The organism is Microbacterium sp. MMO-20 (assembly GCF_037147735.1).
In the GTDB taxonomy this organism is placed as follows: domain Bacteria; phylum Actinomycetota; class Actinomycetes; order Actinomycetales; family Microbacteriaceae; genus Microbacterium.
Genome location: NZ_JBBCUU010000003.1, coordinates 1 through 56,282, shown reverse-complemented (window position 1 = coordinate 56,282; position 56,282 = coordinate 1). Strand labels below are relative to the sequence as shown.

The 56,282-nt window shown below is 68.6% G+C and carries 53 protein-coding genes, 3 tRNA genes and 1 pseudogene (1 of these 57 running past the window's edge); 20 read left to right on the top strand and 37 right to left on the bottom strand.

Annotated features, from left to right (window positions below):
* Together leuS and WFI52_RS06225 are read right to left on the bottom strand one after the other, a co-directional pair.
* A protein-coding gene (gene leuS / locus WFI52_RS06230; RefSeq protein WP_336626142.1) for a leucine--tRNA ligase crosses the window boundary here: on the bottom strand, positions 1-2,239 show its 5' portion. It extends 347 nt beyond the left edge of the window; the window shows 2,239 of its 2,586 coding nt (coding positions 1-2,239); the start codon lies at positions 2,237-2,239; its stop codon lies beyond the left edge, outside the window.
* A gap of 77 nt (positions 2,240-2,316) precedes the next feature.
* Positions 2,317-3,621, bottom strand: a complete 1,305-nt coding sequence (locus tag WFI52_RS06225) for an anthranilate synthase component I family protein (RefSeq protein ID WP_336626141.1) — start codon at positions 3,619-3,621, stop codon at positions 2,317-2,319.
* A gap of 49 nt (positions 3,622-3,670) precedes the next feature.
* Between WFI52_RS06225 and WFI52_RS06220 the strand changes: the two genes are divergently transcribed.
* The 3 genes and pseudogenes from WFI52_RS06220 to WFI52_RS06210 form a co-directional block, all read left to right on the top strand.
* Positions 3,671-4,363, top strand: coding sequence for a DedA family protein (locus WFI52_RS06220; protein ID WP_336626140.1), 693 nt, complete (start codon positions 3,671-3,673; stop codon positions 4,361-4,363).
* Positions 4,364-4,367: 4 nt separating this feature from the next.
* A complete protein-coding gene (locus tag WFI52_RS06215; protein ID WP_336626139.1) occupies positions 4,368-5,402 on the top strand; it encodes an App1 family protein in 1,035 nt (344 codons plus the stop codon).
* 50 nt (positions 5,403-5,452) lie between these two features.
* A pseudogene (locus WFI52_RS06210) lies at positions 5,453-6,154 on the top strand (SOS response-associated peptidase); the annotation flags it as partial.
* Positions 6,155-6,172: 18 nt separating this feature from the next.
* On the opposite strand, the gene nagE reads toward WFI52_RS06210, so the two are convergent.
* The 11 genes from nagE to rplU all read right to left on the bottom strand — a co-directional run bounded on the left by nagE (position 6,173) and on the right by rplU (position 14,992).
* Positions 6,173-8,074, bottom strand: a complete 1,902-nt coding sequence (gene nagE, locus WFI52_RS06205) for an N-acetylglucosamine-specific PTS transporter subunit IIBC (protein ID WP_442927715.1) — start codon at positions 8,072-8,074, stop codon at positions 6,173-6,175.
* Positions 8,075-8,276: 202 nt separating this feature from the next.
* A tRNA-Ala gene (locus tag WFI52_RS06200) sits at positions 8,277-8,352 on the bottom strand.
* A gap of 76 nt (positions 8,353-8,428) precedes the next feature.
* Positions 8,429-8,803 (bottom strand): ribosome silencing factor, encoded by a 375-nt coding sequence (gene rsfS, locus WFI52_RS06195; RefSeq protein WP_336626137.1) that lies wholly within the window; start codon positions 8,801-8,803, stop codon positions 8,429-8,431.
* A complete protein-coding gene (locus WFI52_RS06190) occupies positions 8,800-9,795 on the bottom strand; it encodes a hypothetical protein (protein ID WP_336626136.1) in 996 nt (331 codons plus the stop codon). The genes rsfS and WFI52_RS06190 overlap by 4 nt, the downstream gene beginning before the upstream one ends.
* The gene (gene nadD, locus WFI52_RS06185) at positions 9,792-10,388 is read right to left on the bottom strand and encodes a nicotinate-nucleotide adenylyltransferase (protein ID WP_336626135.1); all 597 of its coding nucleotides are present in this window, start codon (positions 10,386-10,388) and stop codon (positions 9,792-9,794) included. Before nadD ends, WFI52_RS06190 begins: the two co-directional genes overlap by 4 nt.
* Positions 10,389-10,397: 9 nt before the next feature.
* On the bottom strand, positions 10,398-10,625 hold the full coding sequence (locus WFI52_RS06180; protein WP_292858767.1) for a hypothetical protein: 228 nt from the start codon (positions 10,623-10,625) through the stop codon (positions 10,398-10,400).
* A 40-nt stretch (positions 10,626-10,665) separates the two neighbouring features.
* Positions 10,666-11,934, bottom strand: a complete 1,269-nt coding sequence (locus WFI52_RS06175; protein ID WP_336626134.1) for a glutamate-5-semialdehyde dehydrogenase — start codon at positions 11,932-11,934, stop codon at positions 10,666-10,668.
* 40 nt (positions 11,935-11,974) lie between these two features.
* Positions 11,975-12,811 (bottom strand): glutamate 5-kinase, encoded by an 837-nt coding sequence (gene proB, locus WFI52_RS06170; protein WP_336626133.1) that lies wholly within the window; start codon positions 12,809-12,811, stop codon positions 11,975-11,977.
* Positions 12,808-14,337, bottom strand: a complete 1,530-nt coding sequence (obgE, locus tag WFI52_RS06165; RefSeq protein WP_336626132.1) for a GTPase ObgE — start codon at positions 14,335-14,337, stop codon at positions 12,808-12,810. Before obgE ends, proB begins: the two co-directional genes overlap by 4 nt.
* 70 nt (positions 14,338-14,407) lie before the next feature.
* Positions 14,408-14,665, bottom strand: coding sequence for a 50S ribosomal protein L27 (rpmA, locus tag WFI52_RS06160; protein ID WP_204963532.1), 258 nt, complete (start codon positions 14,663-14,665; stop codon positions 14,408-14,410).
* An 18-nt stretch (positions 14,666-14,683) separates the two neighbouring features.
* Positions 14,684-14,992 (bottom strand): 50S ribosomal protein L21, encoded by a 309-nt coding sequence (rplU, locus tag WFI52_RS06155; RefSeq protein ID WP_336626131.1) that lies wholly within the window; start codon positions 14,990-14,992, stop codon positions 14,684-14,686.
* Between the two features lie 179 nt (positions 14,993-15,171).
* Here rplU and WFI52_RS06150 point away from each other — a divergent pair, with 179 nt between their 5' ends.
* Positions 15,172-15,453: a DUF4031 domain-containing protein gene (locus WFI52_RS06150; protein WP_336626130.1), complete on the top strand. Its 282-nt coding sequence runs from the start codon at positions 15,172-15,174 to the stop codon at positions 15,451-15,453.
* Between the two features lie 30 nt (positions 15,454-15,483).
* Here the strand turns inward: WFI52_RS06150 and WFI52_RS06145 are convergent, their stop codons facing one another.
* Complete coding sequence (locus WFI52_RS06145; protein ID WP_336626129.1) at positions 15,484-17,961, bottom strand: Rne/Rng family ribonuclease; 2,478 nt, start codon at positions 17,959-17,961, stop codon at positions 15,484-15,486.
* Between the two features lie 301 nt (positions 17,962-18,262).
* Here WFI52_RS06145 and WFI52_RS06140 point away from each other — a divergent pair, with 301 nt between their 5' ends.
* Positions 18,263-18,880, top strand: coding sequence for a vitamin K epoxide reductase family protein (locus WFI52_RS06140; RefSeq protein ID WP_336626128.1), 618 nt, complete (start codon positions 18,263-18,265; stop codon positions 18,878-18,880).
* A gap of 14 nt (positions 18,881-18,894) precedes the next feature.
* Here WFI52_RS06140 and ndk read toward each other — a convergent pair whose 3' ends face one another.
* Genes ndk through ileS form a run of 4 tightly spaced genes read right to left on the bottom strand, consistent with a single transcriptional unit; the run spans position 18,895 to position 24,464 of the window.
* Positions 18,895-19,308: a nucleoside-diphosphate kinase gene (gene ndk / locus WFI52_RS06135; RefSeq protein WP_336626127.1), complete on the bottom strand. Its 414-nt coding sequence runs from the start codon at positions 19,306-19,308 to the stop codon at positions 18,895-18,897.
* Between the two features lies 1 nt (position 19,309).
* Entirely contained in the window at positions 19,310-19,738 is a 429-nt protein-coding gene (locus WFI52_RS06130; RefSeq protein ID WP_442927710.1) for a DUF4233 domain-containing protein, read from the bottom strand.
* On the bottom strand, positions 19,726-21,078 hold the full coding sequence (locus tag WFI52_RS06125) for a bifunctional folylpolyglutamate synthase/dihydrofolate synthase (protein ID WP_336626125.1): 1,353 nt from the start codon (positions 21,076-21,078) through the stop codon (positions 19,726-19,728). The genes WFI52_RS06130 and WFI52_RS06125 overlap by 13 nt, the downstream gene beginning before the upstream one ends.
* Positions 21,075-24,464 (bottom strand): isoleucine--tRNA ligase, encoded by a 3,390-nt coding sequence (gene ileS, locus WFI52_RS06120; protein ID WP_336626124.1) that lies wholly within the window; start codon positions 24,462-24,464, stop codon positions 21,075-21,077. Before ileS ends, WFI52_RS06125 begins: the two co-directional genes overlap by 4 nt.
* Before the next feature lie 293 nt (positions 24,465-24,757).
* Here ileS and WFI52_RS06115 point away from each other — a divergent pair, with 293 nt between their 5' ends.
* From WFI52_RS06115 to WFI52_RS06100, 4 genes are all read left to right on the top strand, one after another.
* Complete coding sequence (locus WFI52_RS06115; protein WP_336626123.1) at positions 24,758-25,366, top strand: pentapeptide repeat-containing protein; 609 nt, start codon at positions 24,758-24,760, stop codon at positions 25,364-25,366.
* Complete coding sequence (locus WFI52_RS06110) at positions 25,363-25,893, top strand: GNAT family N-acetyltransferase (RefSeq protein ID WP_336626122.1); 531 nt, start codon at positions 25,363-25,365, stop codon at positions 25,891-25,893. The genes WFI52_RS06115 and WFI52_RS06110 overlap by 4 nt, the downstream gene beginning before the upstream one ends.
* A 66-nt stretch (positions 25,894-25,959) precedes the next feature.
* Positions 25,960-28,548, top strand: a complete 2,589-nt coding sequence (gene valS / locus WFI52_RS06105) for a valine--tRNA ligase (protein WP_336626121.1) — start codon at positions 25,960-25,962, stop codon at positions 28,546-28,548.
* Positions 28,535-28,798, top strand: coding sequence for a hypothetical protein (locus WFI52_RS06100; protein WP_442927709.1), 264 nt, complete (start codon positions 28,535-28,537; stop codon positions 28,796-28,798). Before valS ends, WFI52_RS06100 begins: the two co-directional genes overlap by 14 nt.
* Positions 28,799-28,814: 16 nt before the next feature.
* Here the strand turns inward: WFI52_RS06100 and WFI52_RS06095 are convergent, their stop codons facing one another.
* Positions 28,815-29,027, bottom strand: coding sequence for a hypothetical protein (locus WFI52_RS06095; RefSeq protein ID WP_336626120.1), 213 nt, complete (start codon positions 29,025-29,027; stop codon positions 28,815-28,817).
* A complete protein-coding gene (locus tag WFI52_RS06090; protein WP_336626119.1) occupies positions 29,027-29,629 on the bottom strand; it encodes an ArsR/SmtB family transcription factor in 603 nt (200 codons plus the stop codon). The genes WFI52_RS06095 and WFI52_RS06090 overlap by 1 nt, the downstream gene beginning before the upstream one ends.
* Before the next feature lie 80 nt (positions 29,630-29,709).
* Between WFI52_RS06090 and WFI52_RS06085 the strand changes: the two genes are divergently transcribed.
* Positions 29,710-31,767, top strand: coding sequence for a M3 family metallopeptidase (locus WFI52_RS06085; RefSeq protein ID WP_336626118.1), 2,058 nt, complete (start codon positions 29,710-29,712; stop codon positions 31,765-31,767).
* Between the two features lie 6 nt (positions 31,768-31,773).
* On the opposite strand, the gene WFI52_RS06080 is transcribed toward WFI52_RS06085, so the two are convergent.
* The 6 genes from WFI52_RS06080 to WFI52_RS06055 all read right to left on the bottom strand — a co-directional run bounded on the left by WFI52_RS06080 (position 31,774) and on the right by WFI52_RS06055 (position 36,761).
* Complete coding sequence (locus tag WFI52_RS06080) at positions 31,774-32,199, bottom strand: dihydrofolate reductase family protein (protein WP_336626117.1); 426 nt, start codon at positions 32,197-32,199, stop codon at positions 31,774-31,776.
* 71 nt (positions 32,200-32,270) lie between these two features.
* Entirely contained in the window at positions 32,271-33,539 is a 1,269-nt protein-coding gene (clpX, locus tag WFI52_RS06075; RefSeq protein WP_336626116.1) for an ATP-dependent Clp protease ATP-binding subunit ClpX, read from the bottom strand.
* Between the two features lie 154 nt (positions 33,540-33,693).
* Positions 33,694-34,368 carry an ATP-dependent Clp protease proteolytic subunit gene (locus WFI52_RS06070; protein WP_336626115.1) on the bottom strand — a complete coding sequence of 225 codons (675 nt, stop codon included), beginning with the start codon at positions 34,366-34,368 and terminating at the stop codon, positions 33,694-33,696.
* Between the two features lie 17 nt (positions 34,369-34,385).
* On the bottom strand, positions 34,386-34,973 hold the full coding sequence (locus tag WFI52_RS06065; RefSeq protein ID WP_336626114.1) for an ATP-dependent Clp protease proteolytic subunit: 588 nt from the start codon (positions 34,971-34,973) through the stop codon (positions 34,386-34,388).
* A gap of 166 nt (positions 34,974-35,139) precedes the next feature.
* Positions 35,140-36,618 carry a trigger factor gene (gene tig, locus WFI52_RS06060; RefSeq protein WP_336626113.1) on the bottom strand — a complete coding sequence of 493 codons (1,479 nt, stop codon included), beginning with the start codon at positions 36,616-36,618 and terminating at the stop codon, positions 35,140-35,142.
* A gap of 66 nt (positions 36,619-36,684) precedes the next feature.
* A tRNA-Pro gene (locus WFI52_RS06055) sits at positions 36,685-36,761 on the bottom strand.
* A gap of 95 nt (positions 36,762-36,856) precedes the next feature.
* Here WFI52_RS06055 and WFI52_RS06050 point away from each other — a divergent pair.
* Positions 36,857-36,930: transfer RNA gene (locus WFI52_RS06050), tRNA-Gly, on the top strand.
* Between the two features lie 23 nt (positions 36,931-36,953).
* Here WFI52_RS06050 and WFI52_RS06045 read toward each other — a convergent pair.
* Positions 36,954-37,493, bottom strand: a complete 540-nt coding sequence (locus tag WFI52_RS06045; RefSeq protein ID WP_336626112.1) for a gamma carbonic anhydrase family protein — start codon at positions 37,491-37,493, stop codon at positions 36,954-36,956.
* A 139-nt stretch (positions 37,494-37,632) separates the two neighbouring features.
* Between WFI52_RS06045 and WFI52_RS06040 the strand changes: the two genes are divergently transcribed.
* A complete protein-coding gene (locus WFI52_RS06040; RefSeq protein ID WP_336626111.1) occupies positions 37,633-38,118 on the top strand; it encodes a Dps family protein in 486 nt (161 codons plus the stop codon).
* 52 nt (positions 38,119-38,170) lie between these two features.
* Here the strand turns inward: WFI52_RS06040 and WFI52_RS06035 are convergent, their stop codons facing one another.
* From WFI52_RS06035 to WFI52_RS06020, 4 genes are read right to left on the bottom strand one after another with little or no spacing between them, the layout of a single operon-like run.
* Entirely contained in the window at positions 38,171-39,664 is a 1,494-nt protein-coding gene (locus WFI52_RS06035) for an amidohydrolase (RefSeq protein ID WP_336626110.1), read from the bottom strand.
* A complete protein-coding gene (locus WFI52_RS06030) occupies positions 39,661-40,314 on the bottom strand; it encodes an FMN-binding negative transcriptional regulator (RefSeq protein ID WP_336626109.1) in 654 nt (217 codons plus the stop codon). Before WFI52_RS06030 ends, WFI52_RS06035 begins: the two co-directional genes overlap by 4 nt.
* A 7-nt stretch (positions 40,315-40,321) precedes the next feature.
* Positions 40,322-41,320, bottom strand: coding sequence for an Fpg/Nei family DNA glycosylase (locus WFI52_RS06025; protein WP_336626108.1), 999 nt, complete (start codon positions 41,318-41,320; stop codon positions 40,322-40,324).
* On the bottom strand, positions 41,320-41,862 hold the full coding sequence (locus WFI52_RS06020; protein ID WP_336626107.1) for a ribose-5-phosphate isomerase: 543 nt from the start codon (positions 41,860-41,862) through the stop codon (positions 41,320-41,322). The genes WFI52_RS06025 and WFI52_RS06020 overlap by 1 nt, the downstream gene beginning before the upstream one ends.
* Positions 41,863-41,932: 70 nt before the next feature.
* Here WFI52_RS06020 and WFI52_RS06015 point away from each other — a divergent pair, with 70 nt between their 5' ends.
* From WFI52_RS06015 to WFI52_RS05990, 6 genes are all read left to right on the top strand, one after another.
* A complete protein-coding gene (locus WFI52_RS06015; protein WP_336626106.1) occupies positions 41,933-42,298 on the top strand; it encodes an ArsR/SmtB family transcription factor in 366 nt (121 codons plus the stop codon).
* A complete protein-coding gene (locus WFI52_RS06010; RefSeq protein WP_336626105.1) occupies positions 42,295-43,956 on the top strand; it encodes a SulP family inorganic anion transporter in 1,662 nt (553 codons plus the stop codon). Before WFI52_RS06015 ends, WFI52_RS06010 begins: the two co-directional genes overlap by 4 nt.
* A gap of 72 nt (positions 43,957-44,028) precedes the next feature.
* A complete protein-coding gene (gene pepN / locus WFI52_RS06005) occupies positions 44,029-46,575 on the top strand; it encodes an aminopeptidase N (RefSeq protein ID WP_336626104.1) in 2,547 nt (848 codons plus the stop codon).
* Positions 46,576-46,658: 83 nt separating this feature from the next.
* Positions 46,659-47,792, top strand: coding sequence for a mechanosensitive ion channel family protein (locus WFI52_RS06000; RefSeq protein ID WP_442927708.1), 1,134 nt, complete (start codon positions 46,659-46,661; stop codon positions 47,790-47,792).
* On the top strand, positions 47,789-48,193 hold the full coding sequence (locus WFI52_RS05995) for a globin (RefSeq protein ID WP_336626103.1): 405 nt from the start codon (positions 47,789-47,791) through the stop codon (positions 48,191-48,193). The genes WFI52_RS06000 and WFI52_RS05995 overlap by 4 nt, the downstream gene beginning before the upstream one ends.
* A 36-nt stretch (positions 48,194-48,229) precedes the next feature.
* Entirely contained in the window at positions 48,230-49,894 is a 1,665-nt protein-coding gene (locus WFI52_RS05990; protein WP_336626102.1) for an FAD-binding dehydrogenase, read from the top strand.
* Positions 49,895-49,943: 49 nt separating this feature from the next.
* Here WFI52_RS05990 and WFI52_RS05985 read toward each other — a convergent pair whose 3' ends face one another.
* Positions 49,944-50,609 carry a hypothetical protein gene (locus tag WFI52_RS05985; protein WP_336626101.1) on the bottom strand — a complete coding sequence of 222 codons (666 nt, stop codon included), beginning with the start codon at positions 50,607-50,609 and terminating at the stop codon, positions 49,944-49,946.
* 124 nt (positions 50,610-50,733) lie between these two features.
* Between WFI52_RS05985 and WFI52_RS05980 the strand changes: the two genes are divergently transcribed.
* Entirely contained in the window at positions 50,734-51,573 is an 840-nt protein-coding gene (locus WFI52_RS05980; protein WP_336626298.1) for an acyl-CoA thioesterase, read from the top strand.
* Between the two features lie 39 nt (positions 51,574-51,612).
* Here WFI52_RS05980 and WFI52_RS05975 read toward each other — a convergent pair whose 3' ends face one another.
* From WFI52_RS05975 to WFI52_RS05960, 4 genes are all read right to left on the bottom strand, one after another.
* Positions 51,613-52,134 (bottom strand): acyl-CoA thioesterase, encoded by a 522-nt coding sequence (locus WFI52_RS05975; RefSeq protein ID WP_442927706.1) that lies wholly within the window; start codon positions 52,132-52,134, stop codon positions 51,613-51,615.
* Positions 52,085-53,764, bottom strand: a complete 1,680-nt coding sequence (gene ettA / locus WFI52_RS05970) for an energy-dependent translational throttle protein EttA (RefSeq protein ID WP_336626099.1) — start codon at positions 53,762-53,764, stop codon at positions 52,085-52,087. The genes WFI52_RS05975 and ettA overlap by 50 nt, the downstream gene beginning before the upstream one ends.
* 35 nt (positions 53,765-53,799) lie before the next feature.
* Complete coding sequence (locus WFI52_RS05965) at positions 53,800-54,288, bottom strand: DUF6993 domain-containing protein (protein WP_336626098.1); 489 nt, start codon at positions 54,286-54,288, stop codon at positions 53,800-53,802.
* A gap of 84 nt (positions 54,289-54,372) precedes the next feature.
* Positions 54,373-54,960, bottom strand: coding sequence for a single-stranded DNA-binding protein (locus WFI52_RS05960; protein ID WP_336626097.1), 588 nt, complete (start codon positions 54,958-54,960; stop codon positions 54,373-54,375).
* A 257-nt stretch (positions 54,961-55,217) separates the two neighbouring features.
* On the opposite strand from WFI52_RS05960, the gene WFI52_RS05955 reads away from it, so the two are divergent.
* Positions 55,218-55,463, top strand: a complete 246-nt coding sequence (locus WFI52_RS05955) for a DNA mismatch repair protein (protein WP_336626096.1) — start codon at positions 55,218-55,220, stop codon at positions 55,461-55,463.
* A 21-nt stretch (positions 55,464-55,484) separates the two neighbouring features.
* On the opposite strand, the gene WFI52_RS05950 is transcribed toward WFI52_RS05955, so the two are convergent.
* On the bottom strand, positions 55,485-56,165 hold the full coding sequence (locus WFI52_RS05950; protein ID WP_336626095.1) for an aminotransferase class I/II-fold pyridoxal phosphate-dependent enzyme: 681 nt from the start codon (positions 56,163-56,165) through the stop codon (positions 55,485-55,487).
* Positions 56,166-56,282: the final 117 nt, after the last annotated feature.

Below are 56,282 nucleotides of genomic sequence, written 5' to 3'. Positions count from 1 at the left end.
CGGGACCCGCCGGACCGTCGATCGTCTTGCGCGTCGCGTTCACAAGCTCCATGAGGCGCGCGATGACGACGTTGAACTTCGTCTGCTCGATGAGCCCGGGAGCGTCGGCCCAGAGGCGGTGGGTCACGCGGCGGAGCGCCTGATCGCCCTCCGCCCACACCACGTCGGTGGGGCTCGAGACCTCGTTCGCGATGCGGAGGGCGCGCGCCAGGAACTTCTGCGCGCCGGTGGTGGACACGTCCTCCCAGTTGATGTCGTCTTCCACGGGTCCTGCGAAGACGATCGCGACACGACTCGCATCGGCCCCCGGGTCGACCATGCTGGCGGCGAACTCGACGAGGTTTCCCTTGCTCTTGGACATCTTGCCCCCGCCGAGCAGAACCATCCCCTGGTTGATGAGCGAGGAGAAGGGCTCTGTGAAGTCGATCATCCCGATGTCGAAGAGGAACTTCGTGATGAAGCGTGCGTAGAGCAGATGCAGGATCGCGTGCTCGACACCACCGATGTACGAGTCGACCGGTGCCCAGCGCAGCGCTTCGCGCTCGGAGAACGGCTCGGCGGCGTCGTTCGGGGAGAGGAAGCGCAGGAAGTACCACGAGCTGTCCACGAACGTGTCCATCGTGTCGGCGTCGCGGAGGGCGGGCTCGCCGGTCTCCGGGTCGACGGTGTGGATCCACTCGGCTGCGCCGCCGAGCGGCGATGTTCCCTTCGGTTTGAGGTCGAGCCCCTTCGCGTCCGGCAGGACGACCGGGAGCTGATCCTCCGGCACCGGCACGATGCGGCCGTCTTCGGTGTGGATCATCGGGATGGGGGTGCCCCAGAAGCGCTGGCGCGAGATCAACCAGTCGCGCAGCCGGAAGGTCTTCGCCGCGCGCCCAGTACCGGCCGCCTCGAGTTCCTCGATCACGCGTGCGATCGCGTTGCGCTTGCTCATGCCGTTCAGCGAACCCGAGTTCGTCAGGCGTCCGTCACCCGTCAGTGCGATACCCGTCGTGGCGGGATCGAGGTCGCCGAGTGCGGGGCCTGGATCGACCGGAACTCCGTCGTCGTCGAGTTCGATCACAGGGATCGCGCCGGTGACCGGCGCGGTCGTGTCGACGACGACGCGGACGGGCAGGTCGAAGGCGCGCGCGAAGTCGAGGTCGCGCTGGTCGTGAGCGGGTACCGCCATGACGGCGCCGTGACCGTAGTCGGCGAGCACGTAGTCCGCCGCCCAGATCGGCAGCCGTTCCCCATTGATCGGGTTGATCGCGAAGCGGTCGAGGAAGACACCCGTCTTCGGCCGGTCCATCGTCTGTCGTTCGATCTCGCTCGTCTTCTGCACGGTCGCCAGATACTCCTGGAACCGCGCCCGCACCTCGTCGGACGATCCCGAGACGAGTTCTGCGGCCAGGTCGGAGTCGGGCGCGACCACCATGAAGGTCGCGCCGTGCAGGGTGTCGGGTCGCGTCGAGAAGACGGTGACCTTGGCATCCCGACCCTCGATCTCGAAGTCGATGTCGGCGCCGACGGAGCGTCCGATCCAATTGCGCTGCATCTGGAGCACTTTGTGCGGCCAGAAGCCCTCGAGCTGGTTGAGGTCGTCGAGGAGGCGGTCGGCGTAGTCGGTGATCTTGAAGTACCACTGCGTGAGCTTCTTCTTGACGACGACGGCTCCGCTGCGCTCGGAGGTGCCGTCGGGCAGGACCTGCTCGTTCGCGAGGACGGTCTGATCCACCGGGTCCCAGTTGACGACGCCGTCCTTGCGGTAGGCGAGCCCCCGCTCGTACAGCTTCTGGAACAGCCACTGGTTCCAGCGGTAGTACTCGGGGTCGGAGGTGTGGAGAACCCGGCTCCAGTCGTACGACGAGCCGAACTCACGGAAGCTCTTCTTGTGCTGATCGATGTTGGCGTACGTCCACTCGCGCGGGTCGGAGCCTGCACCACCCTTGATGGCGGCGTTCTCGGCGGGCAGCCCGAAGCTGTCCCAGCCGATGGGGTTCAGTACGTTGTAGCCGCGGTGCCGCCAGAAGCGCGCAACGACGTCGACGTAGGCGTAGTTCTCGGCGTGGCCCATGTGCAGATCGCCGGAGGGGTAGGGGAACATCCCGAGGATGTACTTGCGGGGGCGCGTATCCTCGTCGCCGCCGGCGCGGAAGGGGTCCTGCTCGGCCCAGAGCCGCTGCCACTTCTCCTGGATCGCGTGCGTGTCGAATGCGCCGCTGTCGGAGGCGGGCGCAGTGTCAGTAGGAGTGCTCATGGAGGAGGAGGACCAATCTCGGGCGGGGCGACGCGTGCAGACGCGCGAACACGTCTTTCCAGATTACCGGAACGGCCTCACCAACCGACCGGGGTCGCCGCCCCGAGTGCGGCGAGCGGGCCGCGCGCTTTGAGCCCGACCTCCGCGACTTCTTCCGCGGCGTTCGACAGCCACGTGATGCCCCCGCCCGCCCCGACGTACGCTCCGCCCGGGTGCACGACGATGGAGCGGATCGTCATCGCGAGGTCGAGGCTCCCGTCGTCGCCGATCCATCCGAAGCAGCCCGCATAGATACCGCGCGGCTGCGCCTCGAGGGTGTGCAGGATCGACATCGCCGACAGCTTGGGCGCCCCTGTCATGCTCCCGGCCGGGAATGCGGCATCCAAGAGGTCGGCGAGCGTCGTCCCCTCCCGCAATCGCCCCGCGACCGTGCTGACGAGCTGGTGCACAGCGGAGTACGACTCGACCTCCAGCAGACGCTCCGCAGCGACCGAACCCGCGTGGCATACACGCTGCAGGTCGTTGCGCATGAGGTCCACGATCATGACGTTCTCCGCGCGTTCCTTGACGGATGCCGCGAGCTCGGCCGCCGCGCGGATGTCGGCCTCGGCATCCGCCGAGCGCGGACGCGTGCCTTTGATCGGGTGCGTCCTGACGGTGGCGCCGCGGACCTCGAGGAACCATTCCGGGCTTCCACTGAGAAGTGCGTGCGGGCCGACCCGGACGATCCCGCCGTGGTGCGCGGGAAGTGTCTCGCGCAGTCGCAGATAGGTCGCGGCCGGGTCGATCGGATCGTCGCTCGCCACGGTGAAGCGCGTCGTGAGGCACAGCTGGTACGCGTCGCCGGCCCGGATCGCATCGCGGCAGCGCTCGATCAGGTCGGCGTATCGTGCAGCCGTCACGCGCGCGGTCGCCGCGCGGGGCCGAGTCAGGGTCGGCACGATGGGATCGGACGTCAGCCAGCGGTCCAGGTGCGTGGCCGCATCCTCCCGCGCCGTTCCCGGCGCGAAGAGCCACGCCTCCTGCCGGGCATGGTCGAAGGAGACGAACCACGCGACGTCGAGACCGGCGGTGTCGGGGACGTCCGCGTCGACGAGGGCGGGCGCTCCCGCTCGTGCGGCGGCGCCGTCGTACCCGAACCAGCCCACCCATCCCCCGCCGAAGCGCCCGGGAAGATGGTCGTCGCCTGCGCCGATCACGGCCGCAAGCGGAGGCGGCGCGGGCGTGCCGACACCCAGATGGCTCCATCCCTCGCGGGCGTCGGGTCCGGCGTCGAGCCAGAAGCCATGGGGCTCGCGCGCCGGTCCACGCACGAACAGCGCGGCAGGATCGACCCACGGCACGCGCACCGCGCCTCGGTCGTCCACGCGGCATTCGGTCACCCCCACAGAGTAGAGGTTCGCGCCCAGGGCTCCCCCGTAGGCTGGAGCCGTGAACGAGTTGCTGACATGGCTCCTGGATGCCGTGCAGAGCGTCGACCCGGTGGTGCGGACGATCTTGGCGGGCGTCGCGATCGTGCTCGAGACAAGTGTGCTCGTCGGTCTCGTGGTCCCCGGCGACACCGTCGTCATCGTCGCCTCGACCGCCGTCGGATCGTTCGCCGAGGGCGCCGTCCTCGTCGTCGTCGTGATCGTCGGTGCGCTCATCGGCGAGAGCATCGGCTTCTGGCTCGGGCGCTGGCTCGGGCCGCGCATCCGCTTCTCCCGACTGGGTGTGCGCATCGGCGAGCACAATTGGGCCCGCTCCGAGCTCTACCTGCGCCGACGTGGTGGGCCTGCCATCTTCCTCTCCCGGTTCCTCCCCGTGCTGCACTCGCTCGTCCCGCTCACGGTCGGGATGAGCGGCTTCGCGTATCGGCGCTTCCTCGCCTGGACAGCTCCGGCCTGCACCATCTGGGCCATCGCGTACGTCGGGGCGGGTGCCGCGGCGGCGGGCACGTATCGCGAGCTCGCCGACCGACTCCATTACGCGGGGTACCTGTTCGTCGCGATCATCGTCGTCTTCCTGGGGCTCGCGTATGTCGCCAAACGCATCATCGTGCGCGGCGAGGCCCGACACATGCGGCACGAGACGAGCGAGGAACCCGACTCCGGCTCATCGTCCCCGACCGGCATGGGAGACTGAAGCGATGCCCTCCGAACCCGCCCCGCGCACCAAGGTGCTATGGATTGCCCGACTGGAGTACCGCTTCCACGCGTGGCGTGAGCGCCGCGCGCGTGCCCGCGGCAACACCCCGAGCGTCTCGGCCTACCCCGGCTACGGCGGCGAGGACTGGGTGCGCGTGCTCGGTCGCGTTCTCATCGTCCCGCCAGTCCGAACGCGCGGAGGCGGCGAGTACGCGAGTGTGCGCGGATGGCGCGCCTTCGCATCGGTACCCGTGGGTTACGCCCAGGTCTCGGTCACGATCGATGAGGTGCAGCACGAGGTGGTCGCCGACCGCGGCGGGGTCATCGACACCGTGCTGCCCGCCCGCCTCGAACCGGGCTGGCAGTCGATCACGATGTCGGTCGAAGGCTCGGATCCCTTCGAGACGCGCGTCTTCATCGTCGGAGCGGACGTCCGCTTCGGCGTCGTCTCCGACGTCGACGACACCGTCATGGTGACCGCCCTCCCCCGTCCGCTCGTCGCGGCCTGGAACTCCTTCGTCCTCGATGAGCATGCCCGCCAGCCCGTGCCCGGCATGGCGGTGCTCCTCGAACGGCTCGTGCGGGACCACGCCGGCGCGCCCGTCGTCTACCTCTCCACGGGGGCGTGGAACGTCGCGCCGACGCTGCAGCGCTTCCTCCGAAGGCACCTGTTCCCGCCGGGAGCACTCCTCCTCACCGACTGGGGTCCGACGCACGACCGGTGGTTCCGCAGCGGCCGCGAGCACAAGCAGGAGAACCTGCGGCGTCTGGCGCGCGAGTTCCCGCACGTGAAGTGGATGCTGCTCGGAGACGACGGGCAGCACGATGACGACCTCTACACAGCGTTCACGAGCGAGTTTCCCGACCACGTGACCGGGGTCGCGATCCGGCAGCTCTCCCCCGCCGAGGCGGTGCTCGCGGGCGGCCGCACCGCGGTCAACGACCATTCCGCGGCGCGCGTACCGTGGGTCACCGCATCCGACGGCGCCGGAATCCTCGATCAGTTGACCGACGTCGGCATCGTCGCCCGCGACTGATCACGCCGCACCGAGTTCGGCACGTCCGCCCCTGTGCGTAGGCTGGCGACATGTGCGGACGTTTCGTGGTGGCCAGCAGCGGATCTGAGCTCGTCGGCGTGCTCCGCGTCGACCTCGAGGCCGATGACCTGCCCGCCCCCTCGTTCAACATCGCGCCCACCGATCGTGTGGCGATCGTGCTCGACTCCGCCAAGACGGAGCCGCCGACGCGGCGCCTCGAAGCCGCCCGCTGGGGCCTCGTCCCCGCCTGGGCGAAGGACCTCTCGATCGGAGCGAAGGCGTTCAACGCCCGCTCCGAGGAGGTGGAGGACAAGCCCATGTTCCGTCAGGCGCTCATCAAACGGCGCGCCGTCATCCCCGCATCCGGCTACTACGAATGGCACACCGAAGACGGCGTCAAGGTGCCCTATTACGTCCACCCACAGGACGATGCGCCGCTGCTGTTCGCGGGACTCTACGAGTGGTGGAAGCATCCCGCGAGATCCGACGACGACCCCGCGCGATGGGTGCTCAGCTGCACGATCCTGACGCGCGCGGCGACGGGTGCGCTGGGCTCCATCCACGATCGGATGCCGCTGTTCATCGATGCAGACTACGCCGACGTCTGGCTCGACCCGACGACGGAGAACGTCGGAGATCTGCTGGATGCCACGATCGACGCCGCCCCGGCGCTTGTCGATGGGCTGTCGATGCGCGAGGTCGGCCGCGAGGTCGGCAACGTACGCAACAACGGGCCGGAGCTCATCGCCCCGGCCCGTTGTGGGTGCGGATCAGTCGAACGAGACCGTGGCGTTCTCGTCGTTGAGGACGATCACGGGCGTGACGGCCGACAGGCCCGCGGAACGGATCTTGTCGACGTCGAACCGGATCAGGGGCGTCCCGGCGCTGACCTTGTCGCCTGTCTTCACGAGCGTCTCGAAGCCGTCGCCCTTGAGGCCCACGGTGTCGATGCCGATGTGGATCAGCAGCTCGGTGCCGTCGTCGAGCGCGAGCCCGATCGCGTGACCGGTGGGGAACACCGAGGCGACCGTGCCATCGGCCGGCGCGACGATCGTGTCGCCGGTCGGGTCGACCGCGATGCCCGGGCCCATCGTGCCCTGCGCGAACATCGGGTCGGGTACCTCCGCGAGCGGCACGACGGTGCCCGCGACGGGCTGGCGCAGCGTCAGCACACGCACGGTCGCCGTGGTGGTGGCGGTCGTCGTGGTGGCGGCCGGCAGATCACCGGCGGCCTGTGCGGCCTCGATGCGGGCCGTGCGGCCGGAGATGAGGTCGTCCATGGCGTCCTTCACGAACTGCACGTTCAGGCCGTACACGACCTGCACGGAGTGGCCGCCGGCCTTGATCGTGCCTGCCGCGCCGGCCCGCTTGAGGGCGTGCTCGTCGACCTTCGCGGTGTCGGCGATCTCCATGCGCAGTCGCGTCGCGCAGTTGTCGACGTCGAGGATGTTGTCCTTGCCGCCGAGAGCTGCGATGAACTTCTCCGCCGTGCCGTGGTACCCGGTGAGGCTCGTCTCGATGTTGTCGGCGTCCTGCGTGTCGATCTCCTCTTCACGGCCCGGCGTCTTCAGATTGAAGCGCTTGATGAGGAAGTAGAACGTGAAGAAGTAGATGAAGAACCACGCGACGCCCATGAGGAGAAGGATCCAGGGATTCTGTGCGAGGGGGTTCATCCACTGAAGCACCATGTCGATGAAGCCGCCGGAGAAGCCGAAGCCGAGCCTGGTCGGCAGCATCGCCGCGATGCCGACCGAGATGCCCGTGAAGATCGCATGCACGAGGTACAGCCACGGCGCGACGAACATGAACGAGAACTCGAGCGGCTCGGTCACACCGACGAAGAAGGAGGCGACCGCACCGGAGAGCATGATGCCGTACGTCACCTTCTTGCGCTTCGAGTCGGCGGTGAGATACATCGCGAGCGCGGCACCGGGGAGGCCGAACATCATGACCGGGAAGAACCCGGCCATGTACTGGCCCGTGACGCCGTACACGCCGTCGCCGTTGGCGCCGTTGAGGAAGTTCGTGAGGTCGTTGATGCCCGCGACGTCGAACCAGAAGACCGAGTTCAGGGCGTGGTGGAGGCCCGTCGGGATGAGGAGGCGGTTGAAGAAGCCGTAAAGGCCGGCACCGAAGGGGCCGAGCGTCGAGATCCACTCACCGAACCAGACGAGGCCGCCGTAGACAACCGGCCACACGAAGAGGAGGACGACAGCGACGACGAGTGACAGGCCCGCGGTGACGATCGCGACCGATCGCTTGCCGGAGAAGAACGACAGGGCGTCGGGGAGCTTCGTGTCTTTGAACTTGTTGTAGCACCACGCGCCGATGAGGCCCGCGATGATGCCGACGAAGACGTTCTGGACCTTGCCGAACGCGGGATTTACGTTCTCGAGGGCGTCGATGCCCATGAGTCCTTGGACACTCGCGGGGCTGAGGAGGGTCGTGATCGACAACCAGGACACGAGACCAGCGAGGGCGGAGGTGCCGTCGGTCTTGTTCGCCATGCCGATCGAGACGCCGACGGCGAACAGAAGCGGCATGTTGTCGAGCAGCGCGCCACCGGCAGATCCCAGGAACGTCGAGACGACGTTGGCCCCGGCGGCCGAGCTGATCCAGTACGAGATGCCGGACAGAATCGCCGCGACCGGCAGCACAGCCACCGGAAGCATGATCGATCTGCCGAGCCTTTGGAAGAACTTCATTCGTCCCCTCCGAGATGCTGATGGCGAGTGGTTCCTGCGCCTGGGACGACGGTAGTCGCGATCGGACCGGACGTACAGCGTTCACTCAGGAATGTGGAGATCACGTACGCCTTTCGGCGGGGTATGCGGCGCACGAAAAAGACCCCGACTCTCGTCGGGGCCTTCATTTTGGTGGACCTGAGGGGACTCGAACCCCTGACCCCCTGCATGCCATGCAGGTGCGCTACCAGCTGCGCCACAGGCCCATTCTCTGGGATGTCACCGCTCCCGCGGCAACCCTTCGATGCTACTACATCGGGCGGGATGCCACGAACCGGGCGGCTACTCGGGCGCGTCGACGGGGACGCCGGTCGGGATGACCGGGCAGTCCGTCCAGAGCCGCTCAAGCCCGTAGAACACACGCTCCTGCTCGTGGAAGACATGGACGACGAGATCGCCGAAGTCGACGAGGATCCAGCGCGCTTCGTGCTTGCCCTCACGCCGCAGTCGCTTGACGCCCTGCTCGAGCATGGCCTCCTCCACGGCATCCGCGATGGCGGCGACACCCCGCTCGCTCGTGCCCGTCGCGAGCAGGAATGCATCGACGAGCGGAAGGGGCTCGGAGACGTCGAAGGCGACCAAGTCCTCGGCGCCCTTGCTTTCCGCGGCGGCCGCCGCGATCTGGACGAGTTCGGCAGTGCGTGCAGAGGCGGTCAACGGAAGGCTCCCGTGAAGAGGGCGACGATCAGCACGCCCATGAGGGCGAGCGCGAGCGCGCCGGCGGTGATGCCGAGGGCGATCATGAGGCGGCTCCCCTTTTCAGGGGCCGGCGGTTTGATGATGTCCTCGGCACTCTTGATGGTGCTGATCGCCGAGCTCGCCGCGATCGGCGTCGGCGATGAGGTCGCGGGCAACTCACCGTCGACGAGGATTGCGTCGATCTCCTTGCCGTCCGACGATCCGCGCGACGTTCCCGTCGATCCGAAGGACTCCGGGAGATTGTACGTACCCGTGACGAGAACCTCGCCCGTCCCCGCGATCGGCGAGGTGAACGATCCGGTGTCGGGCGTTTGCGACAGGATCAGCGCGTTCGACGCGGCGAGTGATCCGGTCGCCGCGCTGCCTCTGGTGAGCAGCTGATCGAAGGATGCCGGCAGCTCGAGCTCCACGCCCTCGCCGGCGAGCAGACCGGAACCGAACGTCGGTGCGACGACCGCGCGCGGTTCGTCCTCGGCATCCTCGGCGTCGGCCGCTGTGTCGACGGTGTCGACGGTGTCGACAGCGTCGATCTCGACGTCCGGCGCTTCTGCCTGCGCGTCTGCGAGAGCATCGGCGGCAGCATCAGCGTCCGCGGCATCTCTCGCCTCGGATTGTCCGAACCCGGCGTGCTCCGACTCGACGGGCTCCGGCTCGGCAAGCTCCTGCGCAGTTCCCTCCTCGTCGACGACCGGGACGGACGCGGTCCGCAGGCGTTCCTGCTGCCGGGCCGCGCGGCGGGTCAGGGCCGGTGAGCCGAGATCGACGTCGTGCTCGGCGGGTGGCTCTTCGACCACGACGGGCTCGGCGGCGCGCGGCAGCGGCGCGACGACCGCCGCGGCGCTCTCCTGCGCCTGCTCCGGCGTGATGATCGGGTTCGACGCGGTGTTGCGCAGCTCCCGCAACTGACGGCGGGTCAGCTGGGGAGTGTCGGGCTGATCGGGTGTGCTCATGCCTCGCTCCGGTACAGGTGGTGCTTCGCAATGTATTGGACGACGCCGTCGGGCACGAGATACCACACCGGGTTTCCCGCGCGCACGCGTGCGCGGCAGTCGGTCGACGAGATCGCGAGCGCCGGGATCTCGAGTTGGCTGACGTTCGCCGTCGGCAGGCCCTCCGTGCTGAGGACGTGCCCCGGCCGGGAGACGGCCACGAAGTGCGCAAGGCCCCACAGTTCACCGTGATCGCGCCAGCTGAGGATCTGGGCGATGGCATCCGCCCCGGTGATGAAGAACAGCTCGGCATCCGGCCGTGCCTGCTTCAACTCCCGAAGCGTGTCGATCGTGTAGGTGGGTCCGTCCCGGTCGATGTCGACGCGGCTCACGGTGAATCGTGGATTGGATGCCGTGGCGATGACCGTCATGAGGTAGCGGTGCTCGCTCTCGGTCACCTTGTCCTTCTGCCACGGCAGCCCCGTGGGCACGAACACGACCTCGTCGAGGTCGAAGGACTGAGCGACCTCGCTGGCCGCGACGAGGTGTCCGTGATGGATGGGATCGAACGTCCCGCCCATGACCCCGATGCGCGGGGCGCGCTCCGAAACCATCGGCCTGCCTCAGTGGTGGCCGTGGCCCACCTGCGCCTGGTCGACGGGGTGCGCCTTGGCGTAGGCCTCGGCCTTATGGGCGTGACGGTTCGCCACGTTGCGGTACGACAGGGTCACGAAGCCGAGCGCGAGGAAAACCACCATCGCGATCGCGCCGAAGACGAAGGTCTCGCCCTGGACGTTGCCGTGATGCTCCGCCGTCTCGGTGGCGAGGGCGATGATCGTGGCGATGGTCATTCGGGCTCCGTTCGGTTCGGGTGAGTCAAGTTTATGCGGTTCAGGCGCGAATCTGCCCGGCGCCGCGCGCGAGCCACTTCGTGCTCGTGAGCTCCGGCAGGCCCATGGGTCCCCGCGCGTGCAGCTTCTGCGTCGAAATGCCCACCTCGGCGCCGAATCCGAACTCGCCTCCGTCGGTGAAGCGCGTCGAGGCGTTGGCCATCACGACAGCGGAGTCGACTTCCGCGAGGAAGCGCTCGGCGTTGCGCTCATCGGCGGTGACGATCGACTCCGTGTGGTGGGTCGAGTAGCGGCGGATGTGGTCGAGCGCCTCGTCGAGGTCGTCGACGACGCGCATCGACAGGTCGAGGCTCATGTGCTCCGTGGCCCAGTCGGCGTCCGTCACCGGAACGGCGCCGGGGACGAGAGCCCGGACGGCGTCATCGCCGTGGATCGTGACACCGGCGCCTTCGAGCGCTGCCGCGACCGACGGGATGAGGCGGTCCGCGGCATCCCGCAGGACGAGCACCGTCTCGACCGCGTTGCAGACGCTCGGGCGCTGCACCTTCGCATTCACGACGATCTGCTGCGCCCACTCGAGGGGCGCCGAGGAGTCGAGGACCACGTGCACGACTCCGGCGCCGGTTTCGATCACCGGCACCGATGACTGCGTCACGACGGTCTCGATGAGCTGCGCGCTCCCGCGCGGGACGAGCACATCGACGAGCCCGCGCGCCTGCATGAGCGCATCGGCGCCCTCGCGGCCGAAGTCGTCCACCGTCTGGACCGCCTCGGGATCGATGCCGACCGAACCCAGGGCGCCGCGCATGACAGCGACGAGTGCCGCGTTGCTCGAGAGCGCCGCCGTCCCGCCCCGAAGCACGACGGCGTTGCCCGAACGCAGCGCGAGGGCGGCGATATCGACGGTCACATTCGGCCGCGCCTCGTAGATCGAGCCGATCACGCCGAACGGCACGGAAACCTTCTGGAGCCGAACGCCGTTCGGCAGCGTGCGCTCGTCGAGGAGGCGCCCGACAGGGTCGGGCAGTGCGGCGACATCCCGCACGGCGGCAGCGAGAGCACGCACACGAGCATCGTCGAGCCGCAGTCGATCGCGCAGGCCGGTCGACAACCCGCTCTCGTCGCCGCGCCGCAGGTCCTCGGCATTCGCGGTGACGATATCGCCCGCGGCTTCCTCGATCGCGGTCGCGATCGCCCGCAGAGCCTCGGCCTTGGCGCCGTCGCTCAGCAGGCCGACGCTGCGGGACGCGGTCTTCGCGAGCTCCATGCGCTCGCGCGCCGTCGTCGCGGTCATCGCGGGGGAAGTCATCCGCCCAGTGTATCCAGCCGTCGGATGAAGACGCGTTCGATCAGGACGCGATCGCGCCCGTGCGGACGTTCCCGGTCGCCGCTCCCGGCGTCGCGTCGGAGTCGGGAGCGAACCAGGTCCCGACGGCGCCGCCGCTGAGCGCCTCGACGACGAGATCCGCGCTGGTCACGAGCACGCCGATCCCGGCGGCCGCGGCCAGCCGTGCGGCGGACACCTTGGTCGCCGCACCGCCGGTGCCGACGCTGTTGACGACGACCGAGCCGAACTCGAAGCCAGCCAGGTCGTCGCCGAACGCGACGGTGTCGATCGGAAGTGCTCCCGGCTCGCTCGGCGGTCGCGTGTACAGGCATTCGATGTCGCTCAGGAGGACGAGCGCGTCGGCCCCGATGAGCTCGGCGACCAGTGCGGCGAGGCGGTCGTTGTCGCCGAAGCGGATCTCGTGCGTTGCGACAGTGTCGTTCTCGTTCACGATCGGCAGGATGCGCAGGCCGAGCAGACGCTCCATCGCTCGGCGGGCATTGGAGCGGTGCGTGGCGTTCTCGAGGTCACCCGCGGTCAGCAGCACCTGGCCGGCCACGATCGCGAAGGGGCGCAGGGCGTCTTGATAGCGGTAGATGAGAACGTTCTGCCCGACGGCCGCGGCCGCCTGCTGGGTCGCGAGGTCGACGGGACGCTCGTCCAGAGCGAGGTACGGCATTCCGGTCGCAATCGCACCCGATGAGACGAGAACGACCTCGGTTCCCCGTCCGTGTGCTTCGGCGAGAGCCTCGACGATCGGCTGGATCTTGCCGGCGTTCTCCCCGCTGATCGACGATGAGCCGACCTTCACGACGACACGGCGCGCTCCGTTCAGGTCTGCGCGCGAACGCACGCTCACGCGTCGTCCTCGTCGTCCCAGCCGCCGTCGTCGACACGGGCACCGCGGTTCTCGAGGCGCTCCTGTTCGAGTTCAGCGCGAGCCTCGGCCTTGGCATCCATGCGCTCGTGGTACCGCTCGCGGCGCTGAGACGTCGTGCGACGCGGGTTGAGGTCGAGGCGCGGGTCCGTACCGCGGGGCGCCGTCATGAGCTCTGCGGCCGACGACAGCGTGGGATGCCAGTCGAACACCACCCCGTCGCCGTCACCGATCACGACGGTGGAACCCGCCTCCGCCCCTGCGCGGTAGAGCTCGTCTTCGACACCGAGCTTCTCGAGGCGGTCGGCGAGGAAGCCGACGGCCTCCTCGTTCTGGAAGTCGGTCTGCTGCACCCAGCGCACGGGCTTCGCCCCCAGGATGCGGAAGATGTTGCCGTACGTGCCGCCTTCGACGCGGATCTGGAACTCGCGCTCGGCGCCCTGCGGGCGGATGATGACGCGCTCCGGCGCGGGAGCGGCAGCCTGCTCTGCACGATGGTGCGCGACGATGTCGGCCAGGGCGAAGGTCAGTGGCCGCAGTCCTTCGTGGCTGACCGTGGAGATCTCGAACACCCGATAGCCGCGTGCCTCGAGATCGGGCCGCACGAGGTCCGCGAGGTCCTTCGCCTCGGGCACGTCGATCTTGTTGAGGGCGACGAGTTGCGGGCGCTCGAGGAGAGGGACCTGACCCTCGGGCACCGGGTAGTTGCGGAGCTCGTCGAGGATCACGTCGAGGTCGCTCAGCGGGTCGCGGCCGGGTTCGAGCGTTGCGCAGTCGAGCACGTGCACGAGCGCCGTACAGCGCTCGACATGTCGAAGGAACTCGAGCCCGAGGCCCTTCCCTTCGCTCGCGCCCTCGATGAGTCCGGGCACGTCGGCGACGGTGAAACGCACGTCGCCGGCCTGGACGACGCCGAGGTTCGGGTGCAGCGTCGTGAACGGGTAGTCCGCGATCTTCGGCCGCGCCGCAGACACGGATGCGATGAGGCTCGACTTGCCGGCCGAGGGGAACCCGACGAGCGCGACATCCGCGACCGTCTTGAGCTCGAGCTGAACGTCGCCTTCCCACCCCGGTGTTCCCAGCAGAGCGAAGCCCGGCGCCTTGCGCTTGGGGTTCGCGAGGGCGGCGTTGCCGAGACCGCCCTGTCCGCCCGGAGCCGCGATGAAGCGCGTGCCGGGGACAATGAGGTCGGCGAGGACGTCACCCTCGGCATCCTTCACGACAGTGCCGACGGGGACGGCGAGCTCGAGGCTCTCCCCCGCGGCGCCCGAGCGGTTGTCGCCCATGCCGAATCCCCCGTTGCCGGCACTGCGGTGCGGCGAGTGGTGGTACGACAAGAGCGTCGTCACCTGCGGGTCCGCGACGAGCACGACGTCCCCGCCGTGGCCGCCGTTGCCGCCGTCAGGGCCAGCGAGAGGCTTGAACTTCTCCCGGCGCACCGAGACGCAGCCGTTGCCGCCCTTGCCCGCACGCAGGTGCAGCGTGACGCGATCGACGAAGGTCACCATTGTCGGTCTCCTGTCCGGGAACGAACGAGGGGCGAGCCGAAGCCCGCCCCTCGCGAAGTGTGTGTCGCTCTTACTCGGCCGCCGCCACGATGTTGACGACCTTGCGGCCGCCCTTCGTGCCGAACTCGACCGCGCCCGCCTCGAGGGCGAACAGCGTGTCGTCGCCTCCGCGGCCGACGTTCGCGCCGGGGTGGAAGTGCGTGCCGCGCTGGCGGACGATGATCTCGCCGGCGAGGACCTGCTGGCCACCGAAGCGCTTCACGCCCAGTCGCTGTGCGTTGGAGTCACGCCCGTTACGGGTAGAGCTCGCGCCCTTTTTGTGTGCCATCTCGTCTTCTCCCGTGGCTTACTTGATGCCGGTGATCTTGACGCGCGTGAGGTCCTGGCGGTGCCCCTGGCGCTTCTTGTAGCCGGTCTTGTTCTTGAACTTCTGGATCACGATCTTCGGACCGCGCTCATCACCGAGGACCTCGGCGGTGACCGTGACCTTCGCGAGCTTGTCCGCATCGGTGGTCACGGCGTCGCCGTCCACGAAGAGGACAGCGGGGAGCTCGATCTTGTCGCCGACCTTCGCCTGCTGACGGTCGAGGACCACGACCGTGCCGACCTCGACCTTTTCCTGCCGGCCGCCGGCGCGCACAACTGCGTAAACCACTTCACACCTGTTTCTTCTGTGGAGCGCTCGGCTCCGATTGTCTTCCGAGGCGAGACGCCTCTGACGAGTCTGCGGGCGCGGAGGCGGGACCTCGACGCACCAAGGGACTACTTTACCGGATGCACGCCCAGCGGGCAAAAGCATGCGTTGCGCGTGTCGCGGATATCTACGATGGGTCAATGGCGATCCTGATCGACGACCCCCGCTGGCCCGCCCACGGGCGGCTCTGGGCGCACCTGGTCAGTGACAGCGATCTCGACGAGCTTCACGCTTTCGCGGCCGCGCAGGGGATCCCGCGTAGGGGCTTCGACCTCGACCACTACGACGTCCCCGAGGACGCGCACGCGCGCCTGATCGCCGCCGGGGCGCAGCACGTGAGCGGGCACGACCTCGTACGTCGGCTCATCGCCTCGGGCCTGCGAGTGACGGCGCGAGAGCGGCGCAGACCCGGCGCGAGCTGACGAGCGTGCGCCGAGTCTGCGCCGAGCGCGTCAGTTCTCGGTGGCGACGGGTGTCGCGTCCACCGGCGTGCCGCTCAGAGCGGCCGTCGTCACACGGCGACGGCCGCGTCCCTGACCGGGCGCCTTGGGTTCGGGAAGTGCGCTCAGCACCGAGTCGAGCAGCAGATCCTTCTCCGTCTTCGGGGATCCGCCCTCGGGCCGGTCTCCCCTCTCGCCGCGCGCACGGCCCTCACCGCGCTTGCGCCGCGGCTTCTTGGCGGCGGTGCCTGCGGCGTCGCGCGCCTCGTCGACGGCGACCGTCGGCGCAGTCGCATCCTCTGCGGCGTCGACGACGGCTTCTCCCGTCGCCGGGTGGATGGTGGATGCCGCAATGGCCGCCAGCGCCGACTTCGCGCCCTCGGTGATCACGTGCGTGCCGCCGCCGTTTCCACCGGTCGCAGATGAGGAGCTCGTGGGACGCGAGCGCCGCCCGTTCCCCGAACCGTTCGAGACGGGAGCACCCCGGTGCTTCACGACCGGATCGTGGTGGACGATGACGCCGCGCCCCGCGCACACCTCGCACGGCTCGCTGAAGGTCTCGAGCAGTCCGAGCCCGAGCTTCTTGCGGGTCATCTGCACGAGCCCGAGCGAAGTGACCTCGGCGACCTGGTGCTTCGTCCGGTCCCGGCTCAGGCATTCGATGAGTCGGCGCAGCACGAGGTCGCGGTTGGACTCGAGCACCATGTCGATGAAGTCGACGACGATGATGCCCCCGATGTCGCGCAGGCGCAGCTGCCGGACGATCTCCTCGGCCGCCTCGAGGTTGTTCTTCGTGACGGTCTCTTCCAGGTTGCCGCCTGAGCCGACGAACTTGCCGGTGTTGACGTCGACGACCGTCATCGCCTCGGTGCGGTCGATCACCAACGAGCCGCCCGACGGCAGCCACACCTTGCGATCGAGCGCCTTCTCGATCTGCTCGGTGACACGGAATCGGTCGAACGGATCCTGGTCTTCCTCGTACTTCTCAATGCGCTCGAGGAGATCCGGAGCGACGCCTGCGAGGTACGACGTGATCGTCTGATAGGCATCCTCGCCCTGGATGAGCATCTTCGAGAAGTCCTCATTGAAGACATCGCGGACGATCTTGACGAGGAGGTCGGGCTCGGAGTGCAGCAGGTATGGCGCCTGCTGCGTCTCGACCTGCGCGGAGATGTGCTCCCACTGGCTCGTGAGGCGCTGCACGTCGCGGGTCAGCTGCTCCTCGGTCGCGCCCTCGGCGGCTGTCCGCACGATGACGCCGCTCGACTCGGGCAAGACCTCTTTGAGGATGCGCTTGAGGCGTGCTCGCTCGGTATCGGGGAGCTTCCGCGAGATACCGTTCATCGCGCCGCCCGGCACGTAGACGAGGTAGCGGCCGGGCAGGGAGATCTGGCTCGTGAGGCGCGCACCCTTGTGCCCCACCGGATCCTTCGTGACCTGCACGAGCACACGGTCCCCGCTCTTGAGCGCGAGTTCGATGCGGCGCGGCTGGTTGCCGGTCTCCACGGCGTCCCAATCGACTTCGCCCGAGTACAGCACGGCGTTGCGGCCTCGGCCGATGTCGACGAACGCGGCTTCCATCGAGGGCAGCACATTCTGCACGCGCCCGAGGTAGACATTGCCGATGAGCGACGACTCCTGGCTGCGCGCGACGTAGTGCTCGACGAGCACGTTGTCCTCGAGCACGGCGATCTGGATGCGTCCGTTCTTGGAGCGGACGATCATGTCGCGGTCGACGGCCTCGCGGCGGGCAAGGAACTCCGCCTCGGTCACGACCGTGCGTCGGCGGCCCGCCTCGCGGCCGTCGCGGCGGCGCTGCTTCTTCGCTTCGAGACGCGTCGAACCCTTGATTCGCTGGGGCTCCGTGATGAGCTCGACCGCACGCTGGCGCGGCTGACGGCCGCCGCGTTCCCCTCGCTCGGAGCGATCGGAGCCGGATGCCTCGTCTCCCTCGCCGTTCGCCGCGCCCCCGCGGCGGCGACCGCGTCGGCGCGCACTGGATCCACCGGGCGCACCCTGATCGTCGCGGTCGTCGTCCTCCAGGCGCGACGGCAGAGCGATGACCTCCGGCGCGTAGAAGAAGAGCTGCGTGGACACCTGCGAGACGAACTCCGCCGGCAGGAGGCCGAGCGACACGGCGGTGACCGGCTGCGGCTCCGCCGGCGCCTCGGCTGCCGTCGCGGCCTCGGCATCGGTCGCGGCCTCGGCATCCGAAGTGATCTCCTCCGCGTCTGCGACGACCGCCGCTTCGGCGACCTCCTCCGCAGCGGCGGCGTCGTCGACGATGCTCTCGGCGTCCGCCACGGCGGCAGCGTCCGCTCTCTCGTCGGCGGCCGCTTCGGCGGCGACGATCTGTTCGGCCTCGGCGACGAGGTCACTCTCGGCGGCAGCCTCGGAGACGTCGTCGGGGACGAGTGCCTCGGGAGGCGTCAGCGCCGCAGCGGCGTCGTCGTGGTCGGATTCGGGAAGGTCATTGCGCTCATCGGCCATCTCTGGCGTACTCCTTGCGGGGCGGCTCCGCGGGCCACTCCCGGCAGATCTGGCGGTCTCGCTCCGGTCCGGAGGTGCCGCGAACTCATACGGTCTGCAGCCTCACCCGCTCGGCGGCGGGGCTCGTACTGCGAAGGGCGTTCATCGCCCGAAGTCTTCGGTGATGCGCTGCGGCGCGGCCGCGGCGGCATCGGCCTCATTATTCCACTTTCCGCTTCCGATTGCGCGAGAAGGTGCGCGCCGGCGTTCCGCAACACGCATTCTGAGCGCAACGCAAAGGCACGGATGCCATAATCGCGCCATGTCAGCGCGCACGATCGAGTCACGTCCGAAAGCCCTCGCCGTCTGGCTCATCATCGCGGGCGTCATCGGGTGGGGCGCGGCGTTCGCGCTCACGGTGGAGAAGTTCCACGCGCTGCAGAACCCCGATTCGGGTCCCGCCTCGTGCGACTTCAGCATCATCGTGCAATGCACCGCGAACCTCGACTCGTGGCAGGGCAGCGTCTTCGGGTTCCCGAACCCGATCATCGGCCTGACCGGATGGGTGGCACCGATCGTCGTCGGAATGGCCGTGCTCGCAGGCGCCCGGTTCGCGCGCTGGTTCTGGCTCGCCTTCGCCGCCGGAATCACGTTCGCGTTCGGATTCGTGCTGTGGCTGATCGGGCAGAGCATCTACATCCTCGGCACCCTGTGCCCGTGGTGCATGGTGACCTGGCTCGTCACGATCCCGACGTTCTACGCGGTGTGGGTGCACCTGCTTCGCGCGGGGGCGATCTCCGACTCGGCGCGCGTCCGTGCGGTCGGCGCGAAGCTCGGCCCGTGGGTGCCGCTCTTGGCGATCCTCACGTACGCGATCGTGCTGCTCCTCGCACAGGTGCGGTTGGATGCCATTCCGCAGCTCATCGACGTCATCTTCTGACGCGCAGACGCGCGTCAGAACCAGATGGCGAGCTCCCGCGCGGCGGACTCGGGGCTGTCGCTGCCGTGCACGAGGTTCTGCTGCACTTTGACGCCCCAGTCCCGGCCGAAGTCCCCGCGGATCGTACCCGGCGCCGCGCTGGTGGGGTCGGTCGTACCCGCGAGGGAGCGGAACCCCTCGATGACGCGATTGCCCGCGAGACGGATCGCGACGGACGGGCCGGACAGCATGAACTCGATGAGCGGCTCGTAGAACGGCTTGCCCTCGTGCTCCGCGTAGTGCTGCGCGAGCAGATCACGGTCGGGCTCGACGAGTTTGATGTCCACGAGCGCGTAACCCTTCGCCTCGATGCGGGCCAGGATCGCACCGGTGAGTCCGCGTGCAACACCGTCCGGCTTCACGAGGACGAGCGTCTCTTCCGTGGGCATGTCATTCTCCATTCATGTCGCTGGCGGCGCGCTGCGCGTTCGCTCTGTCGAGGGCGCCTCCCTTGATCGTCGCATACGCGTACATCGCTCCGAAAACCAGGCCGACGACGGCGAGGGCGGGCTCGAGGAAACCCGCAAGGACGATGACCAGCTGCCAGAACCAGCCGAGCGCGATCCCCCAGTCGTTGCGTACGAACGCCGACGTCACGACGAGCAGCACGGCGAGCACCGAGCCGATGACGATCCCCCACCACGGCTCGAGTCCCGCGGGGAGAGCTTTCAACCCGTACAGCACGAGCCCCCCGAGGAAGACGACGAGCGTTTCGCACCCGAGGACGATGGATGCCAGTGACTCGCGCGCGCCGCGTTGCCGACGCACGCGCGGGGCACGTCGCGAAGAGCCGGCGGAGTCTGCGCTCACGCCTGCCACCCGTCCTTCCAGTTCTCCTCCGCCGCGAGCTGCAGCGCCTCACCCGCGAGGACGACGCTCCCTGCGATCACGACAGCGCGCCGGTCCGAAGCCGACGCCCATTCGCGCGCCGCTTCCGCGGCCTCGGCGAGGTCGCGGTGCACGCTCACCTGGCCGCCGAGGCCTTCCACGAGGTCCGCGATCGTGTCCGCATCCGCGGCGCGCTCCGATTCGGGGGCCGTGGCGAACACGTGTGTCGCCGCGGGCGTGATCGCGGCGACGATGCCCGCCACGTCCTTATCTCCGAATGCTCCGAGCACGACCCCCCACTCGTCGAAGTCGAACGAGTCGTCGAGCGCCTGCACGAGCGCGCGCGCCCCGTGCGGGTTGTGCGCGGCGTCTACGAGAACCGTCGGCGCCACGCCCACGAGCTGGAGACGACCGGGCGAGGTCACCTGCGCGAGGCCGTCGGCGACGACATCCGGCGCGAGGGCCTGCGCTCCACCGCCGATGAGTGACTCCACGGCGGCGATGGCGAGAGCCACGTTGTGCCCCTGGTGCGCGCCGTAGAGCGGCAGGTAGAGATCGTCGTAGCGCCCCGCGAGGCCCTGGACGCTGATCTGCTGACCGCCGACGGCGAGATGCTGCGCGGACAAGCCGAAGGCGTCGCCCTCGACGGCGAAGGCGGCCCCGCGCGCCGCGGCTGTGCGCCGCAGGACGCCGAGTGCCCCGGCATCCTGCTCGGCGGAGACGACCGTGGCGCCGTCTTTGATGATGCCGGCCTTCACGGTCGCGATCTCCTCGATCGTCTCGCCGAGCTTGTCGGCATGGTCGAGGTCGATCGGTGCGAAGACGGCGACGTCACCGTCGGCGGTGTTCGTCGAGTCCCATGACCCGCCCATGCCGACTTCGATCACCGCGACATCCACGGGTGCGTCGGCGAACGCGACGAAAGCGAGGACCGTCAGTAGCTCGAAGAAGGTGAGAGGAGCGTCGCCCGTCGCCTGAAGCTGCGCGTCGACGATGCCGATGAAGGGCTCCACTTCTGCCCAGGCATCCGCGATCAGGCCATCGTCGATGGGCTCGCCGTCGATCATGATGCGCTCGGTGAACCGTTCGAGGTGCGGACTTGTGAACAGACCGGTCCGCAGGCCCGTCGCGCGCACGACCGACTCCGCGATCCGCGCCGTCGAGGTCTTGCCGTTCGTGCCGGTCACGTGAATGACGCGATACGTCTTCTGCGGGTCGTCGAGCAGCTCCAGAACGCGCCGAGTGCGCTCGACGCGCGGCTGCACCCACTGCTCGCCCTGCCGGGTCAGCAGCGCCGAGTAGACGGCGTCCGCGCGCCTGCGGTCGTTCATGACTGTCCTCCGAGACGAGTGACGGCGACGGAGAATCCCCCGGCGTTGGCGTAGGTGCCCGCGGTGACGGATGCCGTGTACTCCGCATCGACGGTCTCCGCTGCGGCGAGAACAGAACCCTCGCCGAGGAGCGCCTGACCACCGGGCGCGACGACGGCGAAGTCGAGCGCGAGCGTCTCGGCTGCGACCTGCGCCGTGTCGAAGGCGGACGCGACGGCGCGGGCATCATCGTCGTCGTCGAAGAGAAGCTGCAGGCGGATGCGGTCACTCACGTCGAACCCCGCGGCCTTACGTGTGTCCTGCACGGCTCGGATGACGTCGCGCGCGAGTCCCTCCGCCTCGAGTTCGGGAGTCGTCGTCGTGTCGAGGAGGACGAAGCCGTCGCCCGCGAGGAGAGCGATCGCCGTGCCCTCCGCGACACCGCCCGCCTCGAGCGTCAGCTCGTACTCGCCCTCGGCAAGGGCGACCCCGTCGACGACGACGACGCCGTCCTCGACACTCCACACGCCGGCCTTGGCGCCCGCGATCACGTGCTGCACCTGCTTTCCGAGTCGCGGACCAGCGGCGCGTGCATTCACGGCCAAACGCTGACTGATGCCGTACTCCTCGGCGAGACCCTCGGTGAGGGGGACGAGCTCGACCGCCTTGACGTTGAGTTCGTCACGGAGGATGTCCTCGAACTGCCCGAGGGCATCGGCCTCGGCGAGAGCGACCGTGAGGCGCGGCAGCGGCAGCCGCACGCGCTTGCTTTCCTTCTTGCGCAAGGCGTTGGCGACGGACGACACCTCGCGGACGGCATCCATCGCGAGGCGGATTTCGGGCGATGCGGGGAACGCGGCGGGGTCGGGCCAGTCCTCCAGGTGCACGCTGCGACCCCCGGTGAGGCCCTGCCAGATGCGCTCCGACACGAGCGGAATGAGGGGCGCGGCGACGCGGGTGAGTGTCTCGAGAACCGTGTACAGCGTGTCGAAGGCCTCGGTGGATGCCTCGTCCTCGGCATCCACGCCGACCCAGAATCGATCGCGGGAGCGCCGGATGTACCAGTTGGTCAGCGCCTCGGCGAAGTCGCGCAGACGCGCGGCCGCAGTGGTCGAATCGAGCGCATCGAGGTCGGACGCCACGTCGCGGACGAGGTCGCCCAGAAGCGCCAGGATGTAGCGGTCGAGGACGTCCGTCGAGTCGGTGCGCCACCGCGCCTCGTAGCCCGCTCCCCCGTCACCGCCGGCCGCGTTGGCATAGGTCGCGAAGAAGTACCACGCGTTCCACAGGGGCAGCAGGAACTCGCGCACGCCGGCTCGGATCCCTTCCTCGGTCACGACGAGGTTTCCGCCGCGCAGCACCGACGACGCCATCAGGAACCACCGCATGGCGTCGGACCCGTCGCGATCGAACACCTCGCTGACGTCGGGGTAGTTGCGCAGAGACTTCGACATCTTCTGCCCGTCGCTGCCGAGGACGATGCCGTGGCACGCCACACCCGAGAACGCCGGACGCTCGAACAGCGCCACCGACAGGACGTGCATGACGTAGAACCAGCCGCGGGTCTGCCCGATGTACTCGACGATGAAGTCGGCCGGTGCGTGGGTATCGAACCATTCGCGGTTCTCGAACGGATAGTGCACCTGTGCGTAGGGCATCGATCCCGAGTCGAACCAGACGTCGAAGACGTCCTCGATGCGCCGCATCGTCGAACGGCCGGTGGGGTCGTCGGGGTTCGGCCGCGTGAGATCGTCGATGTACGGGCGATGCAGGTCGACCTCTCCGGCCTCGTTGCGCGGGAGGCGTCCGAAGTCGCGCTCGAGCTCTTCGAGCGAGCCGTAGGCGTCGACGCGCGGATACTCCGGGTCGTCGCTCTTCCACACGGGGATGGGCGAGCCCCAGAACCGGTTGCGGCTGATCGACCAGTCCCGGGCGCCCTCGAGCCACTTGCCGAACTGACCGTGCTTGACGTTCTCGGGCGCCCAGGTGATCTGCTCGTTCGCCGAGATCAGGCTGTCCTTGATGTCGGTGACCCGCACGAACCAGCTCGATACGGCCTTGTAGATCAGGGGGTTGCGGCACCGCCAGCAGTGAGGGTACGAGTGCTCGTACGACGCTTCGCGCAGGAGTCGTCCCTCGGCCTTGAGCAGACGGATGAGGGGGCGGTTGGCGTCCATCCAGAGCTCACCGGCGACGTCGGTCACCTGCGGCAGGAACCGTCCGCCGTCGTCGAGGCTCATGATGAGCGGGATGCCGGCCGCCGACGTGACCCGCTGGTCGTCCTCACCGTAAGCGGGCGCCTGGTGGACGATGCCGGTTCCGTCGGTGGTCGTGACGTAGTCGTCGACGAGGATGCGCCAGGCGGTGCCGGTGCCCCACGTCTCGGCATCCGCGTAGTAGTCGAAGAGCCGGTCGTAATGCACGTCGCGCAGCTCTTCGCCGCGGAGCGTGCGCTCGACGGCCTCCACCGCAGCCGCCGCGCCCTCGTAGCCGAGGTCCTTCGCGTAGTTCGCGAGCAGGTCGGATGCCAGCAGGTAGCGGTGCGCCGCCGCGCCCTCGCTATCGTCTCCTGCCTTCACGTCCGCGGCGCCGGCAGGCCCGCCCGGGACGACGACGTACTCGATGTCGGGGCCGACCGCGAGGGCGAGGTTCGTGGGCAGTGTCCACGGCGTCGTCGTCCAGGCGAGCGCGCGGACACCGGTGAGCCCGAGGGTCTCCGCCTTCGCGCCGACGAGGGGGAAAGTCACGGTGACTGACGGATCCTGGCGCATCTTGTAGACGTCGTCGTCCATGCGCAGCTCGTGGTTCGACAGCGGGGTCTCGTCGCGCCAGCAGTACGGCAGGACGCGATGGCCCTCATAGGCGAGGCCCTTGTCCCACAGTGTCTTGAACGCCCACAGGACCGACTCCATGTATCCGGTGTCGAGGGTCTTGTAGCCGCGTTCGAAGTCGACCCAGCGGGCCTGGCGGGTGACGTAGTCCTCCCACTGCTGGGTGTACTCCAGCACCGAATCCTTCGCCTTCGCGTTGAACGCGGCGATGCCCATGTCCTCGATCTCGCTCTTCTCGGTGATGCCGAGCTGCTTCATGGCTTCGAGCTCCGCAGGGAGGCCGTGCGTGTCCCATCCGAACACACGGTCGACCTTCTTGCCCCGCATCGTCTGGAAGCGCGGGAAGAGGTCCTTCGCATACCCCGTGAGGAGGTGGCCGTAGTGCGGCAGCCCGTTCGCGAACGGCGGGCCGTCGTAGAACACCCACTCGTCCGCTCCGTCGCGCTGCTCGATCGAAGCGCGGAAGGTGTCATCGCGCTCCCAGAAGGCGAGGACGTCTCGCTCGATCTCGGGGAACCTCGGGCTCGGAACGACCTCGGCGGCGGGGCCGAAAGCGGAAGTGCGAGGGTAGGTCATGTCTCTCCAGCAGGTGCGTGCGATGCTTCCTGCGAGGACGATCTGCGCTTTCGCGGCAACCGCGGTACCACCCCGCTTGTCCACCCGACGGCGGACCACTCTCCTGCGGCGATGACGGGCCTGCCCCGCGCGGTTCTAGTCACCTCGATGCTCCGAGGCTTTCTTCCGCGAGCTCCCCGGTGATGGCCGGATCGATGCTGCTGCGTTCATCATACCCGCCGTCTAGGCTGGCCGGCATGGCCCCATCCCGACGCGCGCCCGGGCCGCGGGCTCCACGCACGGCGTCTCCTGACGTGGCCGCCGTGACCCACGACGAGGTGGTCCTCGCACCCCGGATGGAGGGATTCGGTGCGCGTCTGCGCGCGTCCGGCCCCGAGGCGAGCGCCGCGCACGCGCACCTCGTCGAGTGCCGGCTCGACGAGGCATCCCTCACCCGACTCGACCTCGCCGGCGCCACTCTGACCGATGTCGCAGTCACAGGGCTGCGCACGGCCGAGGTCAGCGCGCCCGACGGCGCGTGGCGGAACGTCGAGGTCACCGGTGGCCGCATCGGCACCCTCGCCGGGCTGCGGATGCGATGGGACGCCGTCACCCTGCGGAGTGTGCGCATCGACTACCTGTCGCTGCCATCCGCCGAGATGGCCGATGTGCTCATCGTCGACTGCACGATCGGCGCGCTGGACCTCCCCGAGGCGCGCCTGGACCGCGTCCGTTTCGACGGTACACGCGTCGACGAAGTCGACACGCGCAGGATCAGGGCGACCGACCTCGACCTGCGAGGCCTCGAGGCCGCTTCGTTCACCGACGTGCGCGCGCTCGCGGGCGCCTGGCTGGAGCCTCGCCAGGTCGAGTTTCATGCCCTCGCATTCGCGGAGGCCCTCGGCATTCGCGTGACCTCATGATCCTGAAGACCGCGCGCCTCGATCTGCGCGAGCTGACGGATGAAGACCTGCCGGCGCTCCGGCGCATCCTGCACGATCCGCTCGCGATGGTCGCCTACGAGGGAGCGTTCGACGACGACGAGTCGCTCGCGTGGCTGCGGCGCATGCAGCGGCGCTACCGTGAGGACGGTTGCGGTCTGTGGGCGGTGGTGCTGCGGGCGACCGGCGAGATGATCGGCCAGTGCGGCATCACCCGGCAGTTCATCGACCGCGACGAGGTCTTCGAAGTCGGATACCTGTTCGCGCGCGCACACTGGCATCGCGGCTACGCGGTCGAAGCGGCAGCAGCGTGCCGCGACTGGGCGTTCGAGACCCTGCCCATCGATGAGCTCTACGCCAAGGTGCGCTCGACGAACGTCGCCTCGATGAACGTTGCGATCCGGCTCGGGATGACCGTCCGGCGCACGTTCACCACCCACTACCGCGGCATCGACATGCCCCATCTCGCCTTCGCCCTCTCGCGGAGAGCCTGGGGCCGAACGCGATAGAATCGGCCAACAACCACACTCAGGCACGCTCACACAGTGCCGCCCATATCGCTCGAGGAGATACCCATGGCCGACGCGCAGATTCCCGACAAGCCCGCCCTGGAAGGCCTCGAGCAGAAGTGGGATGCCGCGTGGGCGGCGCAGGGCACCTATCTTTTCGACCGTGAGACTGCCCAGGCCAAGGGACGGGCGGGCGTGTACTCGATCGACACTCCCCCGCCGACGGCGTCCGGGTCGCTGCATATCGGCCACGTCTTCAGCTACACCCACACCGACGTCAAGGCCCGCTTCGAGCGTATGCGTGGCAAGACCGTGTTCTACCCGATGGGCTGGGACGACAACGGCCTGCCGACCGAGCGCCGCGTGCAGAACTACTACGGCGTGCGCTGCGACACGTCGCTGCCCTACGACCCCGACTTCACGCCGCCCTTCCGCGGCGACGCGAAGAGCCTCAAGCCCGCTGATCAGGTGCCGATCAGCCGCCGCAACTTCATCGAGCTGTGCGAGGAACTGACTCTCGAAGACGAGAAGCAGTTCGAAGCGGTGTTCCGCCAGCTCGGGCTCTCCGTCGACTGGACGCAGACCTATCGCACGATCTCGGACGACACCATCCGCACGAGCCAGCTCGCGTTCCTGCGCAACCTCGAGCGCGGCGAGGCGTACCAGGCTATGGCGCCGACCCTCTGGGACATCGACTTCCGCTCCGCGATCGCCCAGGCAGAGCTCGAAGACCGCGAGCAGCAGGCGAGCTACCACCGCCTCGCCTTCCACAAGACCGACGGCTCGGGTGACATCCACATCGAGACGACCCGCCCCGAGCTCCTCGCCGCGTGCGTCGCGCTCGTCGCGAACCCGGGCGACGAGCGTTATCAGCCGCACTTCGGCAAGACCGTCCGCACCCCGATCTTCGATGTCGAGGTGCCTGTGCTCGCCCACCCTCTCGCGCAGCAGGACAAGGGGTCCGGCATCGCGATGGTCTGCACCTTCGGCGACGTGACCGACATCGTCTGGTGGCGCGAGCTCGATCTGCCGAACCGAACGATCCTCGGGCAGGACGGTCGTGTGCTGGCCGATGCGCCGGAAGCGCTGACGACGGATGCCGCGAGAGCCGCCTACGCCGAGATCGCGGGCCTCACGGTCTTCAGCGCGAAGAAGAAGATGGTCGAGTTGCTCGAGGCCTCCGGCGAGCTGATCGAGGTGTCGAAGCCCTTCAACCACCCCGTGAAGTTCTACGAGAAGGGCGACCGCGCGCTCGAGATCGTCTCGACGCGTCAGTGGTATCTCCGCAACGGCGCACGCGACGAGGCATTCCGCGAGAAGCTGATCGCGCTCGGGCGCGGCATGGACTGGCACCCCGACTTCATGCGGGTGCGTTACGAGAACTGGACGAACGGCCTCACCGGAGACTGGCTCATCTCGCGCCAGCGCTTCTTCGGCGTGCCGATCCCCGTCTGGTACCCCCTCGACGAGCACGGCGAACGGGTCGAGGGCGGTGTGATCACTGCAGAGGGCGCGGCGCTCCCGGTCGATCCGACGATCGACGTGCCCCCGGGGTACACGGAGGACCAGCGCGGCGTGGCGGGCGGCTTCGAAGGCGAGAAGGACGTCTTCGACACCTGGGCGACGTCCTCGCTCACTCCGCAGCTCGCCGGCGGGTGGCAGCGCGATGACGAGCTCTGGACCCTGGTAGCCCCCTTCGACGTGCGCCCGCAGGGTCAGGACATCATCCGCACGTGGCTGTTCTCGACGATGGTGCGCTCGGCACTCGAGGACGACCGCGCGCCGTGGACGGATGCCTCGATCTCGGGCTTCATCGTCGACCCCGACCGCAAGAAGATGTCCAAATCGAAGGGCAATGTCGTGACCCCGGCCGACATCCTCGAGCAGCACGGCACCGACGCGGTGCGGTACTGGTCGGCATCCAGCCGGCTCGGTGCCGACGCGGCTTTCGACCCGCAGAACCCGACGCAGGTGAAGATCGGCCGCCGCCTCGCTATCAAGGTGCTGAACGCCGCCAAGTTCGTGCTGTCGTTCCCCGCGCCCGAGGGCGCGCGGGTGACCCATGACCTGGATGCCGCGATGCTCGCCACGCTCGACGAGGTCGTCCGTGACGCGACGAAGGCCTTCGAGTCCTACGACCACGCCCGCGCGCTGGAAGTGACCGAGTCGTTCTTTTGGACGTTCTGCGACGATTACCTCGAGCTCGTGAAGGAGCGCGCGTATAACCAAGCCGATGCCGGGCAGGCATCCGCCGCGCTGGCCTTGCGCCTTGCGCTGTCGACGCTCCTGCGCCTGCTCGCTCCGGTGCTCGCTTTCGCGGCCGAAGAGGCGTGGTCGTGGTTCGAGGAGGGGTCGATCCACACGGCGGCGTGGCCGACGCCGCTCGAGATCGACGGCGATCCGGCCGTGCTGAAGGCCGCGAGCGAGGCGCTCATCGGCATCCGTCGCGCGAAGACCGAGGCGAAGGCCTCTCAGAAGACGCCCGTCGCACGACTGGCGCTCACGGCGGATCCGGTGACGGTGGACCTCATTCGACGTGCCGAGGGAGATCTCCGCGCCGTCGGACGCATCGCGCAGCTCGACCTCTCCACCGACGAGCAGCGGTCGGTGGGGTTCACGATCGACGCGGTCGAACTCGCGGATGGGGAGGCCTGAGGTGCAGCTCGGCACCCGCTGGACCAGCGGCGACGAGCCGCCGGCAGCGGTGCCTGCGATGTTGCACGCGCAGATCCATGCCGTCGACCGTGCGATCCCCGGCGACGATCTCGGTCAACCGCGCCCGCGGTGGACGCTGACCTTCCTGGAGGGGAGGCCGATCGCGGAGCTCGACACGGGCATGATCGTCGAGCTGACCGCCGGGGGTGAGGTCGTCGTGCGCCACGACGAGGAGGACGAGTTCGGCTGACCCGGCTCGAACTCGGCTAGCGCAGCCCGAGCAGATGCGCTCGCGCGCGTTCAGCGTCCCGCGCGGCAGATAGCTCATCGTCGGTGCGCAACCGCTCCAGCGTTCGTTCACGGCGCGCCTCGCGGCGCTCCATGCGGTCGGCGACCCACGTGCTCAGCGCCGCCGCCGCGCCGAGAGCGAGACGTTCCGCGCGGGTTGGCGCGGCGAACCGGCTGTGGACGAGTGCCATCAGCGGCCTCCCTCGGCGGGGGAACTCGACGTCGCGTCGATCGGGAACATGTCGAGACGGATCAGGTATGGACGGACGTCGTCACCCTCCTGATCGCGGTGATTCTCCACGGCAGCTGTGATGATGCGGTTGATGTCTGCCGCGATCTCGGTGAACTGCGCCCGGGTGAGCCGAGTCGTCGCCGTCGACAGTTCGGCCGCGGGATGGATTTCGCCTTCGTCGCGCAGCGACTCGTCGATGAACCGCATGAGCTGCTCGTGCCGCTGACGGTACGTCTCGGTGACGACGATCTGAGAGGCCGCCCGCCCCGACGGCGTCCGCAGCGACTCCTCACTCGATATCGACACCGCGCCACGGGGCCGCTCCCACCAGCGTTCACGCGCGGTACCGCGTCCCTCGACCTCCCGAATGAGGTCGTGCTTGGCGAGTGCGCGCAGATGGTAACTGGTGGCTCCGCTCGACTCCCCCAGCCGCTCCGCGAGGGAGCTCGCCGTCTGCGGCCCGTACTGACTGAGGATGTCGAAGATCCGCACCCGGAGCGGATGCGCGAGCGCCTTCAGTGCCCGCGCATCCAGTGTGCGTGGGCTCGTCGCGTCGGTCATAGTGCAAAGATATCGCTGCAAAGAGGACTTTGCAAGTGTTTCTTTGCAGAAGTCAACGCGGAGCCATCTAGGCTGGGCGGGTGACCGACGCCGCACTGAACCCCCTCCTCATCGATGCTCCGCTCCCCTACGGCCTTCCCGACTATCGGACGATCGCGCCGGAACACTACCTGCCGGCTTTCGAGCAAGCCTTCGCCGAGCACCGGGCCGAGATCGACGCGCTGACGCGGGTGCGGTCCATGCCGACGTTCGAGAACACGATGGTGGCCTGGGAGCGCTCCGGCGACCTGCTGGGCCGTGTCGCCCGCACGTTCTACACGGTCTCCTCCGCGGATGCGACGGCAGCGATCCAGCGGATCGAGGAGACACTGGCCCCCCTGATGGCAGCGCATGAGGATGCCATCCTGTTGAATTCCGCCCTCTACTGGCGGGTGAAGGTCCTGCACGACGCCCTCGACCAGCTCGGGCTGACGGCGGAGGAGCGCTACCTCGTCGAACGCCGCTACCGCGAAATGACGCACGCGGGCGCCGCACTCGACGACGAGCAGAAGGAGCGCCTGACAGAGCTCAACCAGCGCCTCTCGGTGCTGACGACGACGTTCGAGAAGAACCTCCTCGCCGACACGAACGACCTCGCCGTGGTGTTCGAGGACGCCGCGGAGCTCGACGGTCTCACCGAGGGCGAGCTGTCCGCGGCGGCGCAGAACGCCGTCGACCGTGGACTCGAGGGGAAGTTCGTCATCACCCTGACCCTGTTCACGGGTCATCCCTACCTCTCAAGCCTCACGAATCGTGAGAGCCGACGTCGCCTGCTGACCGCCTCCCGCTCCCGCGGGTCGCGCGGCAACGAGAACGACAACACCGCCGTCCTTCGGGAGATCGTGCGGCTGCGCGCGGAGCGCGCGGCGCTCCTCGGGTACGACAGCCACGCCGCCTACGTGACGAGCGATGAGACGGCGGGATCACCTGAAGCTGTGCACGCGCTCCTGCGGCGACTTGCCTCCCCGGCCGCGGCGAATGCGCGGGTCGAGCAGGCCGCCCTCCAGGCGATCGTGGATGCCTCGGACGCGCCCTTCTCGCTCGAGGCGCACGACTGGGCGTACTACACCGAGCGTGTCCGCGCGGCGAAGTACGATCTCGATCGCACCGCCCTGCGCCCGTGGTTCGAAGCGGAGCGGGTCCTTCAGGACGGCGTCTTCCGAGCCGCCACGGAGCTCTACGGCATCACGTTCACCGAGCGAGCCGACCTGCCGGGCTATCACCCCGATGTGCGAGTCTTCGAGATCCACAACCCCGACGGCTCAGGGCTCGGGCTCTTCCTCCTGGACCTGTATACCCGCGACACGAAGCGCGGCGGAGCCTGGATGAACTCGATCGTCTCCCAGTCGGCCCTCCGCGGTACGTCCCCGGTCGTCGTGAACAACCTCAACGTCCCCAAGCCTGCCGACGATCGCCCCACTCTCCTCACACTCGACGAGGTCACGACGCTCTTCCACGAATTCGGTCACGCGCTGCACGGCCTGTTCGCCACCGTCACGTTCCCGCACTTCGCCGGTACGGCGGTCTTCCGCGATTTCGTGGAGTTCCCCTCGCAGGTGAATGAGATGTGGATCCTCTGGCCGGAGATCCTCGCTGCGTATGCGCGTCACGTCGACACCGACGAGCCGCTCCCCGCCGACGTCGTGGAGAGGCTGCATGCTTCGGAGGCCTTCAACCAGGGCTTCGCGACGAGCGAGTACCTCGCAGCGGCGTGGCTCGATCAGGCGTGGCACGCGCTCGGCGCAAGCGCCGCAGAGTCTGTGGAGGATGTCTCGACGTTCGAGGCAGCGGCCCTCGCCGATATCGGCCTCGACAACCCCGCCGTCCCGACCCGCTACTCGTCGACCTACTTCGCGCACGTCTTCTCGGGCGGGTACAGCGCCGGGTACTACTCCTACATTTGGAGCGAGGTGCTCGACGCCGACACCGTGGAGTGGTTCCGCGAGAACGGGGGGCTCACCCGCGCCAACGGAGACCGCTTCCGGACGCGCCTGCTCGGTGTCGGAGGCTCGAAGGACCCGCTCGAGGCGTACCGCGACTTCCGCGGCCGTGACGCCGACATCGCACCGCTCCTCGTCCGCCGCGGTTTAGGGGGCTGACCGCCGTCAGTCGACAGCGGGTGCCACCGCGTACACCAAGCGCGCGAACTGACCGGTGGCATGCGCCGAGAGCAGGCGCAGGCGGTCAGAGGCGAGGTGGCGAGGGAGGAGCGGGGCGCCGCCCGTGAGAAACACAGGAGCAACCGAAAGCGCAATCTCATCGAGCGCGCCGGCGTCGAGGAACTGACCCGCGAGGTCTCCACTGCCGACGACCCATACGTCTCCGTCACCCGCCGCCTGGATGGCAGGGAGCGCGACTGCCACGGGCCCCGAGACGAATCGGACGTCCGCACCTTCCGGCGTCGTCAACGATCGCGTCGTGAACACGAACGTGGGTCGATCTCCGTGGAACCCGCGCCACTTCTCCGGGTGGTCGAGGATGTCTTCCTCCGCAGGGATCCATTCGTAGGTCGTCGAACCTTCGACCAGCACGGTAGCGTTCGCCGGCAGCATCGTGGCGTCCGGCTCGGAGCCGCCGTCGACGCAGCGGCGAGCTGTCCGGGTCAGGCGCTCTTGCGCTTGCGCTCCAAGACGAGGGTGGGTGCCGCGCCTTCCGTGACCGACGCCCGGGTCACGATGACCTTGGCGACGTCGTCGACCGAAGGAATCTCGAACATGATCGGCCCGAGCACGTCCTCGAGGATCGCCCGAAGGCCGCGGGCGCCGGTCTTGCGCGCGACGGCGAGATCGGCGATCGCCATGAGCGCGTCGTCCTCGAACTCGAGTTCGGCGCCGTCGAGCTGGAACATGCGCTGGTACTGCTTCACGAAGGCGTTCTTGGGCCCCGTGAGAATCTCGATGAGCGCCTCCTGGTCGAGCGGAGCCACCGACGTGACGACGGGAAGGCGCCCGATGAACTCGGGGATGAGGCCGAACTTGTGGAGGTCTTCCGGCTCCACCTCGCTGAAGAGATCGAGCTCCTTGCCCTTCTCCTGCAGCGGCGCTCCGAAGCCGACGCCGTGGCGCCCGACGCGCGACGAGATGATGTCTTCGAGACCCGCGAACGCACCGGCGACGATGAAGAGCACATTCGTCGTATCGATCTGGATGAACTCCTGGTGCGGGTGCTTGCGTCCACCCTGCGGCGGAACCGAGGCGACGGTGCCCTCGAGGATCTTCAGCAGCGCCTGCTGCACGCCCTCCCCCGACACGTCCCGTGTGATGGACGGGTTCTCGGCCTTGCGGGCGATCTTGTCGACCTCGTCGATGTAGATGATGCCGGTCTCGGCGCGCTTCACATCGAAGTCGGCGGCCTGCAGAAGCTTGAGAAGAATGTTCTCGACGTCCTCGCCGACGTAGCCCGCTTCGGTAAGGGCTGTGGCATCGGCGACCGCGAACGGCACGTTGAGCCGCTTGGCCAGGGTCTGAGCGAGGTAGGTCTTGCCGCAGCCAGTGGGCCCCAGGAGCAGAATGTTGCTCTTCGCGATCTCGACTTCATCGGCGCGCTGCTCCGCGGTCTGGATGGTGCCGTGCGCACGGACGCGCTTGTAGTGGTTGTAGACGGCCACGGAGAGGGCGCGCTTTGCGGCATCCTGCCCGACGACGTACTCCTCCAGGAACGCGAAGATCTCCCGCGGCTTCGGCAGGTCGAAGTCGGCGACCGTCCCCTCGCCAGCCTCAGCCATGCGTTCTTCGATGATCTCGTTGCACAGCTCGACGCACTCGTCACAGATGTAGACACCGGGACCGGCGATGAGCTGCTGCACCTGCTTCTGGCTCTTGCCGCAGAAGGAGCACTTGAACAGGTCGGCACTCTCACCGATGCGAGCCATGACCACTCCTTCAGAGAACTCTCAGGGATTCGAGCCTAACCGCTGACACCGACATCGCGGCGGATTGCGACGCGACGTGTGGACAGTCCGCACGCACGACGGCCCCGACCGCGGATCGCCTCCGCGCGTCGGGGCCGCTGTCTGCGGCATCCAGTCAGGACGACAGCGCCGCCGGAAGGCGCTTGCGCGACGTGAGCACCTGGTCGACCAGGCCGTACTCGAGGGCTTCACTCGCGGACAGGATCTTGTCGCGGTCGATGTCCTTGTTCACCTGCTCCTGCGTGCGGTTCGTGTGCCGGGCCATGGTCTCCTCGAGCCAGGTGCGCATACGCAGGATCTCGGCAGCCTGGATCTCGATGTCGGAGGCCTGCCCGTGTCCCGACTCACCGACGGCGGGCTGGTGCATGAGGATGCGCGCGTTCGGAAGCGCAAGGCGCTTGCCGGGTGCGCCGGCGGCGAGCAGGACGGATGCTGCCGATGCCGCCTGGCCGAGCACCACCGTCTGGATCTGCGGCGACACGTACTGCATCGTGTCGTAGATCGCGGTCATGGCTGTGAATGAGCCGCCGGGCGAGTTGATGTACATGATGATGTCGCGGTCGGGGTCCTGCGATTCGAGGACGAGCAGCTGAGCCATGACGTCGTCCGCGGACGCGTCGTCGACCTGCACGCCCAGGAAGATCACGCGGTCTTCAAACAGCTTGTTGTACGGGTCCTGGCGCTTGAAGCCGTAGGCCGTGCGCTCCTCGAACTGCGGGAGGATGTAGCGGCTCTGCGGCATGAGGCCGGGCTGGAGGCTGTGCGGCGCGCCGAAGGCGGGTGTGTTCATTCTGATATCTCCTTCGGTCAGTTCGCGTCCGTGCCGCCGCCGCCGACGACGTCGGCCGCCGACTCGCGGATGTGGTCGACGAACCCGTACTCGAGTGCCTCATCGGCCGTGAACCAGCGGTCGCGGTCGCCGTCGGCGTTGATCTGCTCGACGCTCTTGCCGGTCTGCGCGGCGGTGATCTCGGCGAGGCGGTTCTTCATCGAGATGATGAGCTGCGCCTGCGTCTGGATGTCGCTCGCGGTCCCGCCGAAGCCGCCGTGCGGCTGGTGCAGCAGGACGCGAGCGTTCGGCGTGATGTAGCGCTTGCCCTTCGTACCGGCAGTGAGCAGCAGCTGGCCCATCGAGGCCGCCATGCCGATGCCGACGGTGACGATGTCATTCGGCACGAACTGCATCGTGTCGTAGATCGCCATTCCCGCCGTGATCGAGCCGCCGGGCGAATTGATGTACAGGTAGATGTCTCGCTCGGAGTCTTCGGCGGCAAGGAGCAGGATCTTGGCGCAGATCTCGTTCGCGTTGTCGTCGCGCACCTCCGAGCCCAGCCAGATGATGCGGTCCTTCAGCAGTCTGTCGAAGACGCTCGTGGCGACAAGTGGTTCAGCCATGGATACTCCTGATTCCGGGTTTCCTTACGTCATCGAATCTACCCAGGCGGGCGCTGGTGCCCGGCCGTGTTCGCCGTCGGCGGAGCGCGTGTCGAGGCGGGTCGGTCGCGGACGACGATGGGCCGGATGCCGTGGCATCCGACCCATCGATCGTGCGGTGTCAGCCTTACTCTGCGTCGGCCTTCTTCGCGGGAGCCTTCTTCGCCGCCGGCTTCTTGGCGGCGGGCTTCTTCTCTGCGGGCGCTTCGGCGGCGTCGGCGCTCGCGTCCTTCTTCGCGGCGGGGGCCTTCTTGGCGGCGGGCTTCTTGGCGGGCGCCTTCTTCGCGGGCTTCTCCTCAGCGTCGTCGGCAGCGGCGTCCGCCTCGTCCTCGACGGCGACGAAACCGGTGAGGTCGACGGGCTTGCCGTTGGTGTCGACCACTTTCACCTTGCCGAGCGCGATCGCAAGCGCCTTGTTGCGGGCGACCTCGCCGACCATGAGGGGCAGCTGGTTGCCCTGCTGCAGCGCGTCGACGAACTCCTGAGGCGCCATTCCGTACTGCGCGGCGGACTGGATGAGGTACTGCGTGAGCTCGTCCTGCGAGACCTGCACGTCGTGCGCCTCGGCGAGCTTGTCGAGGATCATCTGGGTACGGAACTGCTTCTCGCTGGCCTCCGTCACCTCCGCGCGGTGCTCGTCGTCCTCGAGGCGGCCCTCGCCCTCGAGGTGCTGGTGCACCTCGTCCTCGACGAGCTGCGCGGGCACGGGGATGTCGACCGCGGCGATGAGCGCCTCGACCAGCTTGTCGCGGGCGGCAGCTCCCTGCACGAACACCGACTGCTCGGCGACGCGCTCGGCGAGGCTGTCGCGCAGCTCCGCGATCGTGTCGAACTCGCTGGCCATCTGCGCGAAGTCGTCGTCGGCGTCGGGCAGTTCGCGCTCCTTGACGGCGGTGACGTTCACCGAGACCTCGGCCTCCTCGCCGGCGTGGTCGCCGCCGACGAGCTTCGAGCGGAAGGTCGTGTCCTCGCCGGCGGTCAACGACTCGACGGCCTCGTCGATACCCTCGAGGAGCTCGCCCGAGCCGACCTCGTAGGACACGCCTTCGGCGCGGTCGATCTCGGCGCCGTCGATCGTGGCGACGAGGTTGAGCTCGACGAAGTCGCCCTTGGCAGCGGGACGGTCGACCGTCACGAGCGTGCCGAAGCGACCGCGCAGGCGGTCCAGCTCGGCATCCACAGCGGCGGCGTCGGTCTCGACCGGCTCGATCTCGACGGTCACGCCGGAGAGCTCGGGGAGGTCGAACTCGGGACGCACGTCGACCTCGACCTCGACCTTGAGGTCACCGGAGAAGTCCTTATCGCTCGGCCAGTCGATGACCTCGGCAGACGGGCGGCCGACGGTGCGGACCTCGTTGGCCGTGACGGCCTCGCGGTAGAAGCCGTCCAGACCCTCGCTGACGGCGTGCTCGATGACGGCGCCGCGACCGACGCGCTGGTCGATGATCGGGGCGGGCACCTTGCCCTTGCGGAAGCCGGGGATCTGGATGTCCTGCGCGATGTGCTCGTAAGCGTGCGCGATCGACGGCTTGAGCTCGTCGGGGGTGACCGAGATGTGGAGCTTGACCCGGGTCGGGCTGAGCTTCTCGACGGTGCTGGTGACCATGCCTGTTCGTTCTCCTCGTGTTCGGTCGCGCGCGGGCGCGTCCGGTTCTGGGTCTGTGGGGTCCGTTGGTCGGGGCGACAGGATTTGAACCTGCGGCCTCCCGCTCCCAAAGCGGGCGCTCTACCAAGCTGAGCTACGCCCCGGGCGCGCACGCGAGCGAGCGCCGAAAAACGGCCGTTGGTCAGTCTAGCCGACGCGACCTTGTACACTCTTCAAGGTGCTGCTTCACAGCAGCTCCGGGGATGTAGCTCAATGGTAGAGCTTCAGTCTTCCAAACTGACGGCGCGGGTTCGATTCCCGTCATCCCCTCCACATCGCCTTCGCGTCCGCGGAGTTCAGCTCATCGGCTCCGCCGACGCGTGGTTCGCGGAGTGAGCGCGGTAGATCTCTGCATTTCGCAAGATGCCGGCGCGCTCCTCGTCCGTCAGCGCGCGCCGTACTTTCGCCGGCACGCCGGCGACGAGCGAACCGTCGGGGATCTGCGCGCCCTCCAGCACGACCGCTCCCCCGGCGACGAGGCATCCCGATCCGATCACGGCACCGGAGAGGATGACGCTTCCCATGCCGATGAGGGTGCCGTCGCCGATCGTGCAGCCGTGCACGACGGCGTTGTGACCGACCGAGACGTCGCGTCCGATGACGACCGGGTGCCCGGCATCGACGTGCACCGAGACGTTGTCCTGCAGATTGCTGCCGGCGCCGAGAGTGATCGCATCGCTGTCGCCGCGGACGACGGCGTTGTACCAGACGCTTGCCCCCTCCTCCAGGGTGACGTCGCCGATCAGCCGCGCACCGCTCGCGACGAACGCCGCTTCGTGCAGGCGGGGTGAAGATCCGGAGAGCGAAAGGACTGAGGCGTCGGCGGCGATCGTCATGCCGCCGACGATAGCCGCATTCCGCCACGATCCGACGGACCTAAGCCCAGCCTTGTCTTGCTTGCGGAATGCGGGGGCCTGAGTAGCATTGGATGAGACGAGGGGGGTATCCCGCCCCGCCCAGTGGAGGAGCAGAGCAATGACCAAGACGCAGACCATCTCGATGACCGCGACCGGCCCCGAGGCCGCGTCGAGCACGGCGCAGTTCCTCACTCCCGTCGTCCTCGGCCTGCAGGCTCTCGCCGTCAACGGCAAGCAGGCGCACTGGAACGTGCGCGGCGCCAACTTCATCGCCATCCACGAACTGCTCGACAGCGTCGTCTCGAACGCGCAGGGTTTCGCCGACCTCGCCGCCGAGCGCATCGTCGCCCTCGGCCTGCCGATCGACGCGCGCGTATCGACGATCGCCGAGAAGACCGGGGCGTCGCAGGTCCCCGCAGGCTTCGCGCAGTGGCAGGACGAGATCGTGGCGATCGTCACCGACATGGATACCGTGATCGCCGATGTGCAGGCCGCGATCGACGGACTCGATGAGACAGACCTCACCAGCCAGGACGTCGCGATCGCGATCAAGGCCGGACTCGAGAAGGACCGCTGGTTCCTCTCGGCGCACCTCGCCGCCTGACCGCCGCTGCAGGATTCGGATGCCCCGGGCGCGGCCCGGGGCATCCGCCGTTTCATGCCAAGAAGGTGAGACGCCCTTCCAGGAGCGTGGCCTGCACCTGGGTCCCCCGGAGCGCGGTTTCGTCGACGGCGAGGGGATCGCGGTCGACGACGACGAGGTCGGCGAGGTCGCCCGGCATGAGCGTGGCGCGCGTGAACGAGCCACCGGCGGTGGAGGCGGCGAGGGCCGTCCCGGCATCCAGCGCTTCGTCAGGTCGCCAGGCGGGGCGTCCGTCGCGTGTCCGGAACACGGCGGCGGCCATCGCCGCCCAGGGGTCGAGCGGTGCCACCGGAGCGTCCGATCCGAACAGGAGATTGGTGCCGGCCGCGGCGAGCGAGCGCAGCGGATACGCGATACCGGTCTGACCCGACCAGATCGAATCGGTCATGTCGCGATCGTCGATCGCATGCTCGGGCTGCACGCTCGCGGAGACGCCGAGTCGGGCGAACCGCGGGATGTCGGCGTGCGCGAGCAGCTGGGCGTGCTCGATCGTGCCCGTCGCCCCGGTCGCGGCGAACGCGTCGAGCGCGTGCGAGTTCGCGACATCGCCGATCGCGTGCACGGCGCACTCCAGACCCGCCCCGGTCGCGCGGGTCATCATCTCGACGAGCGCGTCCGGCGCCACGGTCAGGACGCCGTGGTTGTGCGGATCACCCGGGTAGGCGCGCGCCGTGGCGGCCGTGCGCGTGCCGAGCGACCCGTCGGTGATGATCTTGAGAGCGCCGACGCGGATGAGCCCCGCCGGATCGAGCGCGTCGCCGGTTTCGAGTCCTTCGGCGATCGCGCGTTCGAGTTGCGGCGGGTAGATCCCGAACCGGATGCGGGTCGCGTCGAATCCGGCATCCCGGCGCCGGACCCACGCCTCGGCGTTCCATGCCATGTCCAGATCGACGACGCCGACGATCCCGCGGGATGCCGCCTCGCCGAGCGCAGCGGTGACGAGGCGATCGCCGTCGAGCGGGTCTGCAGCGTTCAGGCGGCGCGAGATCTCGAAGGCCGGCTCCTCGCGGAGCAGCCCGCTGTCGTCGAGCGCGAAGCCCTCTCGACGGAACGCGGCGCTGTTGAGCCACACGCTGTGCACATCGGCATTGATGAGGTAGGTCGGGACGTCGCCCGTGACGTCGTCGAGGAGAGCCAGGGCGGGGGCATCCGGCCACAGCGCATCGCGGAAGCCGGTGCCGACGCGGCGGCCGTCCGGCAGGACCGGCGCATGCGCCATGATCGCGGCGGCTTCGGCTGCGGACTTCGCACGCCCGAGCGCCTCGCGCTGTGCGACGAGCGCCCACTGCACGGTATGCACGTGATGATCCCAGAGCCCGGGGATGACCCATCCGCCCGCTGCCTCCACGACGGCGCCGCGGCGGGGCAGCGCCCCGGCGGGTGCGATGTCGGCGATCACGCCGCCCGCGAGATGTACGTCGACCAGGTCGTCGCCGAAGGGGTCGAGCCTCTCGGCTCCGGTGAGACGCGCGTTCGCGATGACCGTGGGCCGGTCGCCCAGGATCACGATCGTCCCGCTCGGGCAGCGCGGAGCGCGTCATGCGCCCGCCGCATCTCGTCCGCCAAGCGGGCGTCCGCATACGGACCAGCGCCGGCTTCGAGCTGCGTGATGATCGTGTCGACAACCTCGTCGGGACGGTTCTGGCTCAGCTTGCGCTTGGCCACCACTTTCGTCGGCGTGAGGCGGAAACCCACCGTCCCGCGCTCGAGGCGACGCACATACTCCTCGTCGTTGGGGGGCTGCCAGAGATCCCGCGGCTGGGGAAGTGTGCTCTCGAAGCGCGCGACGAGCCTATCGAGCACACGGAGGTTCTCGTCGGGGTCGAGGATCTCCGGTGTGCCACTGAGATGAGCCGAGACGAAGTTCCACGTCGGCACGCCCGGACCCTCGCCGTACCACCCGGGCGAGATGTAGCCGTGCGGACCCTGCACGATCACGAGCAGTTCGCGCTCGCCGAGGCCGAGGATCGCATCGTCGGGCTTACCGACGTGACCGACGATCGTGAGATCATCGCGGTCGTCGTCGAGGAGCACGGCATAGTGCGATGCGACGAGGCCCGCATCCGTCATGCTCACCAGCGTCATCCAGGGGTTCAGATCGATGACGCGGCGCAGCTCCGCGACATCCGTCATCGCGAAACTCGGGTTCTGTCTCATACGGCACTCACTTCTGACAGGACGGACACCAGTAGAGCTTGCGCGCGCCCATCTCCTCGAGGACGATCTCCGTCCCGCAGACACGGCAGGGCAGGCCGGCGCGGTGGTACACCCAGTGCCGGTCGTCGCGGCTCGCCATCGCGCGGCGATAAGCCTCCGGGTCGAGGTCGTCCATGGTCATCATCTGGCCGGTTTCGACGCCGATCCGCAGGAGCGTGGCCCAGTCGTGCCAGACCGCCCGCACGAGCTCCTCGGGGACGAGCTTGCCGGGAGTGTGCGGGTCCAGAAGCGCCCGGTAGAGCAGCTCGGCGCGATAGACGTTGCCGATGCCGCTGACGACGCTCTGGTCCATGAGCAGCAGGCCGATCGGTGTGGGCTTTCGCCGCACGACCTCGACGAAGCGCTCCTCGCCCTCTGCCGGGTCGTCGACGAGCGGGTCGGGGCCCAGCTTCGCGATCGTCGCCTGGACGTCGTGGGGCGTCTGCAGCTCGCACGCCGTCGGGCCGCGCAGGTCGGCACAGGTCGCCTCGGTCAGCAGACGCAGTCGCACCTGACCGACGACCGGCGGGGGGAACACGTCGTCCTCCCCTTCCAGACCCCGGGTCTGCTCACTCATCCGCACGCGGCCTCGTGCGCGGCGCGGCGCACCGATCGAGCTGAGCGAGTTCTCACCGGCGCCATCCAGGACGGGCTCCCCGAGGTCGGTCCCCCGCTGATTCGTCTGCCCCATCCGCCCGTTCGCCGAAGCGATCGTCGGATCCACGAGGATCTCCCCCGCGAAATCCCACGCCCCGTACATGCCGAGGTGGACACGCAGCCACAGATCGCCCTCGAAGCCGAGGAACATCTGCTTGCCGACCGCGCGCACCGAGACCGCCTCACGCCCGTCGATCAGCGCGGCGCCCTCGGCGAATCGGCCCTGAGGGCTGGAAGCCGACACGGCGCGCCCGACGAAGTTCCGGTCGAACTGGCGCGCGATCCGGTGGACGGAGTGGCCCTCGGGCATCAGCCGGCTTCGGGGTCGAACGCGTCGATGGACTCGCCGCCGGACGGGGCGGACTCGCCGGCACGTGGGTCGGGCAGCAACGAGCCGTCGCGCTCGAAGTCGGCGAGCTGCGCGATGCGGCGCGCGTGGCGCTCCTCCCCCGAGAAGGGCGTCGCTATGAAGCGGTCGATGAACGTCACCGCCTCCTCGAACGTGTGTTGGCGCGCCCCGATCGCGATGACGTTGGCGTCGTTGTGCTCGCGCGCGAGCTCCGCCGTCGCGATCGACCACACCAGCGCGGCGCGCACGCCCTCGACCTTGTTCGCGGCGATCTGCTCGCCGTTGCCGGAGCCGCCGAAGACGACGCCCAGCGTGGGGATGCCGGCGCGCTGGTCACGGACGACGGCCTGCGCCGCGCGGATGCAGAAGGCCGGGTAGTCGTCGAGCGGGTCGTACTCGATCGGGCCGTGATCGACGACCTCGTGCCCCTGGGCGGCGAGATGGTGCTGAAGCTGGGTGGAGAACTCGAGGCCGGCGTGGTCGGTCGCGATGTGGATACGCATGCGTCCATCCTAGGGAGCCGCGCGAGGAGCCGATCGGGAGATCGCTCATCGCCGATATGATGACTTCATCATGTCATTGACTCATCGTGAGAGGCCCCTCTACGAGCTGAAGGCGAACCTCTTCAAGGGACTCGCCCATCCGTTCCGTATTCGCATCCTCGAGCTTCTCAGCGCCGCGCCGGAGTGCAGTGTCGCCGAGCTCCAGGAGCAGACCGGTCTCGAGGCATCCCACCTCTCGCAGCACCTCGCAGTTCTGCGCCGGCACCGCCTCGTCGTGTCGGAGCGCCGGGCCAGTCACGTCTACTACCGACTGACGGGGCCGTCGGTGGCACGTCTGCTCGCTGCGGCGCGCGAGCTGCTGCTCGACGTCCTGGCCGCCGACGGCGACCTTCTCCGCGACGCACAGGCGCTCCCGGTGATCGGGAGCGCGAGATGAGATGGGGGCACCTCCGCTCGTCGGCCCGGGCGCTGCTGCCCTCACGCGCAGACTACGCACCCGCCCGGCGGACGTGGCGCGGCGACCTCCTCGCGGGACTCACGGTCGGCATCGTCGCGCTTCCGCTCGCACTCGGGTTCGGCGTCAGCTCGGGCCTCTCGGCCGAGGCCGGGCTCATCACGGCGGTCGTGGCGGGCTTCCTCGCCGCGGTCTTCGGGGGATCGCACGTGCAGGTGTCCGGTCCGACAGGAGCGATGGTCGTGGTGCTCCTGCCGATCGTCGCGACACACGGCGTCGGCGCGGTCGCCGTCGTCAGCCTCCTCGCCGGCATCGTCGTGGTCCTTGCCGGGGCCCTTCGGCTCGGACGCGCCGTGTCGTTCATCCCGTGGCCCGTCATCGAGGGGTTCACGCTCGGCATCGGCGTCATCATCTTCGCGCAGCAGATCCCGGCGCTGGTCTCCGCACACACTCCCGCGGCGTCCGAGCACAGCTCCAACGCACTCGTCGCAGCCGCGCAGTCGCTCGCGGCCCTCGATCCGACCTATCTCCTCTGGGCGCTGGGCGCCGTGGCCGTCGTCGCCACGTGCATGCTCGTCGCGCCGCGCGTGCACCGGGCCATCCCGGGGTCGCTCGTCGGCATCGTCGTCGCGACGGTCGCCTGCCTCCTCCTCCCCGCACCGCTCGCACGCATCGGCGCGCTGCCGGCGAGTCTGCCCGCACCCGCTCTGCCGTCGATGGATGCCACGACGATCGGCGCGCTCGCCGTCCCGGCGCTCACGGTCGCCGCGCTCGCCGCGATCGAGTCGCTGCTGTCCGCCCGCGTCGCCACGACGCTCGCCGACACCGGTCCGTTCGATCCGGACCGCGAGCTCGTGGGTCAGGGGCTCGCATCGATCGGGTCGGCGTTGTTCGGCGGCATGCCCGCGACCGGCGCGATCGCGCGGACGGCCGTCAACGTCCGATCCGGCGGCCGCTCCCGCATCGCCGCGATCGTTCATGCGGTCGTCCTGCTCGCAGTCGTGCTCATCGCGTCGGGACCGGTCGGCGCGATTCCGTTGGCCGCGCTCGCGGGCGTCCTGATGGTGACCGCGACGCGCATGGTGCATCTCGGCACGGTGCGCTCCCTCCTGCGGTCCACACGTGCGGACGCGGTCGCGTTCGTCGCGACCGCCGTCATCACGGTGTCCTTCGACCTCATCGTCGCCGTCGCGATCGGGGTCGTCTTCGCGGGGATCGTCGCGCTCCGCGGGCTCGCCCGGGCGTCCGCGGTGCGGCGCGAGCCGCTCGAAGGCGCCATGGAGCCGGGCGACGAACGCATCGCGGTGCTGTGCATCGAGGGGCCGCTCTTCTTCGCGGGCGCCGATCGTGTGCGCGCGGAGGTCGACGCCGTCACCGACGTCGACGTCGTCGTGTTGCGCATGAGCCGCGTCGAACTGGTGGACGCGACCGGCGCCCGCGCGCTCGGCGACATCGTCCAGAGCCTCGAGCGCCGCGGTGTGACCGTGCTGATCAAAGGCATCCAACCGCGCCACGAAGGCCTCTTCCGCACGGTCGGCGTGCTCGCCGCACTTCGCCACCACAAGCACCTCTTCGACGACCTGCCGGCCGCCGTCGCCCATGCCCGCACGCATGTGCGGCGCGAAACGCGGACCGCGTAGGCTGGACCGGTTGCCGTCGACGCCAGCAGCGCGACGGTGCACTTCCACACCCTCACCAACGGGAGTACCCCAGTGCCTGGACAGAATCTCACCCGCACCGAAGCGCAAGAGCGTCGCACGATCGTCAACACGCACAGCTACGACGTCGCGCTCGATCTGACGAAGGGCGCCGAGGTCTTCGGCTCGCGCGCCGTCGTACGGTTCAGCGCCACCCCCGGAGCGGCGACCTTCATCGACCTCATCGCACGCGATGTGCGCGAGATCACTCTCAACGGTGTCGCGATCGATCCGGCCGCCGCGTTCCTCGACTCGCGCATCAGCCTCGAGGGCCTCGCCGCCGAGAATGAGCTCATCGTCGATGCGGACTGCCTGTACACGAACACCGGTGAAGGGCTGCACCGCTTCGTCGACCCGGTCGACGGTGAGGTCTATCTCTACTCGCAGTTCGAAGTGCCCGACTCGCGGCGTGTGTTCGCCGTGTTCGAGCAGCCCGACCTCAAGGCCACCTTCCAGTTCACCGTGACCGCGCCGGCCGCATGGAAGGTCATCTCCAACTCCCCCACCCCCGATCCCGTCCCCGCGGGCGAGGGCACGGCCACGTGGGCGTTCGAGCCGACCCCGCGCATCTCGTCGTACATCACGGCGATCGTCGCGGGACCGTACGAGGCGACCTTCTCCGAGCTGACGAGCGCCTCCGGTCGGGTCGTCCCGCTCGGCGTGTACGGCCGAAAGAGCCTCTGGCAGCACCTGGACGCCGACTACATCTTCGACAAGACGCGCGAGGGATTCGCGTACTACGAGGACAAGTTCGGGTACCCGTACCCCTTCGCGAAGTACGACCAGCTGTTCGTCCCGGAGTTCAACGCGGGCGCGATGGAGAACGCCGGCGCCGTGACCTTCACAGAGACCTACGTCTTCCGCTCGAAGGTGACGGATGCCGTCAAGGAGCGCCGCGTCGTCACGATCCTGCACGAGCTCGCGCACATGTGGTTCGGCGACCTCGTCACGATGAAGTGGTGGAACGACCTGTGGCTCAACGAGTCGTTCGCCGAGTGGGCGTCCACGATCGCGACCGCCGAGGCCACGGAGTGGACCGAGGCCTGGACGACATTCAACGCCATGGAGAAGACCTGGGCCTACCGCCAGGATCAGCTCCCCTCGACGCACCCCGTCGTCGCCGAGATCAACGACCTGCACGACGTCGAGGTCAACTTCGACGGCATCACGTACGCGAAGGGCGGCTCGGTCCTCAAGCAGCTGACGAGCTGGGTCGGAATCGATGAGTTCTTCGCGGGCGTCGGCGCCTACTTCCAGAAGCACGCGTTCGGCAACACGGAACTGCGCGACCTCCTCACCGAGCTCGAGGCGACGAGCGGCCGCGACCTGTCGACGTGGTCGCGCAAGTGGCTCGAGACGGCCGGCGTCAACACGCTCGCGCCGGAGATCAAGACGGATGCCGACGGCAAGATCACGCGCTTCGCGATCGTGCAGACGGCGCCCGCCGATTACCCGACGATCCGTCCGCACCGCCTCGGCGTCGGTTTCTACAACCTCGAGGGCGATGCGCTGGTGCGCACACACCACGTCGAGCTCGACGTCGACGGCGATCTCACCGAGGTGCCGGAGCTCGTCGGCCTGGCCCAGCCCGACCTCGTCCTCCTCAACGACGACGATCTCGCGTACGCGAAGATCCGTCTCGACGAGCGTTCGCTGAAGACCGCGATCGCCCACCTCGGCAAGATCGCCGACCCGCTCGCCCGCTCCCTCGTGTGGGGCGCCGCGTGGGACCAGACGCGGGATGCGGATGCCTCGGCATCCGACTACGTCGACCTCGTCCTCGCGAACATCGGTTCCGAGACGGAGTCGACGACCGTGCGCACGACGCTCGGCCAGCTCCAGCTCGCGGCGAACTCCTACGTCGCCCCGGACCGTCGCCAGGCGACGCGCGAGAAGGTCGCGGACGGACTCTGGGCGCTCGCCCAGGCCGCGGAGGCGGGCAGTGACAGTCAACTGCAGTTCGTCACGGGCTTCGCGAGCGCAGCGGCCACGCCGGCGCAGTGGGAGAAGGTGCGGGCGCTCCGCGCGGGCGAGGCGACACTCGACGGGCTCGACATCGACGCCGACCTCTCCTGGGCGCTCCTCGTCTCCCTCGCCGCCGGGGGCGTCGTGACGGCCGCGGACATCGATGCTGCTCTTGCCGCAGACAACACCGCGAAGGGCGGCGAGTTCGCCGCACAGGCGAAGGCCGCCCTCCCGACGGTCGAAGCCAAGCGCGCCGCTTGGGCGTCGCTGATCGACTCCGCAGATCTCCCCAACACAGTCGTGCGCTCGTCGGCACTCGGCTTCGTCAACCCGAACGGTCTCGAGGCACTGGCATCGTTCGTCGAGCCCTACTTCGAGATGCTCCTGCCGGTGTGGGAGAGCAGGACGTACCACATCGCCGAGTACCTCATCATCGGCCTGTATCCCGCCGCGCTCGCGAACACCGCGCTCCGCGACGCCACGCGCCGCTGGCTCGAGGCGCACCAGGATGCCGCTCCGGCCCTCCGCCGCCTCGTGCGGGAGAACCTCGCGGGCGTCGAGCGCGCCCTCGCCGTGCAGGAGCGCGACGCGGCCTGACCCGCGCACCGGCGCGACGCCGCCCCTACCGATGCCTCCTCACGCCCAGCCGGCGCTGAGGAGGCATCGGTAATATCGGAGCGATGCGCATCCCCCTCCAGACCGCCCCCGAGCCCACGACGGGCTTTTCGTGGGATCAGGTCGGCCCGGACCTTCTGAGCTTCCTCACCGACGCGGGCATGAAGCTGCTCGCGATCGCCGCGATCATCATCGGCGGCCTGATCCTGGCGTGGCTGATGCGTCGGCTGATCACGCGCGTCGTGAACCGGATCGTCCGGGGCGCGAAGAACAAGGCGGCCACAGACGACACCCGGGCCGTCGACAACTCTCCGCTCGCGCAGGTGCGGATCATCCAGCGCACGCGCACGCTGGGTTCGATCCTCAGCAACATCGTGAACACGACGATCGTGATCATCGCGCTCATCCTCGTGGTGTTCACGATCAACGCGAACGTGCTGGGATCGTTCACACTGCTGACCGCGGCCCTCGGCGCGGGTCTCGGCTTCGGGGCGCAGAACATCGTCAAGGACGTCCTCAACGGCATCTTCATCGTCGCGGAAGACCAGGTCGGCATCGGCGACGTCGTCGACCTGGGTCTCGCAACGGGTGTCGTCGAGTACGTCAGCGTCCGCGTCACCCACGTGCGCGACGTCAACGGCACGCTCTGGTATGTGCGCAACGGCGAGGTCACCCGCATCGGCAACATGTCCCAGGGCTGGTCTCGCGTCATCATCGACCTCGCAGTACCCGCCGACGCGGAGATCGGCGATGTCGAGAAGGCGATGCTGGATGCCGCCATGGGCCTCGCGAAGGACCCGAAGTGGCGCACTCGCCTGATCGATCAGCCCGAGATCTGGGGGCTCGAGTCGATCAGTGGAGACGCCCTCGTGATCCGCCTCGTACAGAAGACGCGCACGAACGCGAAGGACGACGTTGCGCGCGAGCTGCGTATGCGCCTCAAGCACGCGATCGACGAGCTCGGCGTGACCCTCCCCCAGCTCAACTCGATCGTCCTCTCGGGCACCGACGGCGCGCAGCGTGTTCGCGGCGCCAATCCGCCGCGGACCAAGCCCACTCCGGTGGCCACGGCATCCGACGCGAAGCCCGTCTGGAAGCCACGCCGCGCACCGAAGAAGAAGGCGCCGACGCTCGACGCGAACACGCTCGACGCCCCGCCGACGGCCCCGCCCGCGCCCGAACCGGAGGACAAGCCGTGACCGACCCGTCGCCCGTCACTTTCTACGACGAGGTCGGTGGGCACGATACGTTCGTGCGGCTCGTCAACGCGTTCTACCGAGGTGTCGCCACCGACCCGGTGCTCAAGCCGATGTACCCGGAGGAGGACCTCGCCCCCGCGGCGGAGCGGCTGACCCTCTTTCTCGAGCAGTACTGGGGCGGACCGACCACGTACAGCGAGCAGCGCGGGCATCCGCGATTGCGGATGCGTCATCTGCCGTTCCACGTCAACCCCGACGCGCGCGATCGCTGGCTGCAGCACATGCGCGCCGCCGTCGACGAGCTCGGCCTGTCGCCGCTGCACGAGGCGACGCTGTGGGACTATCTTCAGCGGGCAGCCCACGCGATGGTGAACACGTTCGACCCGACACCGGGCGCCTGACCACTCATACCGCAGATGTCGACGAAGGAGTCGTCCATGTCCCCGCAGCATCATCACGCGGACGTTCTCGTGATCGGGTGGGGCCTGGCCGGGCTTGTCGCGGCATCCGAGGCCGCTGCCGCAGGCAAGACCGTCGTGATCGTCGACCAAGAGTCACGCGCGAACCTGGGCGGACAGGCATTCTGGTCGTTCGGGGGGCTCTTCTTCGTCGACTCTCCCGAGCAGCGCCGTATGGGCATCCGCGACTCGCTCGACCTCGCCCGTCAGGACTGGTTCGCCACCGCCGGCTTCGATCGTGACGAGGACCACTGGCCCCGGCAGTGGGCGGAGGCCTACTTGCAGTTCGCCGCCGGTGAGAAACGGGCGTGGCTGCGTGAGAAGGGCGTCGGCTTCTTCCCCGTCGTCGGATGGGCCGAGCGCGGTGGATACACGGCGACGGGACCGGGCAACTCGGTACCGCGATTCCACATCACGTGGGGCACGGGCCCGGGGATCGTCGCACCGTTCCAAGCGGCGATCGAGCGCGGAGAAGACAGCGGCCGCATCACGATCCTGCCGCGTCATCGCGTCACCGCGCTCACGACGACGGGCGGGGTCGTGACGGGAGCCTCCGGCGATGTACTGGCCCCCGACGACGCCGTGCGCGGTGCCGCGACTTCGCGCACGGTCCGCGGCGCGTTCACGGTCTCGGCCGGCGCCACGGTCGTCGCATCCGGCGGGATCGGTGGAAACCATGACCTCGTCCGCGCTCAATGGCCCGCGCGCCTCGGCACGGCGCCGACCACGATGATCACGGGCGTCCCCGCCTACGTCGACGGCTCGCTGCAGCCGGTCGCGGCTACCGCCGGCGCGCACCTCATCAACGGCGACCGCATGTGGCACTACGTCGAAGGCATCCAGAACTGGGACCCGATCTGGCCGAGCCACGGCATCCGGATCCTCCCCGGCCCCTCCTCGATCTGGCTGGATGCCACGGGCGCACGCCTGCCTGTTCCCCTGTTCCCCGGCTTCGACACCCTCGGCACACTGGCGCACCTGCGGGCAACGGGCCACGACCATTCCTGGTTCGTGCTCTCGCAGAAGATCGTGGAGAAGGAATTCACCCTCTCCGGCAGCGAACAGAACCCCGACCTCACCGGGCAGGACCTTCCGCTCCTCGTGAAGTCGCGGCTCGGCAAGGGCGCCGCCGGTCCCGTGCAGGCCTTCCTCGACCGCGGCGCGGACTTCGTCGTGCGGCGCACGCTCGGCGAGCTCATCACGGCGATGCAGGCGCTTCCCGGCGGCGCCGCGCTCGATCCGGATGTCGTTCGCCGCGAGGTCGAAGCACGCGATCGCGAGATGGACAACGACTTCACGAAGGATGCGCAGATCGCCATGCTGCGCTCCGCGCGCGCGTACCGCGGTGACAAGCTCATTCGCACGGCCGCCCCGCACAAGATCCTCGACCCCGATTCCGGGCCCCTCATCGCCGTCAAGCTGCACGTCCTGACCCGCAAGTCGCTGGGCGGGATCGAGACCGACCTCGACGGTCGCGCACTCGGCCACGACGGGGAGCCGGTCCCGGGCCTGTACGCGGCGGGCGAGGCATCGGGTTTCGGCGGCGGCGGCGTGCACGGCTACCGAGCTCTCGAAGGCACCTTCGTCGGCGGATGCCTCTTCTCCGGCCGCGTCGCAGGTCGAGCCGCGGCGGCGGCGCTCTGACGGCTGCTCTGTCGCTGGTCGAGCGCCCTGAGAAAGCTGCGCGCCGCTCTCAGGCGGCGCCCGTCGTGCGTACCGCGGTGAGACCGCTGCGCACCGTGTCGCGGACGAGGACGTGCCCGCGCGACAGGCTGACCCGTGTCCACGGCCCCGTCCGACGGATGACCGCCTGCTCCTCCCCCGCGATGAAGCCGAGCGCGAACGCCGCGAAGGCGACGCCGAGCGGCAGCCCGGCAAGGTCCTCGTCGGGGGCTCCCCAGATCGACGCGCGCACAGCGTGCACGACATCGTCCCCGGCATCCGTCGGCACGGCCTCCGCGACCGCGGCGATCCCCCATTGCGCGCGAGACGCGAGCCTCGCGGCCGCCGTCTCACCCGAGGCCTCCCATCCCGACCGGGGAGGTGAGATCCCCGCCCACGGCGCCGTGACCGCCGAATCCGGGAGAGCGAGGTGGGTTTCTCCCGAGGCACGCAGCGTCGACGCGTCGACGACGAGGTCGCAGACGACCTCGGGGTCGACGGCGATGATCCGCATTCCCAATATGGTCGGCGTGGCCTCGAGGAGTGTGCGGGGCGCAAGCGGGGCGGACGTCATCACCAGCAGGCCGTCCTGCGCTCTCAGACGGACCGCGCCGTCGCCGAGCCGGGCCGCGCGCTGCGCGAACACGAGGGCGTCGGAGGCGGTGGGGACATCGGGGAAGCGGAGCTCGTGGGGCATCCGCCCTAAACTATCAAGAGGGCGAGACACGAGCGCCCGCGTGGGAAGCACGCGGATGCCGCAAGGCCGCGACGACAGGAGCACAGTGGGTCAGAGCGAGCAGACGGGCTTCGATCCGGTGACGATGATGCTCGAGGTGATCGATCTCGACTCCGGGGCCGCGCGGACGACGGAGGACATCTTCACCGGCGCTTCGCACCCGATGCCGACGGGCCGCATCTTCGGGGGCCAGGTGCTCGCGCAGGCGATCATCGCTGCGGACCGAACCACGGGCGATGACCGGGTCCCGCACTCGATGCACGGATACTTCCTGCGCCCGGGTGACGCGTCGCAGGGGCTCACGCTGTCCGTCGACCGTATCCACGACGGTCGTTCGTTCTCGACCCGCCGGACCCAGGCGTACCAGCACGGCGTCCCCATCTTCTCGATGATCGCCTCGTTCGAGAGCGAGGACCCGGGTCTCGATCATCAGGCGGCGCCCCCTGCCGGCATCCCCGCACCGGAAGAGCTCGTCTCCGCGGCGTCCACGCGCCCGCTTTCGCGTCGCCTCCTCGCCGACAGCCCCATCGAGGTGCTGCACGCGGAGGGGGGCATCTACGACGGCGTCGACGCAGACCCGGTCGCCGCACAGAACGTGTGGATGCGGACGCGTCGCCCGATCGGCGACGACGCGGCCGTCCACCGGGCCGTCCTGGCGTACATGAGCGATCTCACGATCCAGGAGTCCGTCCTCCGCGCTCACGGGGTCGCTTGGTCGCAGCCCGGGCTCAAGGTCGCGAGCCTCGATCACGCGATGTGGTGGCACCGCCCCGCGCGCGTCGACGAATGGCTGCTGTACGCGCAGGAATCTCCGAGCGCACGCGGAGGGCGCGGACTCGCGACGGGACGGATCTTCACTTGTGACGGTGAACTGGTCGCGACCGTCGCGCAGGAGATCATGATCCGCGTACCGACGGACGACTAAGTCTCACGTTCGGTGCTGCTGCCCGCCGACCTGTGCGTCTCAGCGGCGATGGAATTCGACCGGATCTCCCAGGTAGGGGCTCCACGCCGCACGCATCCGCTCACTGAGACGCACTGGACGGAACGTGTGCGCGTCGACGAGGACGACGGCCGACGACGCCCGTGCGTACAACGTCTGCTGCGTGTCGCTCAGCGGGCTGAAGACTTCGTAACAGACCTCGATGCTCGAGCCGCCGATCTTGCCGAACCACATCTGCACGTCCAGCGGCTCTCGCCGATACGGGACAGGGGCGAGGTACTCGATCTCCTGCCGCGCGATGAGGGTGAGCTCGCCGGCATCCAAACCCGCATCGATCACCGCGGTGTCAGGCGCGCTCTCGCCTCCCACCGGCGACCAGAAGACGCGCACTCGAGCCTCTTCGAGGAGCTTCAGCATCGTCGCGTTGTTGACGTGGTTGAACGCATCCAGATCACCCCAGCGCAGGTGGATCGGGACGTGGATGCGGCGCCCGTCAGTCACGCGTGAGCTTGCGATGCGTCGAACGGTGCGGGTTCGCGGCATCCGGGCCGAGGCGCTCGATCTTGTTGGCCTCGTAGGCCTCGAAGTTGCCCTCGAACCAGTACCACTTGTCGGGCTGTTCGTCCGTGCCCTCGTAGGCCAGGATGTGGGTCGCGATGCGGTCGAGGAACCACCGGTCGTGCGTGATGACCACCGCGCAACCGGGGAACTCGAGCAGGGCGTTCTCGAGGGATGAGAGCGTCTCGACATCGAGGTCGTTGGTCGGCTCGTCGAGCAGCAGCAGGTTGCCGCCCTCCTTCAGGGTCAGCGCGAGGTTCAGGCGGTTGCGCTCACCCCCGGAGAGGACACCGGCCTTCTTCTGCTGATCCGGTCCCTTGAAGCCGAACTTGGAAACGTAAGCGCGCGAAGGGATCTCGGTCTTTCCGACGGTGATGATGTCGAGGCCGTCCGAAACGACCTCCCACAGCGTCTTCTGCGGGTCGATGTTGGCGCGACTCTGGTCGACGTAGCTGATCTTGACGGTCTCGCCGATCTTGAGGTCGCCGCCATCGAGCGGCTCGAGCCCGACGATCGTCTTGAAGAGCGTCGTCTTGCCGACGCCGTTCGGTCCGATGACGCCGACGATGCCGTTCGGGGGCAGGCTGAAACTCAGCCCGTCGATGAGCGTGCGGTCGCCGAATCCCTTGTGCAGCTTCTTCGCTTCGATCACGACATTGCCCAAGCGGGGCCCCGGCGGGATCTGGATCTCTTCGAAATCGAGCTTGCGCGTGCGCTCCGCCTCGGCGGCCATCTCCTCGTAGCGGGCGAGGCGGGCCTTCGACTTCGTCTGACGGCCCTTCGCGCTCGAGCGCACCCAGTCGAGCTCGTCCTTCAGGCGCTTTGCGAGCTTCGCGTCCTTCTTGCCCTGGATGTCGAGGCGCTCGGCCTTCTTCTCGAGGTACGTCGAGTAATTGCCCTCGTAGCCGATGAGCCGCCCCCGGTCGACCTCGGCGATCCACTCGGCGACGTTGTCCAGGAAGTACCTGTCGTGGGTGATCGCGATGACGGCACCCTTGTACGACTGCAGGTGCTGCTCGAGCCACAGGACGCTCTCCGCATCGAGGTGGTTCGTGGGCTCGTCGAGGAGCAGCAGGTCCGGCTTCTGCAGCAGCAGCTTCGCCAGCGCGACACGGCGGCGTTCACCACCGGAGAGCTTGGTCACGGGCTCCTCGCCCGGCGGCGTGCGCAGCGCGTCCATCGCCTGCTCGAGCTGCGAGTCGAGATCCCAGCCATCGGCAGCATCGATCTCCTCCTGCAGAGTGCCCATCTCGGCGAGCAGGGCATCGAAATCGGCATCCGGGTCGGCCATCAGCGCCGAGATCTCGTTGAAGCGATCGAGCTTCGCCTTGATCGCGACACCCTCCTGGATGTTCTCGAGCACTGTCTTGGTCTCGTCGAGCTCGGGCTCCTGCATGAGGATGCCGACGGTGAAGCCCGGCGTGAGCTTGGCCTCGCCGTTGGACGGCGTGTCCAGGCCCGCCATGATCTTCAGAATCGTCGATTTGCCGGCGCCGTTCGGCCCGACCATGCCGATCTTGGCCCCGGGCAGGAAGGACATCGTGACGTCGTCGAGGATCAGCTTCTCGCCCACCGCTTTGCGGGCACGGACCATGGAGTAGATGTATTCTGCCATAACGGCCCAAGTCTACGCGGCGGCGCCGCGCACGATCACCAGTCGATCGGCCTCGTCTGCCCCACGAGGCAGGTGCCGCCGGGCAGGAGCGGGAGCACGAGCGCCGTGGGCGTCGGCGTCGACGGACCGACCTGGCCGACCAGACATTCCCCGGCCCATCGCACGGAGAACTGGATCGAATCTGCTGCGTTGCCAACCGTCGTCTGGTCGTTGGTGAGTTCCATCTCGGCCTTCGGAAAGCCGACCGCGACGAGTGCGTCGACGTAGGCGCGGCCCTGGAAGCGTGCGTCGGTCGCGGCGACTTGGTTCACAACGGCGCTGAATATCGGCAGGTTCTGCGCAGCGGTGCCCTCGGGAACGAACGACGGACCGGTCGCCGTCGGCGTGGGGGACGCAGTCACCGACGGAGTCGACACCGACGGTGTCGGGGCCGGCGCCGGCGTGCAGCCGGCGAGAAGCAACGCGGCCGAGATGAAGGCGCCAGGAACGACGAACCGGAACGGAGGGACAGCGGATCGGCGCACCCGTCGAGTCTAGACGGCAGAGCCGCGCGCTCCCTCAGAGGACGTCGCGAGGCTGTGCTCCGCCCCATGATCGGCGGCGCGCCGTCAGAAAGGCGTCTGCTCGCCGTCGGCCGACGCACCCCACGCGGCGGCGCCGACGAGTTCACCGCTCGGCGCGTCCGCTCTCGGAGCGGTCCCCCCGACCTGCGCGCGGGCGCTCGAGTCGGCGGATTCCGAATGCTGCGCCGGCGACGCCCCGGCGCCGAGGATGCCGTCCGCCGAGCCGGGAGCGGCCCAGGAGGGTTCGGCCTCGAGCGAGGATGTCTCGGCGTGGGCGACGGCGCGCGTCGTCCTCGTGAACGACGCGACGCCGAACATCAGATCCGGACCGAGACTCGACGCCTCGAGGTCCATGCTCGTGCCGCTGCGCCCATTGGACTCCCACGGACGCACCTTGAGCTTGCCGACGACGATGACACGCTGTCCGCGCTCGAGAGACTGGTATGCGTGCTCGGCGAGTTTTCGGAACACGGCGACGTTGTAGTAGTTGGTGTGCACGTCCGTCCAGACGCCGCCGTCGAGGCGGCGTTCCGTGCTCGCGAGTCCGAATCTCACCATGGTCACGCCGCCGGCAACCTCGAGACGTTCCGGCGCCGATGTGAGGTTCCCCGTGATGGAGATGATGTCCGACATTTCTTCATTCCCTTCGTGTCGATCCCCGCGATCACCGCGGGGCGGCCGCTCCGGCACTCGTGTGCCCTGTTCCGAGTGCCGGAGCAGGGAAAGCTTCGCCGGGACGAGCGACTCGTGGTCGCCGCACCCGTTCATCTGTGGACAGATCGATGAAACCTGTCGTTGGGGAGGAGGCGATGATGTGCGTCGCGCGGTGGGTACCCCGAGACGCGACCATGTCGGAGGTCGGAGATATGTTCGACGAAAGGAGGTGGGAGATGCCCCGCATCGATACGGAGATCGTGGCCGGAGTGCGCGGCGTGGTGCTGCTGCGCGTGTCCCCCCGTCGCTGGCGCGTGCTCGATCGGACGGGGCGCGTGCTCGGTCATCTGCGAGCGGAGGACGGCACACTCGGGGTGAGGTTCCACGCCGAGCGATTCGATCTTGCGGCAGCACGGATGCGCGATCTGGGCGCGTTCTGGACGGCGCGCGACGCGGTGGATTGCCTGCGCTATCTGCGTTGACGCCGAGAGATTGCGGCGCTGTCAGATGAGCGCTTCGAGGTAGTCACCGACGTCGACGGGCGCCGCCGCCCGCACATCCGGCCAGAGCTCGGCGAGAACGCCGACGGCGCGACGGAGGTCACGCACCGGAGCGGTGAACGGCAGCCGGAGGTGGCGGTCGTATCCCCCGTCCACCGCGAATCGGCTGCCCGCCGAAAGGTAGACGCCTTCGTTCCGCGCGGCGAGGACGAGTCCCGAGCTCAACGGTGCATCCAGCTCGATCCACAGGGCGACGCCGCCGGCAACGTCGGGGACGCGCCAGTTCGGCAACCGCTCGCGGAGTGCCCGCACGGTCGCGTCGCGACCTTCCCCCAGCAGTTGCGCGCGCTGCGCGAGCACATCGGGCATACGCTCCACAACGCGCGCGGCCACGGCCTGCTCGAACTCCGGTGTGCCGAGATCGCGCGCCGGGCGCGCAGCGATGAGGAGCGAAACCAGCTCGCGGTCGGCACGCACCCATCCGATCCGCAGGCCGCCCCACACGGTCTTTCCAAGCGAACCGATCCGGACGACCGGAGTATGGGAGAAGCTGACTTCTGCAGGGACGGCAGCGGCTCCAGGGATGACGTCGATCGCAAGGTCTGCCGTGGTCTCGTCGATGATCAGAACGGTTCCTGCACGTGCCGCGGCATCGGCGTGCGCCTCCTCTTCGGCGACATCCATCGTGCGGCGGGTGAGTCCAATAGCGTGGTGTCAATTCCCGCGGGGTTCTCGTCGTCGTAGACGGTGAAGGGCCATCGTGGGATGACCAGTTGTTTCCGCCAAGAAGCAAGAAGAGTG

What these genes read in the sequence shown, in the direction of transcription:
- WFI52_RS06180 (WP_292858767.1), bottom strand. Translation starts at nt 10,625, where the DNA reads ATGACCATCGCCACGATCATCGCCCTCGCCACCGAGACGGCGGAGCAT.
- WFI52_RS05975 (WP_442927706.1), bottom strand. Translation starts at nt 52,134, where the DNA reads ATGCCGCGAACCCGCACCGTTCGACGCATCGCAAGCTCACGCGTGACT.
- WFI52_RS06040 (WP_336626111.1), top strand. Translation starts at nt 37,633, where the DNA reads ATGACCAAGACGCAGACCATCTCGATGACCGCGACCGGCCCCGAGGCC.
- ettA (WP_336626099.1), bottom strand. Translation starts at nt 53,764, where the DNA reads ATGGCAGAATACATCTACTCCATGGTCCGTGCCCGCAAAGCGGTGGGC.
- WFI52_RS06090 (WP_336626119.1), bottom strand. Translation starts at nt 29,629, where the DNA reads ATGACCGACGCGACGAGCCCACGCACACTGGATGCGCGGGCACTGAAG.
- WFI52_RS05955 (WP_336626096.1), top strand. Translation starts at nt 55,218, where the DNA reads ATGCCCCGCATCGATACGGAGATCGTGGCCGGAGTGCGCGGCGTGGTG.
- WFI52_RS06215 (WP_336626139.1), top strand. Translation starts at nt 4,368, where the DNA reads ATGCCCTCCGAACCCGCCCCGCGCACCAAGGTGCTATGGATTGCCCGA.
- WFI52_RS06150 (WP_336626130.1), top strand. Translation starts at nt 15,172, where the DNA reads ATGGCGATCCTGATCGACGACCCCCGCTGGCCCGCCCACGGGCGGCTC.
- WFI52_RS06000 (WP_442927708.1), top strand. Translation starts at nt 46,659, where the DNA reads ATGCGCATCCCCCTCCAGACCGCCCCCGAGCCCACGACGGGCTTTTCG.
- WFI52_RS06175 (WP_336626134.1), bottom strand. Translation starts at nt 11,934, where the DNA reads ATGACTTCCCCCGCGATGACCGCGACGACGGCGCGCGAGCGCATGGAG.
- tig (WP_336626113.1), bottom strand. Translation starts at nt 36,618, where the DNA reads ATGGTCACCAGCACCGTCGAGAAGCTCAGCCCGACCCGGGTCAAGCTC.
- WFI52_RS06015 (WP_336626106.1), top strand. Translation starts at nt 41,933, where the DNA reads ATGTCATTGACTCATCGTGAGAGGCCCCTCTACGAGCTGAAGGCGAAC.
- WFI52_RS05960 (WP_336626097.1), bottom strand. Translation starts at nt 54,960, where the DNA reads ATGTCGGACATCATCTCCATCACGGGGAACCTCACATCGGCGCCGGAA.
- WFI52_RS06070 (WP_336626115.1), bottom strand. Translation starts at nt 34,368, where the DNA reads ATGAACACACCCGCCTTCGGCGCGCCGCACAGCCTCCAGCCCGGCCTC.
- WFI52_RS05980 (WP_336626298.1), top strand. Translation starts at nt 50,734, where the DNA reads ATGATGCTCGAGGTGATCGATCTCGACTCCGGGGCCGCGCGGACGACG.
- WFI52_RS06020 (WP_336626107.1), bottom strand. Translation starts at nt 41,862, where the DNA reads ATGCGTATCCACATCGCGACCGACCACGCCGGCCTCGAGTTCTCCACC.
- rpmA (WP_204963532.1), bottom strand. Translation starts at nt 14,665, where the DNA reads ATGGCACACAAAAAGGGCGCGAGCTCTACCCGTAACGGGCGTGACTCC.
- WFI52_RS06095 (WP_336626120.1), bottom strand. Translation starts at nt 29,027, where the DNA reads ATGGCACTCGTCCACAGCCGGTTCGCCGCGCCAACCCGCGCGGAACGT.
- WFI52_RS06140 (WP_336626128.1), top strand. Translation starts at nt 18,263, where the DNA reads ATGTCAGCGCGCACGATCGAGTCACGTCCGAAAGCCCTCGCCGTCTGG.
- WFI52_RS05990 (WP_336626102.1), top strand. Translation starts at nt 48,230, where the DNA reads ATGTCCCCGCAGCATCATCACGCGGACGTTCTCGTGATCGGGTGGGGC.
- ileS (WP_336626124.1), bottom strand. Translation starts at nt 24,464, where the DNA reads ATGACCTACCCTCGCACTTCCGCTTTCGGCCCCGCCGCCGAGGTCGTT.
- WFI52_RS06100 (WP_442927709.1), top strand. Translation starts at nt 28,535, where the DNA reads ATGGGGAGGCCTGAGGTGCAGCTCGGCACCCGCTGGACCAGCGGCGAC.
- ndk (WP_336626127.1), bottom strand. Translation starts at nt 19,308, where the DNA reads ATGCCCACGGAAGAGACGCTCGTCCTCGTGAAGCCGGACGGTGTTGCA.
- nagE (WP_442927715.1), bottom strand. Translation starts at nt 8,074, where the DNA reads ATGCTTCCGGTGGCTGTGCTGCCGGTCGCGGCGATTCTGTCCGGCATC.
- WFI52_RS06125 (WP_336626125.1), bottom strand. Translation starts at nt 21,078, where the DNA reads ATGAACGACCGCAGGCGCGCGGACGCCGTCTACTCGGCGCTGCTGACC.
- WFI52_RS06030 (WP_336626109.1), bottom strand. Translation starts at nt 40,314, where the DNA reads ATGAGACAGAACCCGAGTTTCGCGATGACGGATGTCGCGGAGCTGCGC.
- clpX (WP_336626116.1), bottom strand. Translation starts at nt 33,539, where the DNA reads ATGGCTCGCATCGGTGAGAGTGCCGACCTGTTCAAGTGCTCCTTCTGC.
- WFI52_RS06065 (WP_336626114.1), bottom strand. Translation starts at nt 34,973, where the DNA reads ATGGCTGAACCACTTGTCGCCACGAGCGTCTTCGACAGACTGCTGAAG.
- WFI52_RS06190 (WP_336626136.1), bottom strand. Translation starts at nt 9,795, where the DNA reads ATGAGCACACCCGATCAGCCCGACACTCCCCAGCTGACCCGCCGTCAG.
- WFI52_RS05950 (WP_336626095.1), bottom strand. Translation starts at nt 56,165, where the DNA reads ATGGATGTCGCCGAAGAGGAGGCGCACGCCGATGCCGCGGCACGTGCA.
- obgE (WP_336626132.1), bottom strand. Translation starts at nt 14,337, where the DNA reads ATGGTGACCTTCGTCGATCGCGTCACGCTGCACCTGCGTGCGGGCAAG.
- valS (WP_336626121.1), top strand. Translation starts at nt 25,960, where the DNA reads ATGGCCGACGCGCAGATTCCCGACAAGCCCGCCCTGGAAGGCCTCGAG.
- nadD (WP_336626135.1), bottom strand. Translation starts at nt 10,388, where the DNA reads ATGGTTTCGGAGCGCGCCCCGCGCATCGGGGTCATGGGCGGGACGTTC.
- WFI52_RS06045 (WP_336626112.1), bottom strand. Translation starts at nt 37,493, where the DNA reads ATGACGATCGCCGCCGACGCCTCAGTCCTTTCGCTCTCCGGATCTTCA.
- WFI52_RS06110 (WP_336626122.1), top strand. Translation starts at nt 25,363, where the DNA reads ATGATCCTGAAGACCGCGCGCCTCGATCTGCGCGAGCTGACGGATGAA.
- WFI52_RS06145 (WP_336626129.1), bottom strand. Translation starts at nt 17,961, where the DNA reads ATGGCCGATGAGCGCAATGACCTTCCCGAATCCGACCACGACGACGCC.
- WFI52_RS06010 (WP_336626105.1), top strand. Translation starts at nt 42,295, where the DNA reads ATGAGATGGGGGCACCTCCGCTCGTCGGCCCGGGCGCTGCTGCCCTCA.
- WFI52_RS06025 (WP_336626108.1), bottom strand. Translation starts at nt 41,320, where the DNA reads ATGCCCGAGGGCCACTCCGTCCACCGGATCGCGCGCCAGTTCGACCGG.
- WFI52_RS05985 (WP_336626101.1), bottom strand. Translation starts at nt 50,609, where the DNA reads ATGCCCCACGAGCTCCGCTTCCCCGATGTCCCCACCGCCTCCGACGCC.